This window comes from Streptomyces sp. NPDC054866 (assembly GCF_053610745.1).
Map to the genome: position 1 here is coordinate 169,845 of NZ_JBSGZA010000005.1, position 56,816 is coordinate 226,660.

49 protein-coding genes, 1 tRNA gene and 3 pseudogenes (2 of these 53 cut by a window edge) are annotated in these 56,816 nt (G+C 69.3%); 26 read left to right on the plus strand and 27 right to left on the minus strand.

Annotation, left to right across the window (positions count from 1 at the left end; genetic code table 11):
- On the plus strand, positions 1-851 hold the 3' end of the coding sequence (locus ACWGI2_RS25650) for a transglycosylase domain-containing protein (RefSeq protein ID WP_453697862.1). 1,432 nt of this gene lie to the left of the window's left edge; 851 of the gene's 2,283 nt are visible here — the last part of the coding sequence; the start codon falls outside the window, past its left edge; its stop codon occupies positions 849-851.
- 187 nt (positions 852-1,038) lie between these two features.
- Here ACWGI2_RS25650 and ACWGI2_RS25655 read toward each other — a convergent pair whose 3' ends face one another.
- Entirely contained in the window at positions 1,039-1,503 is a 465-nt protein-coding gene (locus ACWGI2_RS25655) for a GatB/YqeY domain-containing protein (protein WP_453397004.1), read from the minus strand.
- A 75-nt stretch (positions 1,504-1,578) separates the two neighbouring features.
- Between ACWGI2_RS25655 and ACWGI2_RS25660 the strand changes: the two genes are divergently transcribed.
- Positions 1,579-2,505 carry a metallophosphoesterase gene (locus ACWGI2_RS25660; protein ID WP_453697863.1) on the plus strand — a complete coding sequence of 309 codons (927 nt, stop codon included), beginning with the start codon at positions 1,579-1,581 and terminating at the stop codon, positions 2,503-2,505.
- Positions 2,506-2,638: 133 nt separating this feature from the next.
- Positions 2,639-2,712, plus strand: a tRNA-Pro gene (locus ACWGI2_RS25665).
- 79 nt (positions 2,713-2,791) lie between these two features.
- Here the strand turns inward: ACWGI2_RS25665 and ACWGI2_RS25670 are convergent.
- Positions 2,792-3,091: pseudogene (locus ACWGI2_RS25670) on the minus strand (tyrosine-type recombinase/integrase); the annotation flags it as partial.
- 65 nt (positions 3,092-3,156) lie between these two features.
- Here ACWGI2_RS25670 and ACWGI2_RS25675 point away from each other — a divergent pair.
- Positions 3,157-3,456 (plus strand): annotated as a pseudogene (locus tag ACWGI2_RS25675) (NUDIX hydrolase); the annotation flags it as partial.
- Positions 3,457-5,769: 2,313 nt separating this feature from the next.
- On the opposite strand, the gene ACWGI2_RS25680 reads toward ACWGI2_RS25675, so the two are convergent.
- The 4 genes from ACWGI2_RS25680 to ACWGI2_RS25695 all read right to left on the minus strand — a co-directional run bounded on the left by ACWGI2_RS25680 (position 5,770) and on the right by ACWGI2_RS25695 (position 7,604).
- The gene (locus ACWGI2_RS25680) at positions 5,770-6,045 is read right to left on the minus strand and encodes a hypothetical protein (protein WP_453697864.1); all 276 of its coding nucleotides are present in this window, start codon (positions 6,043-6,045) and stop codon (positions 5,770-5,772) included.
- Entirely contained in the window at positions 6,042-6,773 is a 732-nt protein-coding gene (locus ACWGI2_RS25685; RefSeq protein ID WP_453698295.1) for a GntR family transcriptional regulator, read from the minus strand. Before ACWGI2_RS25685 ends, ACWGI2_RS25680 begins: the two co-directional genes overlap by 4 nt.
- Positions 6,774-6,781: 8 nt before the next feature.
- Positions 6,782-7,006 carry a hypothetical protein gene (locus ACWGI2_RS25690; protein WP_453697865.1) on the minus strand — a complete coding sequence of 75 codons (225 nt, stop codon included), beginning with the start codon at positions 7,004-7,006 and terminating at the stop codon, positions 6,782-6,784.
- A gap of 319 nt (positions 7,007-7,325) precedes the next feature.
- The gene (locus tag ACWGI2_RS25695; protein ID WP_453698297.1) at positions 7,326-7,604 is read right to left on the minus strand and encodes a hypothetical protein; all 279 of its coding nucleotides are present in this window, start codon (positions 7,602-7,604) and stop codon (positions 7,326-7,328) included.
- 76 nt (positions 7,605-7,680) lie between these two features.
- Here ACWGI2_RS25695 and ACWGI2_RS25700 point away from each other — a divergent pair, with 76 nt between their 5' ends.
- Positions 7,681-8,436, plus strand: coding sequence for a GntR family transcriptional regulator (locus ACWGI2_RS25700; protein ID WP_453697867.1), 756 nt, complete (start codon positions 7,681-7,683; stop codon positions 8,434-8,436).
- 929 nt (positions 8,437-9,365) lie between these two features.
- Here ACWGI2_RS25700 and ACWGI2_RS25705 read toward each other — a convergent pair.
- Both ACWGI2_RS25705 and ACWGI2_RS25710 read right to left on the minus strand, forming a co-directional pair.
- A complete protein-coding gene (locus ACWGI2_RS25705; protein WP_453697869.1) occupies positions 9,366-9,944 on the minus strand; it encodes a hypothetical protein in 579 nt (192 codons plus the stop codon).
- A 311-nt stretch (positions 9,945-10,255) separates the two neighbouring features.
- Positions 10,256-11,452 (minus strand): serine hydrolase domain-containing protein, encoded by a 1,197-nt coding sequence (locus ACWGI2_RS25710; RefSeq protein ID WP_453697870.1) that lies wholly within the window; start codon positions 11,450-11,452, stop codon positions 10,256-10,258.
- Between the two features lie 504 nt (positions 11,453-11,956).
- Here ACWGI2_RS25710 and ACWGI2_RS25715 point away from each other — a divergent pair.
- From ACWGI2_RS25715 to ACWGI2_RS25730, 4 genes are all read left to right on the plus strand, one after another.
- Positions 11,957-16,033 (plus strand): nSTAND1 domain-containing NTPase, encoded by a 4,077-nt coding sequence (locus ACWGI2_RS25715; RefSeq protein WP_453697871.1) that lies wholly within the window; start codon positions 11,957-11,959, stop codon positions 16,031-16,033.
- 511 nt (positions 16,034-16,544) lie between these two features.
- Positions 16,545-17,333, plus strand: coding sequence for a GntR family transcriptional regulator (locus ACWGI2_RS25720; RefSeq protein ID WP_453697872.1), 789 nt, complete (start codon positions 16,545-16,547; stop codon positions 17,331-17,333).
- A gap of 3 nt (positions 17,334-17,336) precedes the next feature.
- Positions 17,337-18,119: a glycosyltransferase family 2 protein gene (locus tag ACWGI2_RS25725; protein WP_453697874.1), complete on the plus strand. Its 783-nt coding sequence runs from the start codon at positions 17,337-17,339 to the stop codon at positions 18,117-18,119.
- A 606-nt stretch (positions 18,120-18,725) separates the two neighbouring features.
- Complete coding sequence (locus ACWGI2_RS25730) at positions 18,726-19,658, plus strand: FkbM family methyltransferase (protein WP_453697876.1); 933 nt, start codon at positions 18,726-18,728, stop codon at positions 19,656-19,658.
- 106 nt (positions 19,659-19,764) lie between these two features.
- Here the strand turns inward: ACWGI2_RS25730 and ACWGI2_RS25735 are convergent, their stop codons facing one another.
- Entirely contained in the window at positions 19,765-21,018 is a 1,254-nt protein-coding gene (locus tag ACWGI2_RS25735) for an amidohydrolase family protein (protein WP_453396976.1), read from the minus strand.
- Positions 21,019-21,170: 152 nt separating this feature from the next.
- Between ACWGI2_RS25735 and ACWGI2_RS25740 the strand changes: the two genes are divergently transcribed.
- The 5 genes from ACWGI2_RS25740 to ACWGI2_RS25760 all read left to right on the plus strand — a co-directional run bounded on the left by ACWGI2_RS25740 (position 21,171) and on the right by ACWGI2_RS25760 (position 24,763).
- Positions 21,171-21,620, plus strand: a complete 450-nt coding sequence (locus ACWGI2_RS25740) for a DoxX family membrane protein (protein WP_453697877.1) — start codon at positions 21,171-21,173, stop codon at positions 21,618-21,620.
- Between the two features lie 101 nt (positions 21,621-21,721).
- Positions 21,722-22,297 (plus strand): hypothetical protein, encoded by a 576-nt coding sequence (locus ACWGI2_RS25745; protein ID WP_453697878.1) that lies wholly within the window; start codon positions 21,722-21,724, stop codon positions 22,295-22,297.
- Positions 22,298-22,418: 121 nt separating this feature from the next.
- Positions 22,419-23,102 carry a TetR/AcrR family transcriptional regulator gene (locus ACWGI2_RS25750; RefSeq protein WP_453697879.1) on the plus strand — a complete coding sequence of 228 codons (684 nt, stop codon included), beginning with the start codon at positions 22,419-22,421 and terminating at the stop codon, positions 23,100-23,102.
- Positions 23,099-24,067, plus strand: a complete 969-nt coding sequence (locus ACWGI2_RS25755; protein WP_453697881.1) for an alpha/beta fold hydrolase — start codon at positions 23,099-23,101, stop codon at positions 24,065-24,067. The genes ACWGI2_RS25750 and ACWGI2_RS25755 overlap by 4 nt, the downstream gene beginning before the upstream one ends.
- A gap of 102 nt (positions 24,068-24,169) precedes the next feature.
- The gene (locus ACWGI2_RS25760) at positions 24,170-24,763 is read left to right on the plus strand and encodes a GNAT family N-acetyltransferase (protein WP_453396971.1); all 594 of its coding nucleotides are present in this window, start codon (positions 24,170-24,172) and stop codon (positions 24,761-24,763) included.
- A gap of 34 nt (positions 24,764-24,797) precedes the next feature.
- Here the strand turns inward: ACWGI2_RS25760 and ACWGI2_RS25765 are convergent, their stop codons facing one another.
- A complete protein-coding gene (locus ACWGI2_RS25765; RefSeq protein ID WP_453697882.1) occupies positions 24,798-25,643 on the minus strand; it encodes a class I SAM-dependent methyltransferase in 846 nt (281 codons plus the stop codon).
- Positions 25,644-25,715: 72 nt separating this feature from the next.
- On the opposite strand from ACWGI2_RS25765, the gene ACWGI2_RS25770 reads away from it, so the two are divergent.
- On the plus strand, positions 25,716-27,539 hold the full coding sequence (locus ACWGI2_RS25770) for a prolyl oligopeptidase family serine peptidase (RefSeq protein ID WP_453396969.1): 1,824 nt from the start codon (positions 25,716-25,718) through the stop codon (positions 27,537-27,539).
- A gap of 139 nt (positions 27,540-27,678) precedes the next feature.
- The gene (locus ACWGI2_RS25775) at positions 27,679-28,458 is read left to right on the plus strand and encodes an SURF1 family protein (RefSeq protein WP_453697883.1); all 780 of its coding nucleotides are present in this window, start codon (positions 27,679-27,681) and stop codon (positions 28,456-28,458) included.
- 108 nt (positions 28,459-28,566) lie between these two features.
- Here ACWGI2_RS25775 and ACWGI2_RS25780 read toward each other — a convergent pair whose 3' ends face one another.
- The 9 genes from ACWGI2_RS25780 to ACWGI2_RS25820 all read right to left on the minus strand — a co-directional run bounded on the left by ACWGI2_RS25780 (position 28,567) and on the right by ACWGI2_RS25820 (position 37,287).
- On the minus strand, positions 28,567-29,730 hold the full coding sequence (locus ACWGI2_RS25780; RefSeq protein WP_453697884.1) for a hypothetical protein: 1,164 nt from the start codon (positions 29,728-29,730) through the stop codon (positions 28,567-28,569).
- A complete protein-coding gene (locus tag ACWGI2_RS25785) occupies positions 29,727-30,386 on the minus strand; it encodes a SigE family RNA polymerase sigma factor (RefSeq protein WP_453396966.1) in 660 nt (219 codons plus the stop codon). The genes ACWGI2_RS25780 and ACWGI2_RS25785 overlap by 4 nt, the downstream gene beginning before the upstream one ends.
- Positions 30,387-30,759: 373 nt before the next feature.
- Complete coding sequence (locus ACWGI2_RS25790) at positions 30,760-31,824, minus strand: aspartate-semialdehyde dehydrogenase (protein WP_453697885.1); 1,065 nt, start codon at positions 31,822-31,824, stop codon at positions 30,760-30,762.
- Positions 31,821-33,092 carry an aspartate kinase gene (locus ACWGI2_RS25795; RefSeq protein ID WP_249588720.1) on the minus strand — a complete coding sequence of 424 codons (1,272 nt, stop codon included), beginning with the start codon at positions 33,090-33,092 and terminating at the stop codon, positions 31,821-31,823. The genes ACWGI2_RS25790 and ACWGI2_RS25795 overlap by 4 nt, the downstream gene beginning before the upstream one ends.
- A 241-nt stretch (positions 33,093-33,333) precedes the next feature.
- The gene (locus ACWGI2_RS25800) at positions 33,334-33,912 is read right to left on the minus strand and encodes a Uma2 family endonuclease (RefSeq protein WP_453697886.1); all 579 of its coding nucleotides are present in this window, start codon (positions 33,910-33,912) and stop codon (positions 33,334-33,336) included.
- Positions 33,913-33,962: 50 nt separating this feature from the next.
- Positions 33,963-34,976 carry a hypothetical protein gene (locus tag ACWGI2_RS25805; RefSeq protein ID WP_453697888.1) on the minus strand — a complete coding sequence of 338 codons (1,014 nt, stop codon included), beginning with the start codon at positions 34,974-34,976 and terminating at the stop codon, positions 33,963-33,965.
- A 506-nt stretch (positions 34,977-35,482) separates the two neighbouring features.
- Positions 35,483-36,286, minus strand: coding sequence for a DUF5063 domain-containing protein (locus ACWGI2_RS25810; protein WP_453697889.1), 804 nt, complete (start codon positions 36,284-36,286; stop codon positions 35,483-35,485).
- Complete coding sequence (recR, locus tag ACWGI2_RS25815; protein WP_030781910.1) at positions 36,279-36,878, minus strand: recombination mediator RecR; 600 nt, start codon at positions 36,876-36,878, stop codon at positions 36,279-36,281. The genes ACWGI2_RS25810 and recR overlap by 8 nt, the downstream gene beginning before the upstream one ends.
- A 67-nt stretch (positions 36,879-36,945) precedes the next feature.
- Positions 36,946-37,287, minus strand: coding sequence for a YbaB/EbfC family nucleoid-associated protein (locus ACWGI2_RS25820; RefSeq protein WP_160506267.1), 342 nt, complete (start codon positions 37,285-37,287; stop codon positions 36,946-36,948).
- A gap of 335 nt (positions 37,288-37,622) precedes the next feature.
- On the opposite strand from ACWGI2_RS25820, the gene ACWGI2_RS25825 reads away from it, so the two are divergent.
- A complete protein-coding gene (locus ACWGI2_RS25825) occupies positions 37,623-38,411 on the plus strand; it encodes an SLATT domain-containing protein (protein ID WP_453697890.1) in 789 nt (262 codons plus the stop codon).
- A gap of 449 nt (positions 38,412-38,860) precedes the next feature.
- On the opposite strand, the gene ACWGI2_RS25830 is transcribed toward ACWGI2_RS25825, so the two are convergent.
- From ACWGI2_RS25830 to ACWGI2_RS25850, 5 genes are all read right to left on the minus strand, one after another.
- On the minus strand, positions 38,861-39,511 hold the full coding sequence (locus ACWGI2_RS25830; RefSeq protein ID WP_453396960.1) for a hypothetical protein: 651 nt from the start codon (positions 39,509-39,511) through the stop codon (positions 38,861-38,863).
- Positions 39,512-39,619: 108 nt separating this feature from the next.
- The gene (locus tag ACWGI2_RS25835) at positions 39,620-42,091 is read right to left on the minus strand and encodes a glycosyltransferase (RefSeq protein ID WP_453697891.1); all 2,472 of its coding nucleotides are present in this window, start codon (positions 42,089-42,091) and stop codon (positions 39,620-39,622) included.
- On the minus strand, positions 42,088-42,801 hold the full coding sequence (locus ACWGI2_RS25840; RefSeq protein WP_453697892.1) for a GntR family transcriptional regulator: 714 nt from the start codon (positions 42,799-42,801) through the stop codon (positions 42,088-42,090). Before ACWGI2_RS25840 ends, ACWGI2_RS25835 begins: the two co-directional genes overlap by 4 nt.
- A gap of 131 nt (positions 42,802-42,932) precedes the next feature.
- Positions 42,933-44,300, minus strand: a complete 1,368-nt coding sequence (locus tag ACWGI2_RS25845; RefSeq protein WP_453697893.1) for an aminotransferase class III-fold pyridoxal phosphate-dependent enzyme — start codon at positions 44,298-44,300, stop codon at positions 42,933-42,935.
- A gap of 241 nt (positions 44,301-44,541) precedes the next feature.
- Positions 44,542-45,033, minus strand: coding sequence for a hypothetical protein (locus ACWGI2_RS25850; protein ID WP_453697894.1), 492 nt, complete (start codon positions 45,031-45,033; stop codon positions 44,542-44,544).
- 83 nt (positions 45,034-45,116) lie between these two features.
- Between ACWGI2_RS25850 and ACWGI2_RS25855 the strand changes: the two are divergent.
- Together ACWGI2_RS25855 and ACWGI2_RS25860 are read left to right on the plus strand one after the other, a co-directional pair.
- Positions 45,117-45,809: pseudogene (locus tag ACWGI2_RS25855) on the plus strand (response regulator transcription factor); the annotation flags it as partial.
- Positions 45,810-46,729: 920 nt separating this feature from the next.
- Positions 46,730-48,097 (plus strand): sensor histidine kinase, encoded by a 1,368-nt coding sequence (locus tag ACWGI2_RS25860; protein WP_453697895.1) that lies wholly within the window; start codon positions 46,730-46,732, stop codon positions 48,095-48,097.
- Here ACWGI2_RS25860 and ACWGI2_RS25865 read toward each other — a convergent pair.
- Both ACWGI2_RS25865 and ACWGI2_RS25870 read right to left on the minus strand, forming a co-directional pair.
- The gene (locus ACWGI2_RS25865; protein WP_453697896.1) at positions 48,015-48,842 is read right to left on the minus strand and encodes a VTC domain-containing protein; all 828 of its coding nucleotides are present in this window, start codon (positions 48,840-48,842) and stop codon (positions 48,015-48,017) included. The two genes, ACWGI2_RS25860 and ACWGI2_RS25865, sit on opposite strands and share 83 nt — an antisense overlap.
- A complete protein-coding gene (locus ACWGI2_RS25870; protein WP_453396953.1) occupies positions 48,839-49,504 on the minus strand; it encodes a DUF4956 domain-containing protein in 666 nt (221 codons plus the stop codon). The genes ACWGI2_RS25865 and ACWGI2_RS25870 overlap by 4 nt, the downstream gene beginning before the upstream one ends.
- Before the next feature lie 152 nt (positions 49,505-49,656).
- Between ACWGI2_RS25870 and ACWGI2_RS25875 the strand changes: the two genes are divergently transcribed.
- The 7 genes from ACWGI2_RS25875 (at position 49,657) to ACWGI2_RS25905 (ending at position 55,796) form a co-directional block, all read left to right on the plus strand.
- Positions 49,657-50,253 (plus strand): DJ-1/PfpI family protein, encoded by a 597-nt coding sequence (locus ACWGI2_RS25875; protein ID WP_453697898.1) that lies wholly within the window; start codon positions 49,657-49,659, stop codon positions 50,251-50,253.
- Complete coding sequence (locus ACWGI2_RS25880; protein WP_453697900.1) at positions 50,250-50,732, plus strand: MarR family winged helix-turn-helix transcriptional regulator; 483 nt, start codon at positions 50,250-50,252, stop codon at positions 50,730-50,732. Before ACWGI2_RS25875 ends, ACWGI2_RS25880 begins: the two co-directional genes overlap by 4 nt.
- 82 nt (positions 50,733-50,814) lie before the next feature.
- Complete coding sequence (locus tag ACWGI2_RS25885) at positions 50,815-51,225, plus strand: hypothetical protein (RefSeq protein WP_453697901.1); 411 nt, start codon at positions 50,815-50,817, stop codon at positions 51,223-51,225.
- Positions 51,225-51,536, plus strand: coding sequence for a transcriptional regulator (locus ACWGI2_RS25890; RefSeq protein WP_453697902.1), 312 nt, complete (start codon positions 51,225-51,227; stop codon positions 51,534-51,536). Before ACWGI2_RS25885 ends, ACWGI2_RS25890 begins: the two co-directional genes overlap by 1 nt.
- A 117-nt stretch (positions 51,537-51,653) precedes the next feature.
- The gene (locus ACWGI2_RS25895) at positions 51,654-53,528 is read left to right on the plus strand and encodes a serine/threonine-protein kinase (protein WP_453697904.1); all 1,875 of its coding nucleotides are present in this window, start codon (positions 51,654-51,656) and stop codon (positions 53,526-53,528) included.
- Positions 53,529-53,656: 128 nt separating this feature from the next.
- Complete coding sequence (locus ACWGI2_RS25900) at positions 53,657-55,192, plus strand: substrate-binding domain-containing protein (RefSeq protein ID WP_453396947.1); 1,536 nt, start codon at positions 53,657-53,659, stop codon at positions 55,190-55,192.
- Positions 55,193-55,268: 76 nt separating this feature from the next.
- Positions 55,269-55,796 (plus strand): hypothetical protein, encoded by a 528-nt coding sequence (locus ACWGI2_RS25905; protein WP_453697906.1) that lies wholly within the window; start codon positions 55,269-55,271, stop codon positions 55,794-55,796.
- Between the two features lie 64 nt (positions 55,797-55,860).
- On the opposite strand, the gene ACWGI2_RS25910 is transcribed toward ACWGI2_RS25905, so the two are convergent.
- Positions 55,861-56,816, minus strand: the 3' portion of a protein-coding gene (locus ACWGI2_RS25910) for an adenylosuccinate synthase (protein ID WP_249588735.1). The gene runs 328 nt beyond the window's last position; only the last 956 of its 1,284 coding nucleotides appear in the window; its start codon lies off the right edge, out of view; it ends in the stop codon at positions 55,861-55,863.

Sequence of the window (56,816 nt, forward strand, 5' to 3'; positions counted from 1 at the left end):
CGGTCAACACCTACTACGTCGAGATGATCGGCGACATCGGGATCTGCCCGGTGACACAGATGGCCGAGAAGATGGGCGTCGAGCGCGCCGACGGCCGGAAGATCGACCAGGCGCCGTCGATCGCGCTCGGCACCCAGGAGATGTCGCCGCTGACGATGGCGGGCGCGTACGCCACGTTCGCGGCGCGCGGCAAGCACTGCACGCCCGTCGCCATCGAGTCGATCGCCGGTCCTGGCGGCAAGTCGCTGCCGGTGCCGAAGTCGACGTGCTCGCGCGCGATGTCGACGAAGACGGCGGACACGATCAACACCCTCCTGAAGGGCGTGGTCGAGGACGGAACCGGCAAGCAGGCCGGCCTCGGCTCCCGCGCGAGCGCGGGCAAGACGGGTACGACCGACTACCGCTACGCCGCCTGGTTCGTGGGCTACACCCCGAACATGTCGGGCGCGGTCTGGGTCGGCGACCCGCAGCACAAGCGGCGAATGGTCAACATCCCCATCGGCGGAGTCACGTACGACAAGGTCTTCGGTGGTGAGGTCCCGGGTCCGATCTGGCGGGACGCGATGAGCGGAGCGCTCGCGGGCAAGCCCGCGCCGGGCTTCAACACGATCCACATCCCGGACGGCGCCAAGGACAAGGACAAGGACGAGCACGACGACGACAACAAGCCCGGCGGCGGCGGTCACGGCGGTGGCGGCAACAACGGCGGCGGGGGCGACACCGGTGGCGGCGGCGATCCTTGGCCGGACATCTCCCTGCCGCCGGATGTCATCGGCGGCGGTGGGAACGGCGGGAATGGCGGAAACGGTGGGAACGGCAATGGGGGCGGGATCGGCGGCTGGGGCCGGTAGTCCGCGTAAGCCGCGGTAGGCCGCAGCAGGCCGGGGCTCCGGTACGACGATGAGGGCGCCCCCTGGAGCAGGGGGCGCCCTCATCGTTTCCGTACGTATGTGTGCGGTGGGGTGGGGCGCGGTGGGGTGGTGCGCGGTCAGCTACGCACGTGTGTGATCAGCCAACGCCAACGACGCACGTGTGTGATCAGCCCGCGAGCAGCTTCTTCACCACGGCGGCGACGCGGCCGCCCTCCGCCAGGCCCGCGACCTTCGGGTTCACGATCTTCATGACCTGGCCCATGGCGCGCGGCCCCTCCGCGCCGGCGGCCTTGGCCTCCTCGACGGCCTGGGCGACGATCGCGTGGAGCTCGTCCTCGGAGAGCTGCTTCGGCAGGTACTCGGCGAGGATCTCGCCCTCCGCCTTCTCCTTCGCGGCCTGCTCGGCGCGACCGCCCTGGGCGAAGGCCTCCGCGGCCTCGCGGCGCTTCTTGGCCTCGCGAGCGATCACCTTCTGCACTTCATCGTCGGAGAGCTCGCGGGCCGTCTTGCCCGAGACCTCCTCCTTCGTGATGGCGGTAAGGGTCAGCCGGAGCGTCGAGGAGCGCAGCTCGTCACGCCCCCTGATCGCGGCGGTGAGGTCTTCCTGAAGCTTCGACTTGAGCGTGGTCATGCGGTGATTGTCGCAGGTGCGTACGGCCCGACGCCCGCTGATTTACGGGGCCTTCGGGTCTGACACGATGGGTGGATGCGCGTGCAATACGCAGTACCCCTGGGAATCACGGCGACGGTCGCCGCCGGTCTGGCCTACTCGGTGGGCTTCGAAGCCCGCTCCTTCCGACTGCGACGGGTCACCGTGCCGGTGCTCCCGCCGGGGATGCGACCGCTCAGAGTCCTCCAGGTGTCGGACATCCACATGGTGTCCGGGCAACGCAAGAAGCAGCGCTGGCTGCGCTCGCTCGCGGGTCTTCGCCCCGACTTCGTGATCAACACCGGGGACAACCTCTCCGACCCGGAGGGCGTGCCGGAGACGCTGGACGCGCTCGGCCCGCTGATGCAGTTCCCCGGGGCGTACGTCTTCGGCTCGAACGACTACTACGGCCCCAAGCCGCGCAACCCTGTCCGCTACCTGATCGAGAAGTCGCAGGGCAAGCACGGCCTGAACGGCAACGCACCCGCCGTCGGCGTGATCCACAACCCGTGGGAGGACCTGCGCGACGGCTTCGACGCCGCGGGCTGGGTGAACCTCACGAACACGCGGGGCGCCCTGAAGGTCGAGGGCTACGAGATCGGCCTCACCGGCCTGGACGACCCGCACATCAAACGCGACCGGTACGCGCGCGTGGCGGGCGGTCCCGACGCGGGCGCCGACTTCTCGATGGGCATCGTGCACGCCCCGTACCTGCGCACCCTCGACGCCTTCACGGCCGACGGCTACCCCTTGATCCTCGCGGGCCACACCCACGGCGGCCAGGTGTGCATCCCCTTCTACGGGGCGCTGGTCACCAACTGTGACCTGGACACGGAGCGCGTGAAGGGCCTGTCGAGGCACGAGGCGGAGGGCCGGACGTCCTTCATGCACGTCTCGGCGGGCTGCGGCGCGAACCGCTACACCCCCATGCGCTTCGCGTGCCCCCCGGAGGCGACACTCCTGACGCTGACGGCCCGGAACTGAGGCCTCGGGCCGCGGGTCCCCGGCACGGGATGCCAGGGGCCCGAAAACCGGATTTCGTCTCCGGGCGCCGGTCCGCTAAAGTAATCGATGTCGCCACGGCCAGCAGCAATGCGGGCCGGTGGAGCAACGACATCGGGGTGTAGCGCAGCTTGGCAGCGCGCTTCGTTCGGGACGAAGAGGTCGTGGGTTCAAATCCCGCCACCCCGACAGCTGAAACACCAGGTGAGGCACCTACGGATTTTCGTAGGTGCCTCACTTGTTTCTGCGTGCGTGTCTATCTGCGTGACTAGCGCTCCGGGGCCCGCCTGAAGATGCCGTCCATGACCACGGCGCCGGTCTGAATCACAGGCCGGATCTGCTTCCGATAGACCTCCTCGGTCACGGCCGTCCCCGAGTGGCCGACGAGGCGGGAGATCTCTTCCAGGGGCACGCCACTGTCGGAGAGCAGCGAGACGAAGCTGTGCCGGAGCTCCCGGGGCGTCCACTCGTCGGTGTCGATTCCCTCCGCGTCCTTGAGGGCCACCCGGAAGGCACGGCGGACGTTGGTCGCGTCCAGCGGCTCACCGACAGCCGAGGAGAAGACGAGCCAACGCCACTGCACTCCGTGTCCGTAGCGGAAGTAGCGGTACGCGAGGACGGCCGACTCCTGGCCCTCGACGAGGCGTACGGCGCGAAGTCCTGGAAGAGACGGGCATCCACATCGAGGTGGACGAGCTCACCGGGGTCTACAAGAACACGACCCGAGGCATCGTGGCGCTGGTCTTCCGCTGCAAGCCGGTCGGCGGCACCGAGCGCACGTCCAGCGAATCAACTGCAGTCGACTGGCTCACGCCCGAGGAAGTCGCCGGGTGGATGCCCGAGGTCTACGCGATCCGGCTCCTGGACGCCCTAGATGGGGCAGGCCCTCACGTGCGAAGCCATGACGGCAAGCGCCTGACGCCGACGCGATAGAACCTTCCCTACTTCATCAAGGCCCGCGCACAGCGCGGGCGCGCGCCGCCTCGACGGCGCGGCCTGCCTCCTGTCTCCGCCCCGGCTGGCCGCGCCAGGCGGCGCGCAACGTGCAACGGCGGGACGTCATTCGCGGGCACAAGATGATGCCTCCGGCGGGGGATCGGCCGACACCGGGAGCATCGGGGCACCGTCGCCGAGTGCGAGTCCGTGGGTGGTGCCAGGTGGTGGGCTTCCGTCCCGTACGCCATCGACCCAGGCGGAGCCGAGCAGACGCGGCCCAGGGGCGTCAAGGTCGTTCGTACAGTGGCGCGCTCCACCTTGACGCCCCTGAACCACGCCCGCTCCACGGTGTGTGGGTCGACGGCGTACGGGACGGAAGCTGGGTGGTATATCGCGTGATCGGGTACGCAACTTCTGAGGGCGAGGACGACCGCGATCTAAGCTACCGGGTTACTCCCCAACGACCCTGGACCATTTTCCGAGCGCAGCAGTTTTTCGAAGTACGCCCTCAACCGCCTTCGGGGCCAAGCGCCATAAACCGCGATGATTTATGCGAATTCTATTGCCGTACGGTTTGTCGCCTGCGTTGAAATTTCGCCACGTTCCATTCTGTCGCCGCTCCCGGGATGGAAGTACGTCGACTAATCCGTAAGCAGCAAGCGCCTGTGTAGTGTCATGCACATCACGTGATAGGCCGAATAGTCCAGCCCGCTGCCGCCAGAGACCGGTAACCCATTCGCTCTCTGCACTCAGGCTAAGCCACATGAAGTAGGCCGCAATCTCACTCTTAGTGAGCAGATGCACCCAGCCGCGGGTGAAGAACTGAAATGGGACGTTAATGACGGCTTCGTGTTCCCGCGGTACGCGATACTCTACGAAACTTGCAGCTGAGCTGACGGCATCCTCGGATAGGAGCTTGAATCCTTCATACCTATTCCTAACTCCCGGGTCACCGATATCGACCAGTCTGTGATTTGATAGCAGATTCAGCGATGAGCGGAGTTGCCGAGTCTTGTTCGCCGTGTATGACGAGGGGCGCCCCCCTCCAGTGCTTGATTTGGCCGACACTGCCATCAGGTCAACCCACGCGATACCCTTACTTCGCTTAGTGATCGGTATTTCATTTACCCATCTCGCCCCTGAACGAGCTTGAGTCTGCGCTGCAAATAGCGCCACCAGGTGGAATTTCAGCGCCACTCCCTGCGGTAGAAGGAGCTTGGCCAGCGGTGGAAGGATGCGCTCTGCCGGGCGACGCCGTTCGTCGAATTCAACGAACGACGGAAATGCGTGCGGTGACCATAAGTCACCGTAAGGGATCGCGCTGTTCCGAAAATAGGGAGTTCGGATTCGCACTGAAGGACCGGATTTCCCTTCAAAATGCAGCCCTTCTAACGCTGCGAGCACGTCCAGTAGCCCTCTTTGCTTTACGAGTTCTCTGACTTCATCCGCCCGCTTCAGGGCTCTCGCTTGAGTCTGTGTCGCAACCATCCGCTCTTACCCCCAAGCTGTGACGTCTTGGTCCGTCCCTTGTGAAGATGCGCGCGCACGCGCGCGGACTAGGCGGACCAAGACGTCACAGGACAGTCCGGCCACACCCGCTGCAAGGTGCTCAGATTGACCCAGCCGCAGATCGGCGGCTGAAGAGTGAAGGCGGTAGCGCCACTACGCATCCACCGCCTCCACTCACCCAGCAACAGCAACCTTGGAGGATACTGTGCCCACCCAGCCTAAGTACCTTGGCTCTGACATCGGTGCGTTCGTCGCAATCATCTTCGTCGGAGTCGTCCTCATCATGAGTCGCAGTGCAAGCGTCGCTGAGCTGACATCTCTCTGCGGGCTCTATGTGGCCTGGATCAGTCGCCCGCGTCGCGACCAGCACCGGCTCTCCTGGTCGGCTGGGAACCGTTCGTGAACGGCAGGGCTTGTGATGCGCGACGGTGGACACGGTCGATCTGAAGGCTGACGCTGCCCTGGCCTCGCGCTACGAAGGAGGCTTGTGGAGCCGCCTAGCGATGGCTCTCGTTGCGCGTCCCGCACAACAAGGCGAAGGCGGCGAGGTGTAGTCGGCCTACCCCCTCCCATGCACCACACTCCGTCCCAGTTTTCCGTCTCATTCAGCCCCGTGCGCGACTGTTCATGGTCGGACACCAGCACCAACAGGCGCACCGGGCGGATGGGCATGAGCGCGGGTGGACGTCCCCGAGTGCCACTTCCCGACCGACGAGCACAGCGGGAAAGCGTGTCGGTCTCTAGTAGGGGCGCAGGCGCAGGTAGTGGTCGTGTCTCACTGGGGGGCGTTGCGCTCACCGCTCAGAGGTGACCGCGGCTGATCGCTACGCGAAGCGCCTCGCGCAATGCTCCCGTCAGGTCCCTCACCAGAAGACGCAGCGCCTCCGGCTCCGCATGCTCGTCACCCAGTACTTCCATGGCCTGCTCCAGCAGTTCGGCCGCCATGCCGAGCTGTACCGCCTCGATGTTGTCCGCCAAGCGGGACATGTGGCCATCGCTGTCGTCGGTGCTGAGATAGCAAGGCTTGCCCCCCGGCCCCGACCACGGGAGGAGGCGCAGCTCGTTTCGGGTTGTCATCTATCCGTCCATCGATCGTCGGTCACATGGCGGGTGGTGAAGACCGCATCGGCGCGGTCCCCTGGAAGCACCAGGAGCGCAGCCTCGACCACGCGACCGGTGCTGTCGGCTGTCACGCGTGTGATCGCGAGAACCGCCAGGGCGGAGCTGATTCGCAGGGTTGAGGCTTCGTCTGGTGTCGGGAGGCGAGCGCTGGCTGTCTCCTGGACTTCGGCCGACGTCGGGCGCAGTGCTGCGAATCTCGCCTCTGCTCCCTCGTACGGGCGCGGCTCGTTAAACACGGCGGCCGGCGCCAGGTCGCGAGGGACGTAGATGCGGGCCAGGCTGTGCGGCGACTTCGCCTCGTAGCTGACGCAGTGGAACTCCGTCAGGGGGCTACCAGTCGGCACCTGCAATAGAGCTGTCAGATGACCCCGCGCCCGGATCTTGGTGGTGCGGACTGTGATGCGCAGAGCTGCGTCAGGGGCGGTCTGCGGGGCCTGCGCGCCCCAGCCGCCGAGGTAGGTGATTCTGCGGAGGGGGCGACGAACGAAGTTCCCCTTGCCGTGGATCTTCTCGACTAGGCCCTCTCCTTGGAGCATTGCCAGCGCGCTCCGCAACGTTGCGGTGCTGACCTCGTATTGGGCGGCTAGTTGGGTCTCGGACGGGAGGCGTTCGCCGGGCTTGAGTCGACCGGTCGTGATCTGGTTGCGTAGGTCATTGGCGATGCCGTGACGACGAGAAGGCATGGGCTTGATCACCGCCTTCTCGTCATGCGAAGCGCGACGAGTCGGGTTCGCGGGTGCATGGTCAGCAACTCGCCCGACTCGAATACGAGTTGCTTGGCGCCGTGGGGCAATTGGAAGAGGTCGGTCACGCGGCAAGGCTGGCCGCCGACTTGGATGACGTCGCCGCGCTGCACGCTGGCTGCGGTGATCTCGACCGTGGAGGCCAGCGCGCCGCTGGGGGCCCATCCCCTCACCGCAGTACCTCCATGGGTTTCGGCTGGTTGGCCGTCGCGTGGCAGGGGCAACCGCATGCCTCGTAGACCACGGGAACGTCAACGGGTGCTGTGGCGGAGGAGGACTCCGCGCATGCGTGGTGCGTACCGATCCGGCACGCGCTCGACCGGTAGGGGATGGCCTCCGTGGGCGTGATGCGGGGGCGCTGGCTGGGTGGCATCAGCAGGCACCCGCCAGGGTGCACCAGGGGCGAGGTACGGCAGTCGGGTGCTGCCGTACACGCTCCTCACAGACAAGTAAGAGGGCACGTTCGATGCCGATGAACACTCTGCTCAGCTCCTATCGCTGATGGCCTGGTCCGCCGACATCGCCCGTCGTCGGGACCGTCTTGCGTACGACCGCCCAGAGAGTGCGGTCGTTCAAGCTGGTGGCGAGAAGCCCGAATCGGTCGGCCTCCGCCACCACTTCCAGGGCCTCCCGCCATGACTCGGTGGAGAGCGATTCCGGCACCTCCGCTTCGATCGACGTGTCTCGGTTGTGCTCCTCCATGCGCGTGGTGAGCCCGAGGGCCGATAACCGAGCCGCGATGGCCTCCGCGCTCACTTCTGAAGCAGGCACAGCAGCCTCCGTCATCGGCGATCACTTTGAGTTATGCTAGTTAACTAGATTAGAGCTAGTGGACTAGATTTTCCATATGCCTGAGCAGCCGCCTTATCTCCGCATCGCCGACGAACTGCGGCGGCGGGTCGCGGAGCGCGAGTGGACGCCCGGAGACCGGCTCCCTTCCCGCGCCCAGATCGCCCAGGAGTGTGGCGTGGGCGAGAACGTCGTGCGTCGGGCCCAGGAGCTGCTGATCTCCCAGGGAGTACTGGAGGGGCGCGCCGGTTCTGGCACCTACGTCGCCGAGCCCCGGCAGCGCGTGCGGGTCGTCCGGTCAGCGGCGCGTGAGCAGCCTCAGAGCTCCCCGTTCCGGGCAGACATGAAGGCTGTGGGCAAGCAAGGGGACTGGGAGAGTCGGACCGATGCCAAAGTTCCGGCGCCGGCCGAGGTCGCCACGCGTCTCGGGATTGCCGAGGGTGAGCTGTGCATCCGTACTGCCTACGAGTTCTTCGCCGACGGCAAGCCGGTGCAGCTGTCGACGAGTTGGGAGCCGTACGAACTCACTGGCGGCACTCTCGTCGTCCTCCCCGAGGGAGGCCCACATGCTGGGGCGGGAGTCGTGAACCGCATGGCCGCGATCGGCATCACCGTCAGCCACGCAGTGGAGCAACCGGAGCCGCGGCAAGCGACCGCCGAAGAGGCGTCACTCCTGGGCATCCAGAAAGCGGCGCTGGTCACTCACATCCGCCGTACGTACTACAGCAACGAGAGTCAGCCCGTGGAGACGGCGGACATCGTGGTGCCCGCAGCTCTCTGTGAAATCGTCTACGAGATTCCGATCAGCCGCTAGCAGAGCATTTCGTCCACCATCGCCCCAGGCAAAGCCGAGCAGGTGTGCCCCCATGCCGTCCAGGTCGTTCGTACAGTGGTGCGCTCCACCTGGACGCCATGAGCCACGCCAGCTCCACGGTGTGTGGGTCGACGGCGGACAAGATGGGAGCTGGTGAGACTGGTGGGGAAAGAGCTGCTCTTCACTGACCGATCGTCAAACTCAAGGTCACCAGGCCGCGGGTACCGCAGACTGTACCTATGGACGCAGGTCTCGCAGCGGTTCTTGGCGCAGCAGTGGGCGCATGCGGCACCGCCCTCGCAGCAGGGGTCGCGGGGTTCTTCTCACGAACCCAGACGCTGCTTCAGCTAGCAGCTCAACAACAGCAGACCGAGCGGCAGATACGTGCTGAACTGGCAACACAGTTGCGAGAGCCTCGACGGCAGGCGTACGCCAGTTACGCAGCAGAGGCCACGGCGAGGCTGGATGCACTGTGGTGGGTACACGATGCGTTGTCTCAAAGCCCGCCGCATCATGAAGCAGCCGAAGAGCGGCTTAGGGCCAGTTTTGGGCCATCCAGCAGCACTGCCTACGAGCGAGTCCTACTTGAGGGCCCCGAAGAAGTCGCCTTAACTGCAGCAGACCTAGCAGCCGCAATCGAAGATGCGACGCACATCTCGCTCACCTGGATCATGGATCTTGAGGCAGGCTCGGAGCCTCTTCAGCGGGACTATGCAGCGGAGCTGGGTCGAGCCACTGACACAGCCAAGCAGTGTCGACGAAACTTCCGCATGGTCGCCATGGATGCCGTTCGCTCAGATGGCAGACAGCCCGAATCGGATCAAGCGCACGTCCGAACGGCTGCAATCTTCCAACGGCTCCGGAGGTAGCGAGCCGACAGTGTTCGCCCGTCCTACGCTCGAAACTTCGGGCGGCACAAGAACATCTACTCAGAGCACCAGGTCCGCCAAGGACTGAGCGACAAGACCGAGTGCGACGAAGAACCAACCGAGCACCTGCTCGTGCAAGCCACGGATGTCGCCGTGCTTGGCCTCTTCGTCCAAGGATGAGATGCGGGTCTCTAGACCCGAAGCGACTCGTTGGTCTGCCTCGCGGCGAGAGTCCGCTTCCTCTTTGAGGTTGTGCTCAACATCCTGAGCGAGTCGGTAGACCTGGTTCAGGCGGCGCTCGATCTCGGTCGCGAAGGCTGCTGGATCTTGTGTCGCGTCCGGCAGTGGGCCGTACTGGAAGAGGCCGCGTACGTTCATTGCGGCCGAGACTTCCATGGCAGTGCCGAGAGTCCCCGTCACGGGAGGGGAAGGACGCCTTAGCAGACGGCGCACTCCACGAACCAGCGCAGTCCACCACCGGCTGAGCATCGCGGCTTCGGTCGCCAGCACCCGGTTGAAGAACCGTTCACCGGGCGCGGCAGAGCTCTTGAAGGTTCGGCGGAAGCCGTCAGCAGCAGCGCCCAGGCCGAGGGTCTGAAAGGCAATACTGGCCACAGTGAACGCAGTTTCAGCAGACACTGGATCATCATGAGAGCGCAGACGAGATCACTTCAGGCGATCGGTCAATGTGTGCCCTCTGCAGCCAGGGCGGGCAACATCAGGTGAGTGTCTAACTGAGTGACAACGGCGACGCACAACCGCGAACAACCGTGGGCGCCAGCGGACCATCAACGCAGGTGACGGGCACACCAGTCCAAGCACAGCCGCCCACCCAAGTTGCTTCGGGACGAAGAGGTCGTGGGTTCAAATCCCGCCACCCCGACAGCTAAGCAGCACGTCAGAGGGCCGGTACTGGATTCAGTGCCGGCCCTCTGGCTTTGCGTTTCTGGCTAGGGTGCTGTGGCCGAGCCGTCGTAGACGTTCTTCGGGGTGGCGACCGCTGTGATCGCGCGGGCGAGCAGGGTGGATGGTTCCTGGCCCTGGCTCTCGATGTCGGTGTTCATCATGATGACCAGGGTGGCCTTCTGTGACGGGAGGTAGACCGTCACCGTCTCGTAGCCGGGGATGGAGCCGTTGTGGCCGATCCAGCCGTTCGTCTTGAGGATGCCTAGACCGTAGGTGGTGCCGGGGAAGCCGGTGGGCAGCGTCTTGAGGCGTTGCTCTTGGGTCTTCTGGGTGAGCAGTTGTCCGGTGGCGACCGACTTGGCCCAGTGCCGCAGGTCCTGCAGGTTCGAGATCATCGCCCCGGCCGCCCAGGCCCAGCTGGGGTTCCAGTTCGTGGCGTCCGCGACCTCGCCGCTCAGGGTTTGGTTCGTGTAGCCGCGCGGGTGCGGGTGGGGGAACTCGTTGCCCCTCGGGAACAGCGTGTTGTGCAGGTGCGCCGGGTGCAGCACGCGGTGGTGGATGACGTCGGCGAGGGGGCGGCCGCTCACCTTTTCGATCACCATGCCCAGCAGTACGAGGTTGGAGTTGGAGTACTGGAACTTCTTGCCCGGAGCGAAGGTGTTGCGGTGCTTGAAGCCGTACGCGAGGGACTGGCGCGGGGTGAAGGTGCGCTGCGGGTCGCTCAGCAGGTCGCGGACGAAGCCGGGGTCCTCGGTGTAGGGGAACAGGCCGCTGCGCATCTCCGCGAGATGGCGCAGCGTGATGCGGTGGCCCTTCGGCACGCCCTTGACGTACGTGGAGATCGGATCGTCCAGCTTGACGCGCCCTTCGTCCACGAGCTGGAGCAGCGCGGTGACGGTGAACGTCTTGGTCTCGCTGCCGATCCGGACGAAGGAGTCAGCCGCCATCGGCTTGCCGGTCCTGGTGTCGGCGACGCCCATGGACCGTACGTAGCAGCCCTTGCCCGGCATCCACAGGCCGACGACGGCCCCGGGGATGCCCGCCTTCTTTCCGACGTCGTTCATGGTCTTGTCGAGGCGGGACGTGAGCTTGTGTCCCAGGCTGTTCGGGCAGTCGCCCTTGTCGGGGTGCGCGGCGACCGGCCGCTGATCGGCCACGGCGGGGTGAGCCGCCGTCGGCGCCCACAAGGACGCGACGAGCAGCGCTGCGCAGAGGGTACGGCGGGCGGTGGAACGTCTCATTCGGGGGCGCCTCTTCCAGACGGGGGCAGACGATACGAACATCACCACGTCAGCCCGCGACCCAGGCCCGATCGCCCGTCCCCGTGTCAAGAAGTCCACTCGTTCGGCGCCACCGCCCACCACTGCTCGCCGCACCGCGTCGATTCGGTGCCGGTCCCTCCCCTGTGGGGACCGGTACCGAACGACGCGGCCTGCATCGATCCGCGCCATGTCGGCGTATCGGCGCGGATCGAGGAAATACGGATCCGTAGTCCGCGTGACAACGGTCCGGAGGTGATCGGCGAAAACCAGCCGAGGCCGTGCGGCGTCGCGATCCACCTCTGCGAGTCACCCCGAGCTGGTGACCTGCCCTGACGCTGCGCGGTTGGTCGGCTACCGGTTCGCGATCCTGCCAGTTACAGCCCCGAACGAGGAGGTTGCGCCATCATCCGGACGCCTTAGCCGCAGGTCAGCCGTATAAGGTGAGTTTTCCGGTCCGGATATCCAGTGCGGCGGAAGTAAGGGGTGGAGGCCTTGAGTTCCGACTCAGGGGCACGCACAGCCTTCGCGGAGCGTCTCGCGCTGCTGTACAAGGAAGCCGGCAACCCTCCCCTCCAGCGCGTGGCCGAGGCGGTCGTCCGGCATCAGCGGGTCGACGAGCGCGGGCGGATCGTACGGGTGTCCGCACAGCGGATCAGCGACTGGCGACGGGCCAAGAACGTGCCCGCGCAGTTCGCCGCCCTCGCGGCCGTGCTGCACGTCCTGATACCCGAAGCGCGGCGCGAGCGGCCCGCGCCGGTGTCCACCGGTCTGTACGACATGACCCAGTGGCAGCTCCTGTGGGAGCGCGCGGTGGCCGACCCCGTCGGCGGTCGCGCCGGCCCCGCATCCACATCCGCGTCCGCGGAAGATGAGGAACGGCTCCAGGCCGAGGCCGCGACCGGCGTCCACAGTGTGTGCCCCTACCGAGGGCTGGCTTCGTACCGGCAGCAGGACGCCCGGTGGTTCTTCGGGCGTGAGCGGAGCACGGACGCCCTCGTCGCTCAGCTCCGCGCGGCGGAGAAGACGGGCGGCCTCGTCATGCTCGTGGGCGCCTCGGGGGCGGGAAAGTCCTCCCTGCTGAACGCCGGCCTGGTGCCCACCCTCCAGAACGGCGCGCTCAGCGACGAGGACAGCGAGGCGGGACCGGTGCTGCAGCTCGTACCGGGAAGCGACCCTCTCGCTGAGCTGACCCGGCAGATACCTGAGCTCGCGCAGGCGCTGTCCTACGCCAAGGACGCCGAGGAAGCCAAGGGCTCCGAGGAACCGGCCGCCTCTGCCGTCGAGGAACCAGCCGCAGCAGCGCCTGGTACTCCGCAATTCACCCACGCCGTGAGGGAGTCCTTCGCGGCATGGGCGCGACGCGAGTCCCCCTCCGCCGCCCGCCCGGTCGTCATCGTGGACCAGTTCGAGGAGACCTTCACCCTCTCGTCCAGCGAGGCGGGCAAGCGCACCTTCATCCAGCTCCTCCAGGCCGCGTGCTCCCCCGGCGACGCCGGTGGACAAGCCCCCGCGCTCGTGGTCCTAGGCGTACGCGCCGACTTCTATGAGCACTGCCTCAGATATCCCGAACTGGCCGACGCGCTGCAGCACCGGCACATGGTCCTCGGGCCGCTGACCACCACGGAGTTGCGCGAGGCCGTGACCGGCCCGGCCAAGGCCGTGGGGCTTGAACTCGAACCGGGGCTCGCGGAGCTGATCGTCCGGGAGGTGAGCACGGACGGGCCCCGCGGGGCGCACGACGCGGGAGTGCTGCCGCTTCTGTCCCACGCCCTGCTCGCCACCTGGCAGCGGCGGAAGACGGGACGGCTCACGCTGGCCGGATACCGCGCGGCGGGGGGAATCCAGGGAGCCGTGGCGGCGACCGCCGAGCGTGCCTGGTCCGGCCTCGACCCGGCGGCCCGCACTGCCGCGCGACTGCTCCTCCTCAGGCTGGTCAGGCTCGGCGAGGACACCCAGGCCACGCGCAGGCGGGGGGCGCGGCGCCAACTGGCCGAGGAGTCGACGGATCCCTGCAAGACCGAGGAATCGCTCGAAGCGCTCGTACGCGCCCGGTTGGTGACGCTCGACTCGGAAACCGTGGAGATCACGCATGAGGCGCTGCTCCACGCCTGGCCCCGGCTGCGCGACTGGATCGACGAGGACAAGAACGACAACCTCCTGCGCCAACGCCTTGAGGAGGACGGCAGGACCTGGGAGGACTCCGGCCGCGACACGTCACTGCTCTACCGGGGTTCCCGTCTCGAACAGGCCCGTGCCTGGAGGAAGACCGCCGGTGGCACGTTCCTGACCAGAGGCGCGGTGGAGTTCCTGGCTGCTTCGGCCAGGCTCCGTAAGCGTACGGTTCTGATCACTCGTGGTGCGGTGGCCGCCCTGGTCGTTCTGGCGATGGTGGCCGTCGTCGCGGCGGTGGTCGCGTGGCAGCAGCGTGACGACGCGGTGTTCGAGCAAGTGGTCGCCGAGGCCGATCGCGTCCAGGACACCGATCCGTCACTCTCCGCTCAGCTCGACCTGGTCGCGCACAATCTGCGGCCCGACGACGAAGGCACGGAGAACCGGCTGCTCTCGATCGTGAACGCGCCGCTTGCCACACCGCTCCTCGGCCACAAGGGCGCCGTCTACCTCACCTCGTTCAGCCCGAACGGGCGGATCCTGGCCACTGCCAGCTACGACCGGACCGTACGGCTGTGGGACGTGTCGGACCCGTCTCATGCCAAGCCCCTGGGCAAACCCCTTACGGGCCATACGAGTTGGGTGAGCAGCGCGGTCTTCAGCCCGGACGGCGACACTCTCGCCACCGCTGCGGACGACGGCACGGTCCGGCTCTGGGACGTTCGGGACCCCGGCCGCCCTCGCCCGCTGGGTTCGCCTCTGACCGGCCATGACGGCGCGATCTATCTGGTCGCCTTCAGCCCGGATGGGCGCACTCTGGCCTCTGCCAGTGACGACCACACCGTACGGCTGTGGAACGTGGGCGACCCGAGCCGGGCGAAGGCACTCGGTGCGCTGACCGGCCACACCGCCGCCGTGCGCTCCGTGGCCTTCGGCCCTGACGGCCGAACACTGGCCGCCGGTGGCGACAACGGCACGATCAGACTGTGGAACACGGCCGATCCGCGGCGCCCGAAGCCGATCGACAAGGTGCTGACCGGCCATGGGGGCACGGTGCACTCCGTGGCCTTCAGCCCCGATGGCCGCACGCTCGCCAGCGGCAGCAGCGACAACGCGATCCGGCTCTGGAAGGTGACCGACCCGCGCCGTGCGAAGTTGCTCGGCACGCCGCTCACCGGGCACACCGGCCCCGTGTGGTCCGTGGCCTTCAACTCCGCGGGAACCATGCTCGCGGCCGCCAGCGCGGACAGCACGGCGAGCCTGTGGAACGTCCGTGATCCGGCGCATCCGTCGCAGGTCGGCGAACCCCTCGCGGGCAGCAGCGGGGAGATGTACGCCCTCGGTTTCAGCCCGGACGGGCGGACTCTCGCCACGGGCAGCGGCGACAACAAAGTCCGCCTGTGGTCGATACCGACGTCGGACATGGTCGGCAGGACCGGAGCGTTCCGCCCTGATGGGAAGGTGCTCGCCACGGCCGCGCGCGACGAGCGGGTCCGGCTGTGGAACGTGGAGCGTCCCAGTCGGCCCGTGGCACTGGGCGAACCCTTCAAACCCTCTGAAGGGGACGTGCGTTCACCGGTGTTCTCGCCCGACGGCAAGACGCTCGCGCTCCTTACGGGAAGCCGCGCGGTGCAGCTGTGGAACGTCGCCGACCCCGCTCACCCGGTCCCCTACGGGCCCTCCGTCGCCCTGAAGACACGCTTTGCGGCCGCGCTGGCCTTCAGCCCGGACGGGCGCACACTGGCGACCGCCGACACCGACCGCACCATCCAGCTGTGGGACGTCAGTGACCCGTCCCGCCTCCGCCGGCTCGGCGAACCGCTCACGGGCCATGAGGGCTACGTCAATTCCCTCGTCCTCAGCAAGGACGGCCGAACTCTCGCCAGTGGGAGCGCGGACGGCACCATCCGGCTCTGGAACGTGTCCGACCCGCGCAACGCCACCCGAATCGGCAAGCCCCTCAAGGGGCACCTCGGCCCCATCAACGAACTCGCCTACAGCCCGGACGGCCGCACGCTGGCCAGCGGCAGCGACGACGGCACGGTCCGGCTCTGGAACATCGCCGACCCCTTCAAGGCGGCCCGAGTGGGCCCCTCCCTCACGGGCCACACCGACGCGGTGGTGTCACTGACGTTCAGCGCGGACGGCCGCACGCTGGCGAGCGGCGGCAATGACAACACGGTCCGCCTCTGGGACGTCGCCCACCCCTCCGACGCCTCCCCCATCGGTCAATCCATGAGCCCCAACGCCAAGACGGGCAGCTTCTTGTCGTTCAGCCCTCAGGGCGAGATGCTCGGAGTCTCAAGCGGTACCGATACGGTCCGGCTTTGGAACTTGGACACCGACGCGGCGATTCAGCGGATCTGCTCGGCCACTCGGGGCGTTCTTACGCAGGAAAGATGGCAGGAGTATCTGCCCCGCCTCTCGTACGAGCCGCCCTGTGACGAGTAACGGTTCAACAGCCCGGTTCAACGGCCTGGTTCAACAGCCCTGCCCTACGGATGACGCTACGTGATCCCGGTCACAACTCGACATTTCGACTGAGTAGTTGACTCCCCTTACGCGAGAAGCCTTGTTACGGTTGGCCACAGCCCGACCGCTGGTGCATCCCCCGTCGCCAGCGGTCGGGCGTTTTTCGTGATCTCACCCTTCGACGACGCCGTGATCTCACCCTCCGGCGACCTCCGTGAGCACATCATCTGCAAGGCGCCTGCAAGGCATCCAGTTCGCGATGCTTTTCGGCACGGCGGGCCGGACAGTGCAAATTGAGACGCGGCCGGCCGACTATCTCCGTACCAACTGGGTGGTTGGGCCATGCTTCGTGACAGTGGGCCTTAGCGGGCCTTTGAATGATGGCAATGATGGCCTGAAACTGCATCGAATTTCGGCATTGGACACTTCGTCAACACCTCTTGAGGAGTCGTAGGGTGAGTGGCGTTGATCGACAGGGCGGTGAGCACGGATGGCCAAGGCCTACGAGGAGATCGCGGACGAGCTGCGCGCACAGATTCGCTCAGGTCGTCTCGGGCCCGGTGACCGACTGCCGTCCGAGGCGGAGCTCATCAGGAGCACCGGCCGCAGCGGGCCGACCGTCCAGCAGGCCCTGCGCGTGCTCCAGGCAGAAGGTCTGATCGAGAAGCAGCACGGCCGCGGCACCTTCGTCCGCCGTCCACGCCTGCTGGTGCGGCGCTCCAACACCCGGCATCAGTGGGAGAAGGACCGGGCTCGCGCACCCGAGCAGCAGCGTCTGGCGACAGGCGCGACGGAGCACGACACGGGGCTCGGGGTCGACGACCTCGTCTTTCACGCCGCGTACCGCGAGATCGAAGCGCCCCAGGAGATCGCGTCGGCTCTGGGCGTCGACGAAGGAACGGCGCTCGTCGAGCGGACCTACCGGACGCGGTACAGCGCCGAACGAAACCCCTTCAGCCTCGTCACGTCGTATCTGGTCCGCGATCTCGTCAAGGGAAACCCCGACCTCCTGGACGAGACGAAGGAGCCTTGGCCGGGGGCGACATGGAACCAGCTGCTCACGGTGGGCATCGAGATCGACCGCATCGAAGAACGCGTGACGGCCCGGCCCCCGACGGTGGAAGAGGCGGAGGAGCTGGGCCTGCCGCCCGGCAGCGCGGTTCTCGTCGTTCGCAAGACCTCGCACGACACGGACGACCGCATCGTCGAGATGTCGGACAACACGCTGCCCGGCGACCGCACAGAAATGCTCTTCACGACCCACTTGGAAAGGTGGTGAGCCGTGAGCAGGCGCATCGTCATCGTCACGGCCGTCCATGCACCGTCGGCGCCCTTCCTGGCCGACGCGTACAAGTCCATCCGCGAGCAGGAGTTGCCCGTCGGCTGGGAGTGGCACTGGCTGATCCAGGAGGACGGGACGACAGACCGGGTCGCGCCGTACGTACCCGACGACGACCGGATCACGTTCAGGCAGGGACGCCCGGGAGGCCCAGGGGTCGCTCGAACCATCGCCTTGGCGCACGCGGACGGCGAGTACGTCAAGGTCCTCGACGCCGACGACCAGCTTGCCCCGGGCGCGCTGGCCCGCGATCTCGCGGCCCTCGAAGCGGATCGGACCCTTGCTTGGGCGACGTCACGCGCGCTCGATCTTCTCCCCGACGGATCTACGGCCGGTTTCCCCGGCGACCCCGAGCACGGGCCGATCGAGCGTCAGGAAGTGCTCAACTACTGGGCGTCTCACGACTACCGGGCACAGGTCCACCCGGCCACGCTCTTCGTCCGCCGCGATCTGCTCGTGGCCCTTGGCGGTTGGATGGCTCTGCCCGCTTCCGAGGACACGGGCCTCCTGCTCGCCCTGAACTCGACCTCTCGCGGCTGGTTCTCGTCGGAGGTCGGCCTGCTCTACCGCAAGTGGGAAGGCCAGGCGACCGGCCAGGCGGCACACGTCGACACGGCGGAGCGGGATGCGCGCATGGCCGTTGTGGAGGCCAGGGCGCGGGCGTTGGGCCGCTTGGGGTGGTGTTACGGCGGGTTGGGGGGCGTCGCGAGTGAGGGGGGTGGCTGATTGTGCCGGGTGACGGGGGTGGCTGACTGGGGGGTGAGGGGGGGGCGGCTGACCGGGGGTGAGGAGGTCGGCTGACTGGGGGCTGACCGGGTCGCTGGCCTGTGGCTGACCGGGTCGCTGGCCGGCGGCTGAGTGGGTCGGCTGACCGGGGGGTGACTGGCTCGGCTCACCGGCCACTGACCGGCTCGGCTGACCGGCGGCTGACCGGGTCGGCTCACAGGCGGCTGGCTGGCCCGGCTGACCGGCGGCTGACCAGCTCGCTGACCGGCGGCTGGCTGGCCCGGCCTACCGGCGGCTGAGCGGGTCGGCTGAGCGGGTCGGCTGACCGGCCCGGCTCCCCGGCAACTGACCAGCCCGGCTGACCGACGACTCACCGGCGGCTGACCAACCCGCTGACCGGCCACTGACTGGCCCGGCTAATCGGCGGCTGACCGGATCGGCTCACGGCGGCTGACCAGCCCGCTGACCGGCCCGGCTCACCGGCCGCTGACTGGCCCGGCTGACCGGGTCGGCCGACCGCGGCTGAACGGCACGGCTGACCAGCAGCTGACCAGCTCGGCTGAGGGATCTTGCCGTGGGCGTCGGCGGGCTCGTACGGTCGCGGCTATGCCTCCCGCTTCCCTCCGCCGTACGTCGGAGCTTCTGGCCACCCTCGGCCGCGGCTATGTCCGCAACGCACCCGGCTCGCTGCTCAAGGGCCCGCTCGCCGCCCGGTATCTCAACCCGTACCTGCGCGACCACCCGCGTCAGCGCGTGGTCGAGGCGCGGTTCGACGCGTGCTTCGCCTGTGACTCCCGCGATCTCATCCAGCGGTTCATCAGCCTCTACGGCGTGTGGGAGCCGCACATGACACGGTGGCTGCAGAGCCGCCTGAGCACCGGAGACACGTTCGTCGACGTGGGCGCGAACATCGGCTATTTCGCGATCCTGGGCTCCCGCCTGGTCGGCAGCACGGGGCGGGTGGTGGCCATCGAGGCGTCTCCCGCATTCCACAACCGCGTGCTCCAGCACATCAGTCTCAACGGCTGCGACAACGTCCGCGCCGTCAACGCGGCCGTCTCCGACAGCCACAAGACGCTGACCTTCGTGCTCGCCAGCTCGAACAACATGGGCGCCAACTCGATAGTCCCGTACGACGGTCCGGCCGAGTCGAGCTTCGACATGGAGGCCCGGCCCCTGTCCGAGATCCTGGACGCGGACGAACTCACCAGGGCCCGCGTGATCAAGATCGACGTAGAGGGTGCCGAGGGCGGCGTCATCAGAGGGCTGGCTCCCACGCTGGCAGAGCTTCGCCCGGACGTGGAGATCGCCGTGGAGGTCACCCCGGACCGCATGACCCAACTCGGGGATTCCATCGATGAGTTGATGTCGACCATGGCTCAGCACGGCTTCCACACCTACCGGCTCCCCACCGACTACAGGCCCGAGAACTACCCCCGCGCGCTGCGTCGGCCGGAGCCGCCGGTGCGGTGGCGCGGCCCCATCGTCGGCGAGAGCGAGCTGGTCTTCTCGCGGGTGGACGCCGAGACGTTGCGGTAAGGGCCCTGGGGGGTAGGCCCCTGCGGATAGAGCCCCGCGGTGATGTCGGCGCTTTCCGTCCGGCCCGCCGGGCGGTGGCGGGCGGCGCCGACCACCCGCCGGCGACCTACCGGTTCCCGTCAAACGGGAGATCCAGCATGCGAATCGCATTCCCTCGCAGCAGCTTGTACGCCACCTCCTCAGGGAGATGACCGACATGGTCCTCGGCCACCTGCTTCGTGTGCGGCCATGTCGAGTCGACGTGCGGATAGTCGGTTTCGAAGGTGGCGTTGTCGACGCCCACGGTCTCGATGGAGGCGACACCGTGCTTGTCCCGGAAGAAGCAGCAGAAGATCTGCCGGTAGTAGTACGTCGACGGAGGCTCCGGGATCAGGTCCTTGACGCCGCCCCAGGCCCGGTGCTCCTCCCAGACGTCGTCGGCGCGCTCCAGGGCGTACGGAATCCACCCCATCTGGCCTTCGCTGTACGCGAGTTTGAGGCGCGGGAACTTCACAAGGACCCCGGAGAAGAGGAAGTCCATCATCGATGCCATCGCGTTGTTGAAGCTCAAGGAGGCCTGAACGGCCGGCGGCGCGTCGGGCGACGCCGCCGGCATCTGTGACGACGAACCGATGTGCATGTTCACCACCGTGCCGGTCTCCTCGCACGCCGCGAAGAACGGGTCCCAGTAGCCGGAGTGGATCGACGGCAGCCCGAGGTACGTGGGGATCTCGCTGAAGGTCACGGCGCGCACGCCGCGGGCGGCATTGCGCTTGATCTCGGCGACGGCCAGGTCGACGTCCCACAGCGGGATGAGGCACAGCGGGATCAGTCTGCCGCGACTGTCCCCGCACCACTCCTCCACCATCCAGTCGTTGTACGCCCGGACGCAGGCGAGCCCGACCTCCTTGTCCTTGGCCTCGGAGAACGTCTGCCCACAGAAGCGCGGGAACGTCGGGAAGCAGAGGGAGGCCTCGACATGGTTCATCTCCATGTCCTCGACGCGGGCCTTCGGGTCCCAGCAGCCGCGGCGCATCTGCTCGCGCGTGATGCCGTCGAGCGTCATCTCGTCCCGCGAGAAGCCGACGGCGGCGATGATGCGCTTGTACGGGAAGATCTCCCCCTCGTACTCCCACCAGTCGGTGATCTGCCCTTCCGGGTCGGTCGTGAACTTGTACTTGCCGCCGATGTACGCGAGCTCGCCGATACCTGCGGTGAAGGGCTTCGGGCCCCGGTCGCGGTACTTGCTCGGGAGCCACTTCTCGAAGAGGTGCGCGGGTTCGATGACGTGGTCATCCACGCTGATGACGCGGGGGAGCTCCTTGGCCCCGACCTCGTTGCTGTCCACTGCTGTGCCCCCTACTACCTGCCGGTTTCCCATACACGCATCTGACGGTCCATCAGATTGAGGTTATGGGCTCGCATCGACGACGGCAACAGCCCGCTTGAAACTCGACCCCTTGCGCGATCGGGCGGGATCCGCTGAACTGACGAACCGTCAGGTCAGGTTGAGGGATTGAGGGAGGGTGCTCGATGCAGACGATGTGGCTCAGCGGAGCCGAGTGGATCGCCGTGCTCCGGATCGGACTCGGCCTTTGGTGGCTGGAGAGCTGGCGCCACAAGGACAAGAAGACCTGGTTCACCGGAGGGGGCATCGGCTGGGCGGTGGGCATCGCCGAGAAACACCGCTGGCCGTTCGTCCGGTCCGGCTTCGACCTGACCGTGCGGCCCCGGCCGCAGCTGATGGCGTACATCGTCGCCTACGCGGAGCTGGCGCTCGGCCTCGGCCTCATCTTCGGCTTGCTCACACCGATCGCGCTGATCGGAGGGCTCGTACTCAACCTGATCTATTTCGTGTTGATGATCCATGACTGGGCCGAACAAGGTCAGAACCTGATGATGGCGCTCATCTCCCTCGTCGTTCTCTTCGCCATGGGCTGGCAAGTCTGGTCGCTGGACGATGCGTTGGGGCTCTTCCAGTAGGAAGCCTGTCGCGCTTGCCTGGCCTGTTGCGCCGCGGCATGCCACTCTGCCCCGGCATGAGCACGGCGCGCACCGTCGTTCTGGCAGATGAGGAGAGGCCGATGAGCGAACGCGACCGGGAAATGCGGGAGATGCGGGAGACGCACGGGCCTGAGGCGTCAGTCCTCAGGCAAGGCCACGCCGCGCGAGCTGAGAGCGCGGCAGCTCGCGCGGCAGCCATCAGCCACTACGTCGAGCGCGTCGCGGGAGAGCAGCCGGACGGCAACGCGACTGACGAGAACGCCGTCTGGAAGGCAGCTCACGCCGCGCGCGTGGCGGCGCAGGCGCTCGCCGTGCTCGCCGAGAGCTCGCCTGATCCAGCCGCGGACTCCCGCTGCGCCAGGAACTCCGCTGCCTCGGCCGCGCAGGCCTCCCAGATGGGACAGCTCGTCGACGGCGACACCGAACCGTCTCGCGCCGCGTGCCGGGCCGCACTCAAGGCCTCCCTGGCCGCATCCGCGGCGGCGGGGGCCAGCTGTCTCGGCACGGACGAGGGGCTGAACTCCCAAGCGGACGAAGCCGAGAAGCTGGCCGTCGCGGCAGCGGAGCGCGCCGGCTGGATCCGTCCCGGCGCGGACATCCCCGCCGTCTCGACGGGTGTACGAAGCCCCGAGGTCATGTCGATGCTCCACCTCTGACGCCCCTCTGACCCCACCTCTGACCGCCTCCGACCACCTCTGACCTCCGTGCTTGCCCATGTTCAGGCGCGCCCCTAAATTTAGAGAGCTCTCTAAGTTTTAGGGAAGGCGAGGTGCGCTGATGCAGACGGACCAAGGTGGACTGCGTGCGCGGAACAAGGCTGAGCGGCGGCTGCGGATCCTCGCGGCGACGCGTGAACTCCTGCGCGACGAGCCGGAATCGGTGATCAGTACCGAGCGGATCGCCGAGCGGGCGGCGGTCGCCCCGGCCACCGTCTACAACCTCATCGGACCGCGCGACAAGATCTGGGAGGCGCTGGCCACCGGGTTCATGGACGACCTCGAGCACCGCCTGGCGACGCCGGACGCCGGTGGTCCGCGCGAGGTCGTCGAGGCGACCGTCCAGCTGTTCGTGGGCGACCCGGTGGTGTCCCGCCGCATGGTGCGGGAGTGGGCGGAGAGCGGCCTCGTGTTCGACCGCAGCCCGCTCACCCAGCTCCGTCAGGCGATGGCGGACGCGCGGGCCCGAGGCCTCCTGCGCGCCGACATCGACACCGACGCGCTGGCCGCCGTTGTCGGCGCCTCGTGCCTGGGCGCGCTGCATCAGTGGGTCGCCGCCCTGATCGACGACGACCGGTTCCTCGCACGTGCCCTGTTCGCACTCGACGTCGCGCTCGCCGCGGCGGCCACGGACCCCCACCGCGACCAACTGCTGGCGCCGCTGCGACGCGGAGGTCCGGTACGCGGGGATGCCGTATCCAGGGATGCGGTACGGCTGAACACAGCACCCGGGGACTCGGTATGACCGCCGGTGCGCTGCCGCAGACCCGAAGCTTCGTGGGCGGCGACGGAACCCTGCTCGCGGCCGATGTGTGGGGCGAGGCGTCCCCGCCGCCTCTTGTCCTGCTGCACGGAGGCGGCCAGACGCGTCACGCCTGGGCCCGGACCGGCCCCCGGCTCGCCGCGCTGGGGTGGCGGGTCATCGCCCCGGACCTGCGGGGGCACGGGGCCAGCCAATGGTCGGCCGACGGTGACTACGACCTCGGCCTGTTCGCCCAGGACGTCCGCGCGCTCGTTGCCGAACTCGGCGACCGGCCGGTGCTCGTCGGTGCCTCGCTCGGAGGCCTGAGTTCGCTGCTCGCCGCCGGCGAGGCGCCCCGGGCGGCCATTCGCGCTCTGGTGCTCGTCGACATCGCCCACCGGCCCGATCCCCGCGGGTTCCGCCGGATCGTCGAGTTCATGCGCCGCCGCCCGGACGGGTTCGCCAGCCCCGGGGAAGCGGCCGCGGCGGTCTCCGCTCATCTGCCGCATCGCCCACGTCCGTACGCTCCGGATGCAACTGATACTCCGGATGCTCTTGACGCTCCGTACGCCCCCGCTGGGATACGGCACAACCTGCGCCGTCACGGCGATCGCTGGGTCTGGCACTGGGACCCCCGCATCCTGGACAGCTTCGAGGGCCGGATGGACCCGCCCGGCATGGCGGAGCGCCTCCTCGACGCCGCATGCGCGACCGAGGTGCCGATCCTGCTCGTCCGGGGCGGCATGAGCGACGTGGTGCGCGAAGACATCGCCGAGCAGTTCTGTGAGCGGGTCCCCCACGCGCGGCGCGTCGATGTGGCCGACGCCGGGCACATGGTGGTCGGCGATCGGAACGAGCACTTCATGGACGCGGTCGCCCCCTTCCTGGACGGGATCCGGACGGGATCCAGTGAGCATGGGGCCGGGCCACCGGCCGCACCCCGGCCGGGTGACTTCAAGCGGCCATGACACGCCCCGTTCCGCTCTCCGTTCCGTGGTGTCACCATGCGGAGTCCAGGGGTGTCGAGGGGTGTCGAGGGGTTCCCTCGACGGGGGCGGGCGGAGGAACGAATGGCAGAGGTGTTCTTGCGGCGGCTGACCCGGTGGCAGGCGGAGCAGCAGCGGGAAGCGATCGCCGACGTCTATGTCGCGGCCTACGAAGGAGAGGCCGGAGCCGAGTACCGGGACCGTCAGGGGTTCCTGCGCCTTTTCGAGAGCACCGTGCAGCGGCCCGACTTCGACATGGTCGTCGCCGACGCCGGGGGCCTGGTCGGCTGTCTCTACGGCTACCGCGCGCCGCGAACCGGCGACTGGTGGGAGGGGTTCCGCGGTGTCCTGCCCCCGGATGTGGAGGAACGCACGGCCTCGGGCCGGGTCTTCGTCCTGACCGAGCTGATGGTGGTGCCCGCCTACCGGCGCCAGGGCGTCTCGGACCGCCTGCGCACGCTGCTGCTCATGCGGCACGCCACGGACCTGGTCGTCGCGGTCATCAAACGGGACGACGACCTGGGGCGCGAGGTCCTGCGGTCGTGGGGCTGGACGAAACTCGGAGAGTTCGACTCGGCCGGCCCCGGATCGGGGGCACCGTCCCGCCGGGGAGAGAGCGAGGCGGGGACGCCTGACGGGCTGGTGTGGGAGGGGTGGATGCGGCCGCCGGCAGTTTGAGGACCGCCTGGCCCGCCTAGCGCACCTCGCTCGCCTAACGCCCCTTGCTCGCCTGGCGCACCCTGCTCGCCCTCAACGAGTACATGAGGGGGATGCGAGGGCGGTCCGCCGGGAACTGGTAGACGCCGTCGCGGAGTTCGAGGGAGCCGAAGCGCTCGAAGAGCGTGGTGTCGTGCTCGTGGAGGAAGTCGATCCGCAGGCCCGCCGCCGCGAGGGCCGACACGACCTCGCCCACCGGGTGCTGCCACTCCACGGTGCGGTTGTGGACCGTGGGGGTGGTCATGTCCGCGTAACCGCCGGGGGTCTCCTCGATCCAGGCGTCGCGGGCGAAGTAGTCGTACGCGATCCGTGAGCCTGTCGCGTCGTCCAGGATGTCCGCGAGCGGATGGAACTCCGAGAGGTAGAGGAAGCCCCCGGGCGCGACGAGCGCGGCCGCGGTCTCGGCCCACCGCTGGATGTCGGGGAGCCAGCACAGGGCGCCCACCCCGGTGTAGACGATGTCGTACGAGGAGTCGGGCACCGCAGTCGCCGCGTCGTACACGTCGGCGGCGACGAAGGACGCCTGGTCGGCGGTGAGGCCGAGCTCGGCGGCGAGGTCGCGGGCCGCGTCCACGGCGGGCTCGGAGAAGTCGAGCCCGACCACGCGTGAGGCGCCGTGCCGGGCCCAGGAGAGGGTGTCCAGGCCGATGTGGCACTGGAGGTGGAGCAGCGAGCGCCCGGTGACGTCACCGACCTCGGCGAGCTCGAAGGCGCGCAGCGGGTCCTTGCCCGAGCGGAAGGCTTCGAGGTCGTAATACTCGCTGGCGAGGTGGAGAGGGACGCGCTCGTCCCAGCGTTTTCGGTTGGCCTCGCGCCAGTCGGACGGGGTCGGTGAGTACATGCCCAGAAAGTTATCCACAGGCTGGGGACCCTCGCCAGCGGATTGTCGGCGTGTGCGTGCACTATGGGGTCCATGAGCGACTTGGGTGCGGGTGCAGCAGTGAATACGCCGGATGCGGAGATGGCCGACTGGGAGAAGCGGTTCCGGGCGCCGCGGGTGTCCCTGCCCGACTGGGCGGAGGACGCCCCCGACCGTGCCTTGTTCGTGTCGAACGCGACGGGGACGTACGAGCTGTACGCATGGGACCGCGCGACCGGCGAGCAGCGCCAGGTGACGGACCGGCCGAACGGCACGACGGACGGCCTGGTCTCGCCGGACGGCGAGTGGATCTGGTGGTTCGACGACACGGACGGCGACGAGTTCGGCGTGTGGATGCGCCAGCCCTTCGCGGGCGGCGCCGCCGACGAGCCCGCGGTGGCGGGCCTCGCCGCGTCGTATCCCGCGGGCCTCGCCCTCGCGCGGGACGGGCGGATGTCCGTCATCGGCCGCTCGACGGACGAGGAGGGCTCGACGATCCATGTCGTACGTGCTCCGGGCGCGGACCCCGTCGAGATCTACCGCCACCGCGAGTCCGCGGGCGTCGGCGACCTCTCCCACGACGGCTCGCTGATCGCCGTCGAGCACACGGAGCACGGCGACGCGATGCACTCCACCCTCCGGGTGCTCAGGCCGGACGGCTCCACGGTCGCCGAGCTCGACGACACCAAGGGCGGCACGGTCGAGCTGGGCCTTGAGGTCCTCGGCTTCGCGCCGGTCGACGGGGACACGCGGCTGCTCGTCGGGCATCAGCGGCGCGGCCGCTGGGAGCCGATGGTGTGGGACGTCGCGTCGGGCGAGGAGACGGACCTGGCGCTCGACCTGCCGGGTGACGTGAGCGCCGAGTGGTATCCGGACGGCTCCGCCCTGCTCATCGCGCACAGCTTCGAGGCCCGCAGCGAGCTGTTCCGGTACGTGTTCGCCTCCAGTGAGCTGATCGAGGTCGAGACGCCCAGGGGGTCCGTGTCGGGGGCGACGGCGCGGCCTGACGGCAGCGTGGAGTACCTGTGGTCGTCGGCCGCCGAGCCGCCGGTGGTGCGCTCGACGACGGGCGGCGTCGTCCTCGACCCGCCCGGCATGAAGGCCCCGGCCTCCGTGCCCGTGGAGGACGTATGGGTGGAGGGCCCCGGCGGCCGGGTCCACGCCCTCGTACAGAAGCCCGCCGACGCGACGGGCCCCCTGCCCACGGTCTTCGAGATCCACGGCGGCCCGACGTGGCACGACAGCGACGCGTTCGCCGCGGGCCCGGCAGCCTGGGTGGACCACGGGTACGCGGTGGTGCGCGTCAACTACCGCGGCTCGACCGGGTACGGCCGTGAGTGGACGGACGCCCTCAAGCACCGGGTCGGTCTGATCGAGCTGGAGGACATCGCGGCGGTGCGGGAGTGGGCCGTGACGTCGGGCCTCGCGGACCCGGACCGCATCGTCCTGGCCGGCGGCTCCTGGGGTGGGTATCTCACGCTCCTCGGCGTCGGCATGCAGCCCGATTCCTGGGCGGTGGGCCTCGCCGCGGTCCCGGTCGCGGACTACGTGACGGCGTACCACGACGAGATGGAGGCCCTGAAGGCCATGGACCGCACGCTCCTCGGCGGCACGCCCGAGGAGGTCCCGGAGCGCTTCAAGGCCTCGTCCCCGCTCACGTACGTGGACGCGGTGAAGGCCCCGGTCTACATCTCCGCGGGCGTGAACGACCCGCGCTGCCCGATCCGCCAGGTCGAGAACTACGTGGACCGGCTCAAGGCGCGGGACGCGGTGCACGAGGTGTACCGGTACGACGCGGGGCACGGCTCGCTCGTCGTGGACGAGCGGATCAAGCAGGTGCGGTTGGAACTGGACTTCGCCGAGCGCCACCTCCGCTAGCCGCAGGGCGACGGCTGCGGGGCGATGGCTGCGGGGTGACGGCTGCGGGGTGACGGCTGCGGGGGCGGTGGTCGCGGGGCCGGTAGGCTTCGCCAACCCCGCGGCCCGTCTCCCACGGCCGCCCCCGTACCGTGGGGGTGTGTACCGGTTCCTGCTGACGCCCCGCTGGTGGGGGATCAACGTCTTCGTACTGCTGGCCATCCCCTTCTGCGTCTTCATGGGGTCATGGCAGCTGGGGCGGTTCGAGGACCGCGTCGAGGCGCATGACGCCGCACAGGAGCAGGCGGACCGGCAGGCGTCGCCGACCCGCTCGGAGGAGAAGCCCCGGCCGCTGGACTCGCTGCTCCCCGTGGACAAGGAGACGTCCGGGGAACGGGTGTCGGCCACCGGGCAGTACGGCAAGCAACTGCTGGTGCCGGACCGGGAGTTGGACGACAAGTCGGGTTACTACGTCCTCACGCTGCTGCGCACCGAAAGCGGCAAGGACCTGCCGGTCGTCCGCGGCTGGCTCCCCGGGAACGCGAATGCGGCGAAGGCCCCCGCGGCACCCTCCGGTGAGGTCACCGTCACGGGCGCGCTCCAGGCCTCCGAGAGCCCTGGTTCGAACGGGGTGAGCGCGGCCGGAGGGCTGCCGGACGGGCAGCTGGGCGCCATCAGCGCGGCCTCGCTGGTGAACGTGATCCAGGGCGATGTGTACGACGCCTGGGTCACCCTGGAGAAGGGCGACTCCGGGATGAAGGCGGTTCCGGCGTCCGAGCCCGCCAACTCCGGGCTCGACCTCAAGGCCTTCCAGAACCTCGGCTACACCGGGGAGTGGTTCGTCTTCGCCGGGTTCGTCGTCTTCATGTGGTTCCGGCTGTTCCGGCGGGAGCGGGAGTTCGCGCGGGACGCCGAGCTGGGGCTCTTGCCCGAGGGATAGCCCTGGGCTCCCCGAGCCCCCGCACGCGATGTCCTCAAACGACGGACGGGCTGGAATCGTCCAGCCCGTCCAGCCAGTCCAGCCCGTCCTGTAGGTCAACCGCGCCGCCTACGAAGCCGACAACATCCCCGTGCGGTAAACCGTCCCCGCGCACGCGTTGGTGATCGTCGCGCCTGCCGCGGGCGAACCCTCGGCGGCCGTCAGGGACACCGTCACGCCGCCGTCCAGTACACCGCCGTCCTCGCGCGTCATCTGGGGCTCCACACCACCCGACGTGCCGCCGTCCGCGCTGCCGCCGTCCTCCGTGGGGGTCGGGTCGGGCGAAGGCTCACCGCTGTCCGTGGGACACGCCTCCGAAGGCACCCAGGCGAACTTCACCTCGTACGCCGCTCCCGGCTGGAGGACCAGCGAGCTGAGCGCCTGGGCCGGGTCCGGGAGGCCCGTCGCCGCGTCGCCCGCCACGTGGTCGGTGACGACGATCTTCGCGGGATCGGCCGCTCCCGTCGTCGCCGTGCTCACGCTGCCCGGGGCGCTGACCGTGCAGCTGCTGCCGGAGACGTTGGCGATGCGGAAGCTGCCGTACACCTTGCCGTCGGCCTCCGGTGCGCCCGCGCTACCGCTGGCGTTGCCGAGCTGGTCCACCGCGCAGGCGGGCGAGCCGGCGGATTCCGTACCCGACGGGTCGGGACCACCGGTCGCGCCGCCGCTGGCCTCACCCTTCCCCTTGCCGTCCTTCTTGTCCTTCTTGCCTTTCTTGTCCTTGGACTTGGAGGGGCCGGAGTCGCTGCCCTTGCCCTTCTCCCCGCCGTCAGGACCCTTGCCGCCCTGACTCGAACCGCCCTGCGTCTGCTCGCTGTTGCCCGCTATCGACGGGCGGTCGTCCGAGCCGCCGCCGGAGTTCGTGACATGCACGAGAGCGGGGATGGCGGTGCCGATGAAGAGCGCGGCGGCCGCCATGCCGACCACGGCCTGACGCTTGCGCTGACGGCGCGCAGGCACCGCGTACCGCAGACGTTCCAGGGCGCGGTCTCCCGGCTCGATCTCCTGGACCGCCGAACGCATCATCCTGCGCAGCGCCAGCTCGTCGGAGCCGTCCTCACCGCCGAAGACGGAATCCGGAGCCTCGCCGCCCTCGCGCTCAGCCGCGGTGGGCTCGTCACGCTCAGCCGCGGCGGGCTCGTCACCCTGGCCGTGTTTCACAGTTCCGTCCCCAGCATGCTGCTCAAACTCGGCGCTCTCGTCATGCTCGCGCCCGTACTCCTGCTTGCTCATGCCGGTGCCTCCATGGCGACCCGCAGAGCCGCGATCCCGCGCGAGCCGTACGCCTTCACCGACCCGAGCGATATGCCCAGGGTCTCGGCGACCTGCGACTCGGTCATGTCCGCGAAATACCGCAGGACCAGGACCTCGCGCTGACGGCGCTGGAGGCCGCGCATCGCCTTGATCAGCTCGTCCCGCTCAAGGAGGTCGTACGCACCCTCCTCGGCGCTCGCCATGTCCGGCATCGGCTTCGAGAGCAGCTTCAGACCGAGGATCCGGCGCCGCAGCGCGGACCGCGAGAGGTTCACGACGGTCTGCCGCAGATAGGCGAGCGTCTTCTCCGGGTCCCGCACGCGTTTGCGTGCCGAGTGCACCCGGATGAACGCCTCCTGCACGACGTCCTCGCAGGAGGCCGTGTCATCGAGAAGCAGCGCCGCGAGGCCGAGGAGCGACCTGTAGTGGGCGCGGTAGGTCTCGGTCAGGTGGTCGACTGTGGTGCCAGCGCTCATCGCCTCTTCAGCGCCCTCGCGCTGCGTCGGGATGCGGGCCGATCTCGTGGTGGGCATGGGGGCGATCACCGGCATGCCGGCGGGCGCACGGGGACGGCGAGGTGGACGCAGGGCCGCGCCCCTCGCCTGAACCGCTGTGAAATCGAGTACCTCTGCCACGCCTGTTGGACACGCTTACCCCCTGGAGGGTTGTACGCATCACGCGGCGCGTTTGCGGCAGACATCGTCGCCGTCGGTGACGATGCATCAATTGCCCCCATGCGTACCAGCTCTTCCCCTATGCCCAAATTTTGCAGCGCTCAGGTCACGCCCCCGGGAGGGCGATCGCAAAGACGCGCCCCGCCCTGCTGCCGGTTGCAGTGGACGGGGACGAATATTGCGAATCTTCGAACGCGGCAATGGTCCAGATCAAGCGATCCTGGCCACCAAGTTGGACACAGAATTTACACAGATCCCGCAAAGGCTTCCGCTCCGGGGAGCAATCGGGGCTTGTTCTGCCCGCCGGCCCGCACCTTTCTGCGCCTTTTTGTACCTACTGCTGACGCCCGGTGAACTCGCCCGCCACCAGCTCCGCGATCTGCGCCGTGTTCAGCGCGGCCCCCTTGCGCAGGTTGTCCCCGCACACGAAGAGTTCGAGGGCCGTCGGATCGTCGAGCGCGCGCCGCACCCGGCCCACCCACGTGGGATCGGTCCCCACCACGTCGGCGGGGGTCGGGAACTCGCCCGCGGCCGGGTTGTCGAACAGCACGACGCCCGGAGCCGTGGCCAGGATCTCGCGCGCGCGGTCCACCGTGACCTCGTCCTCGAAGCGCGCGTGCACGGTCAGCGAGTGCGTGGTCACCACCGGCACGCGTACGCAGGTCGCCGCGACCTTCAGATCGGGCAGGCCGAGGATCTTGCGGGACTCGTCCCGCACCTTCATCTCCTCGGACGACCAGCCGTCGTCCCGCAGCGTCCCGGCCCACGGCACCACGTTCAGCGCCACGGGCTCCGGGAAGGGCCCGGTGTCGTCACCGACAGCACGTCGTACGTCACCGGGGCTCGTGCCCAGCTCCGAGCCGGCCACCAGCGACATCTGGCGCCGCAACGTGTCGACGCCGTCCCGCCCGGCCCCGCTCACCGCCTGGTACGAGGAGACGATCAGCTCGCGCAGACCGAACTCGGCATGCAGCGCGCCGACGGCCACGATCATCGACAGCGTCGTGCAGTTGGGGTTGGCGACGATGCCGCGCGGGCGTACGCGCGCGGCGTGCGGATTGACCTCGGGGACGACCAGCGGCACGTCCGGGTCCATCCGGAAAGCGGCGGAGTTGTCGACCACCACGACGCCCTTGGACGCGGCGATGGGCGCCCACTGCGCGCTGACCTCGTCGGGGACGTCGAACATCGCCACGTCGACGCCGTCGAAGGCGTCCTCGCTCAGCGCGACGACCTCGACCTCCTCACCGCGCACGGCCAGCTTCCTGCCGGCCGAGCGCGGTGAGGCCACGAGTCGGATCTCGCCCCAGATGTCGGCGTGCTGCGACAGGATCTGGAGCATGACCGCGCCGACGGCCCCGGTCGCTCCGACGACCGCGAGCGTCGGCTTTCCGGTCATCGCCCGGTGCCTCCATAGACCACGGCCTCGTCCGTGTCGGAGTCGAGGCCGAAGGCGGTGTGCACGGCGCGCACGGACTCGTTCGCGTCATCGGCGCGCGTCACGACCGAGATGCGGATCTCGGAGGTCGAGATGAGCTCGATGTTCACGCCCGCGTCGCTGAGCGCCTCGAAGAAGGCGGCGGTGACGCCGGGGTTCGTCTTCATACCCGCGCCGACCAGCGAGATCTTGGCGATCTGGTCGTCGTAGCGAAGGGAGTCGAAGCCGATCGCCGAGCGCGTCTTCTCCAGCGCGTCGATCGCCTTGCGGCCCTCGGCCTTGGGCAGCGTGAACGAGATGTCCGTCAGTCCGGTCGAAGCGGCCGAGACGTTCTGGACGATCATGTCGATGTTGACGCCGGAGTCCGCGATGGCACGGAAGATCGAGGCGGCCTCGCCGGGCTTGTCCGGCACGCCGACGACCGTGATCTTGGCCTCCGAGGTGTCGTGCGCGACACCGGAGATGATGGCCTGCTCCACCTTGCGGTCCCCTTGCGGTTCGTTGCTGACCCACGTGCCCTGAAGTCCACTGAAGGACGACCTGACGTGGATCGGGATGTTGTAACGACGGGCGTACTCCACACACCGGTGGAGCAGCACCTTGGACCCGGAGCTCGCGAGCTCCAGCATGTCCTCGAACGAGATCCAGTCGATCTTCTGGGCCTTCTTCACCACACGCGGGTCGGCGGTGAAGACACCGTCGACATCCGTGTAGATCTCGCAGACCTCGGCGTCGAGCGCGGCCGCGAGGGCGACAGCGGTCGTGTCGGACCCACCACGACCGAGCGTGGTGATGTTCTTGCCCTCCTGGCTGACTCCCTGGAACCCGGCGACGATGGCGATGTTGCCCTCGTCGATCGAGGCCCGGATGCGGCCCGGCGTGACATCGATGATCCGCGCTTTGTTGTGGACGGAGTCGGTGATGACACCGGCCTGGCTGCCCGTGAACGACTGGGCCGCGTGACCCAGGTTTTTGATCGCCATGGCCAGCAGGGCCATGGAGATCCGCTCCCCGGCGGTCAGCAGCATGTCGAATTCACGCCCGGCAGGAATCGGGGATACCTGCCCGGCAAGATCGATCAACTCATCCGTCGTGTCACCCATGGCGGACACCACGACAACGACCTGATGGCCGTTCTTCTTGGCGTCGACAATCCTCTTGGCGACCCGCTTGATGCCCTCGGCATCGGCTACGGAGGAGCCTCCGTACTTCTGCACGACAAGGCTCACGTGCGCTCCTCGCTCAGTCCGTCTCTTACCGCACTGCTGCGGTCGGCTCAGTCTAACGAGCGGCCGAAATTCGCCGCGCAAATATCACATGGTGAGATGTCCCGCCCACTACGTGATCATCCGCCGGCATACGCTCCCGCTCCTCGGGAGGTACGTTCCGACCGCTCGGCTTGGCACATGCCCGCTGGGGAGTGGAGCACTCCGGAAAGTGGGGCGGGTCACAGGTTCGGGCCGGGGGCCTTCACTCCACGAACTCCTTCAGCGCCTCGGTTTCCAAGGCGATGTCCACGGGAGCGGGGAGCTGGACCACGGCACCGAAACGGTGATTCTCCAGCTTGCGGTAGCGACCGTCCTCCGGGTCCGTGAACACGGTGACCGAGCAGTCGTCACCGTCGATCAGGAGATACACGGGGATGCCTGCTGCCGCGTAACCGTCCGGCTTCTCCACGCGGTCACGACGATTGGTGTCGGAGTCGAACGAAGTGACCTCCACGGCCATCAGCACAGCGGACGTGTCCGACCATTCGCCGTGCCCCTTGAAACTGCCGGTAGGAGCTAGCACGCCGTCCGCGCGGGCACGACCCTTGCGGTACGTCTCGGTCTTCAGCCCGCCCTCCGGATAGAGCCCCAGCTCCGGCCGCTGCTGCATGCACTGCCGGAGCAGCCACATGCAGATCTCCCTGTGGTTGCCGTCCGGCACGGGCTTGACCATGACCCTTCCGTTGATGAACTCCAGCCGCACCGTCTCCGGCGCATGGCGCTCGAGCTCCTCGAACTCCTCGACGGACATCTGGGGCCGGTCGGTGGTGCTGGGGGTCATGGCGTCGCCTCCTTGACTCCATGGTGCCCGGACCGGCACGTCCTGCACGCTCATACGCCACCTCGCCCCGTCGGCAGACCGGCGGCGCGCCTCAGCTCCGCCACCCGCTCGGTCACATCCATCACCGGTGCCGCAGTGCGTGGGCGGGTCAGGAACGTGTCGGGTACGTATCCGATCTGAATGCCCAGGCGGGCTTCCTCCGCTTCGAACGCATCGCACTCCGCTCGGCAGTCGGCGCAGATCCCGTGGACCAGCTCGGTCGTGATCTCGGGCTCCTCGCAGAGCCCGCAGACGAAGATCGCGCGGGTCACGTGGGCTCGGGCAGGAGTCTTGGCAGGGGGCTTCGGTGGCATCTTGCTCTCCAGTCGATTACGGGCGAGCCCGCCCGGATTGGTGACCGTGGGCGGCAACCCGGCGGTCAGGGCCTGGATGATGTCCTGCGGGGTCGCGCCGTGGTCCAGCCATTGCGCGGAGAGGGTTTCGAGGGCGCGGCACTCCCCCTCGGAGAGGGCCATTCGCCGGTCGGCCGCCCGGAGTTGGGCGAGCGTGCGGTACGCGACGCTGGGCTCGGACTCGGATTTCGGCTCGGCTTCCGGCTCGGGGGCCTGTTCCCCCGCCGGTTCCGGTACGCGGGCCAGGCCCGGGTGATGATCGTGCGTGACGTCACGCCCGTGCCGATCGCGGACGAAGTCGGCCCACCACTCCTCTGACCTGGGGATACGCGACCAGTACGTCCGGGTCACCCAGCGCATCGAGTTGTCCTCGACGGTGAGGTGCTCCTTGATCCAGCGAAGATGCCCGGCCTCGGTCAGCCGCCGCAAGGAGGTGCGGATGGCTTGCTGGCCGTACTGGGGATGCGCGGCGGCGAGGTCCTTGTAGCCCATCGCGGCGCCGGCTTTGAGGTGGTCGACGAAGACGGCGACGTTCGCGTCACGCGGATGCAGATGCGCGAAATCCGCTTCCGTGTGCGGTTTTTCGTCATCCGCAAGGCGCTTGCCGTAGCCCGAATTGGCCAGGGGGTGGGACGGGGACGGCAGGGCGGGATTAGGCTTGGCATAAGCCACGGTCGACCTCTGATCGATCGTAGGACTAGGCCTCGGATTCGGTGTTGGCGCACCGGCCGGGGCCGTTCTATTGCCGCGAACGTAGAGCGGCAACACACTGCGGCGCAAGCTGACCACGGAACGTCACCCTTGAGGGTGACGGATCTTCAACTTCCGTTGCAGGCTGGTTGGTTGGGTTCTTCTCCCCAGCCAAACCAACCCAGGAAAGAGCTCGGGGCCCGGAGCCCGGGGCCCGGGGCTTGAGCTCCGGGCCGACCTGCGAAGACGCGCCATCCATGCGGTCTAGCGGTTCGAGCGGTCTAGCCATTCGCAGGAAAATCCCGGTTGAGGCCCAGGTAGCGGGCTTGCTGGCGGCACTTTCCTGCGAATCGCCAATCAGAGCAGAGGCTCAGCGTTGGTGTTGTGCGTACGTCGCGAGGAACGCGGACCAGGCCGGGGCGGGGAGCGTCAGTTGGGGGCCGGTCGCCGCGGGGATACTGGCGCACCGCCTGGCCCGGCTCGCAGGGCTACTGCACCGAGCGCAGGCCCAGGGGCCCAGCGATCTCCTCTGCCATGACCTTGCCCGCCGCTTCCGCGAGCGCGTCCTCGGCCAGGTCCTCGTCCGTGTCCAGGCCGTTGAGGTCCTCCAAGGGCTGGTTCAGGCGGACGTGGGCGACCAGGGACTGGAGGGCGCGGAGGGCGCCGGACGCCGTGGAGCCCCAGTTCGAGAAGTACGAGAACTGCCACCACCAGAGGGCCTCGACCGTGCGGCCCGCCCTGTAGTGCGCGAGGCCGTGGGAGAGGTCGGCCACCACGTCCGCCAGGTCGTCGGAGATGCGGCAGGCCACCGGGGCCTTGCGGGGCTCGTACGGGTCGAAGACCTCCGAATAGACGTCGATCGGCTCCAGCATCGCGGCCAGGCGCTCGCGCAGGTCGTCGACGTCGCGCTCCGGGCCGAGGTCCGGCTCGTAGCGCTCCTCGGGGACGATGTCCTCGTGCGCGCCCAGGCGGCCGCCGGCCAGGAGGAGTTGGGAGACCTCCAGGAGGAGGAAGGGGACGGCCGAGTTGGGCTCGTCGCCCTTCGCGACCTCCGTCACCGCGACGATGAAGCTCTCGATCTGGTCCGAGATCTGCACCGCGAAGGAGTCCGGGTCCTGGGCGGACGCGTGCAGGAGGACCGTCGACTCAGGGGCGATGATCGGCTCGGGAGCGAAGACCGGCTCCGGGGCGGCGAGCGTCGTTTCCGGGGCGAGCGTCGCTTCCGGCTTCGTCGACTCGACGGCGGCCTTCGCTTCCGGCTTCGTGGACTTCTCTTGCTGCTTCTTAGACATCTAGGAGTCGTCTCCCCTCGAAGGCGCGGCCCAGGGTGACCTCGTCCGCGTATTCCAGATCTCCCCCGACAGGGAGCCCGCTGGCCAGGCGGGTGACCTTCAGGCCCATGGGCTTGATCATGCGCGCGAGGTACGTCGCTGTCGCCTCACCCTCCAGGTTCGGGTCCGTGGCCAGGATCAGCTCCGTGACCGTGCCGTCCGCCAGGCGCGCGAGCAGCTCTCGTATGCGCAGGTCGTCCGGACCGACCCCTTCGATGGGGCTGATCGCTCCGCCCAGTACGTGGTACTTCCCCCGGAACTCGCGCGTACGCTCGATCGCCACGACGTCCTTGGGCTCCTCGACCACGCAGATGACGCTGAGGTCGCGGCGCGGGTCGCGGCAGATGTTGCAGAGCTCTTCCTGCGCGACGTTGCCACAGGTCGCGCAGAAGCGGACCTTGTCCTTCACCTCGAGGAGGGCGTGCGCGAGGCGGCGTACGTCCGTCGGCTCGGCCTGCAGGATGTGGAAGGCGATCCGCTGCGCGCTCTTGGGACCGACGCCGGGCAGCCTGCCCAACTCGTCGATGAGGTCCTGAACCACGCCTTCGTACACGGGACGCCTTTCCTGCTCTTGCCGAGTATGGAGCTTTGATACTTACGGTAGTTGGCCTGCGGCCCTCTTAGAAGGGAAGGCCCGGGATGCCTCCGCCGCCCAGGCCCTGCGCGAGCGGGCCCAGCTTCTGCTGCTGGAGCGCCTGCGCGTTCTCGTTCGCCGCCTGGACCGCTGCGACCACCAGGTCCGCGAGGGTCTCGGTGTCCTCCGGGTCGACCGCCTTGGGGTCGATCACGAGGCCGCGCAGCTCGCCGGAGCCGGTGACCGTCGCCTTGACGAGGCCGCCGCCCGCCTGGCCTTCGACCTCCGTGCGCGCGAGCTCCTCCTGCGCGGTCGCGAGATCCTGCTGCATCTTCTGGGCCTGCTGGAGCAGCTGCTGCATGTTGGGCTGGCCACCACCGGGGATCACGATCAGCTCCTGTCTCGGATGGTTTGGGACGGTCTGTGAGGGTATTTACGGTGGGTTTTCCACCTGGAATGAGCCTACGTGGTCGGGGGTGCGCTCGCCCCAGCACTCTTTCGAGTGAGATCGGCTGTCCTCCTATACCTGATCAAGCACCTCTTCCGGGCGGAAATACCGTGAAAAGGGGCTCATGGCCACCCATTGGGCGGTAGGACTGGGGCTGCGCATGAGCAGATGACATCAGCCGCGTCAGCATCATCAGCACCAGCTGTCACAGCGCGCGCACCGTACGGAACCGCCGCAGGGAACAGTCAGGGATCTCGTAGAGGTAGGAGTGCCGGGTGAGCCAGCCGGAGATGCAGCCCGAGGGGGTGCCCCATGAGGAGCAGGGTGCCGGGGCGGGTGCCGGGGCGGGTGCGCAGCAGGGCGTTCCCGGTGGTGGGGACGGCTCTCGGGCTCGGCTCGGGGATCTGACGGGGCGGGCCTTTCCCCTCGGTGACTGGGGTGAGCCTGCGCAGCGGCTCGACGAGTTGTACCGGTGGGTGGAGCGGGGCGCGCTCAACACCGCGGAGTGGTACTTGTCCGACCGGGCGTGGAAGCGGCGCGGGGCGCGGCTTGCCCGGGTGGGGGCGGCGGTGGGGGCCGTGGGCGCGGGGGTGCTTCCGCTGCTCGATCTGGCGGGGGCGGTGGGGGGTGTCGCGACCTGGGGGTTCGTCTCGCTGCTCGCGGGGGCGGCGTGCGTGGCGTGCGACCGGTTCTTCGGCCTCACCTCCGGGTGGATGCGGGACATGGCCACCGCGCAGGCTGTGCAGCGGCGGCTTCAGGTCCTGCAGTTCGAGTGGGCGTCGGAGAGTGTGCGGGAGGTTCTCGGGCCCACCGAGGGGACTGCGAGTGAGGCTGCCGAGCGATGTCTTGGGGTGCTTCGGCGGTTCTCGGAGGATGTGACGGAGCTGGTGCGTTCCGAGACTGCGGACTGGATGGTGGAGTTTCGGTCTGGGCCCGCGCCGTTGGCCATGCAGGCCATGGTTCCGCCCTCCCGGGGGGAGGCGGGTGCTGCCCCTGCTCGGGCCGCGTTGCCGCCGGGGGCGCGGCCGAATATGCCTCGGCAGCGGCCGCCGGAGCCGCGGTGAGGGGCCCCCGGGGGGGGCGGGGTGGCGGGGTCAAGGCGAACCCTGCGGGGCTCTCCCCAATCCCGCCCCTTCCCGAAACTGGGGCTCCGCCCCAGACCCCGCTCCTCAAACGCCGGAGGGGCTAAAAGACACAACGGAGGCCCGGGTGCCAGCCGACAGGCTCAGCACGGGGGCTACTCCCGGGTGGGGGGCGGGTGGGTGGGAAAGGCTCAGGCCTGACCCGGCGGGGCGGATCGGCTGCCGGCGGGCTCAGTGCCGGGTGGTTCCGGGGTGCCGGGTGGGTGGGTGGGAGAGGCTCGGGCCTGGCCGGCGGGGCGGATCGACTGGCGGCGGGCTCAACACCGGGAGGGCTTCGGGGTGCCGGGTGGGTGGGAGAGGGGTGGGCCTGCCGGAGAGGGGCTGGTTGCTTCCGGCAGGCCCGTGGGGGCGGTAGGACCCGGGGGCAGGGGTTAGCTGTAGATGATCATTGAGCCTTGCGCCAGGCTTCGCGTCGTTGCCGCGTGCAGGCCCAGCCACACGTGCCGCTCCCTCGCGAAGGGGCTGTCGTCCGGCGGAGCCGGGGCCGCCGGTTCCTCCAGGGACGTCGGAGCCTCGGGCGGGGTCGGCGGGCGAGGCGGATTGGACGCGTCTATGCCGATGGACGGGGCCACGAACTCCAGCTCCCGCAGAAGCGCCTGGGAGGAGCCCAACGGGCCACCGCCCGACAGAAGTTCGTCGTTCGAGAGAGGCGCGGGGAAGTCGACAGGAACGTAAGCCCCCGCATGGTCGTAGTGCCAGACCAGATGCGACTGCTGAGCCGTCGCGTCGAACATCTCCAGCAACTGCTCGTAGTCCCCGCCCAGTTCGTCCACCGGCGTGACCTCGAGGCCGCAGACCTGGAGCAGATACGCCCGGCGCAGGAAATGCAGCGCGTCGTAGTCGAAGCCCGCGACCGGGGCCACGTCCCCGGAGAGGCCCGGCATGTAGGCGAAGACGGGAACGGGAGGCAGGCCCGCCTCGTGCAGCGCCTTGTCGTACGCCGCGATCTCCTCCGCGAAGGGATTGTCGGGGCTGTGGCACAGCACGTCGACGAGCGGGACCAGCCACAGATCACAGGCCAAGGGTGCTCCTCAAGTCAGGCTCATACTCGGACGGCATATTGGCATGTCGGACGTCGGACGTTCCTTGTGTGCAGACAGTGCAGGCAGCGTAGTCCGGGCCGGCGCCCCCTAGCTCCCCTTGTGCAGATCCCAGATCCACACCCCGTCTACCCACTTTCCGGGGCGGTCAAGGAGTTCCTCCACCGTCACCCGCAGTTCGGTGTCGTGCGGTTGAGGGGCGAGGACCAGGACTCCCGCGTTCCAGTACCTCAGGTCCTCGCGGGCCGCCCTGCGCCACGCGTCCGTGATCTGCGGGGCGCGGCCCGCCGAGCGGATGTCCCGCAGGAGGTTCGACGTGTTGCGGGGCGAGGCTCCGTAGATGCCTACGCGGTCCGGGCCCCACGGCCCGTTGAAGTAGCCGCCGGGGAGCGGAAAGCCCAGGTCCGCGGTGGTCTGCCAGTGCAGTGCCTCCGCGCCCGCCGGGTCCGGCAGCGGTATCGGTACGAGGGACTCGCCCTTCCCCAGGTATTTCCGCCAGGTCCCGTCGGCGATGAACTCCGGTGGCCGTGCCCGCTCCACCGCCTTCAGCGGCGCCGGCACGATCGGCAGGAGCGCGAGGGCGACCGCGGCCACGCCCGCGTACCGCGCGGCCGTCATCCGGCGCGCCGAGGTGAGGAGACCGGCCAGCGCGAGCGCCACCAGCATGCCGAGCGCGGGGGCGCACACCATCGCCACCCGCGACTCGATGACCGACTCGAAGAGGGGGGCATGCGAAAGGGGTGCCCAGGGGCCCGGCAGCACGATGTCTGTCAGCGGGATGCGGAACTTCGGGCCCAGCGAAAGGAAGGCCGCCGCGAGCACCGTGAAGGCCAGCGCCTTCACCACCGCCCGCTCCCAGAGACGTACGACGATCGCGAAGGCCAGCGCGACCAGGGGCCAGCCGTAGAACGCGTTCTGCTCGGTGGGGTTCTGGGAGAGAGCGGCTGCCGTCTCCTCGTTGCCCGCGAGGGAGCGTTCCGCGAAGGAGATGAGCGCGAGCGGGCTGTTGCCCGCGTTGTCGCCGTGCAGCACGCTCGTGTAGCTCTGCGGCCCGAAGAACTGCCAGTAGAGCGGGAAGGCGACCAGCGGCACCGTGACCGCCACGGCCACCCCGAGGCCGCGCGCCAGGGGGCGCAGCGCCGCCCTCGCCACGTCCCTTCGCACCACCCCGTACGCCGCCGCGAACAGCAGCATGCCCACCGCGGCGAGCAGCAGCGGCTCCTCGCCGAGGAAGATCTGGTACGTCGTGAAGAGCCCGAGGACGACTCCGTCGCGTACGACCCTTGAGCCGTTGCCCCCGCCCTCGCCCTGGCCTCCGCGCTCGCAGAGCCGCAGCGCCCTGTCGATGATCAGCGGGATCATGAACAGGACCATGAAGTTCGGGTGCGCGTGCGCGTGGCTGATCATCGGTGGCGCGAAGGCGGCCAGTGCCGCGCCGACGGCTGCCGCGCCCCGGTGCCGTACGAGACGCCTGCGGATCAGCCAGTACCAGGCGACCGCCGTCACGGCCAGGCCCAGCGTCATCGCCGCGTTCAGGGCGACCGCCGGGCCGAAGAGCCAGGTCACGGGGGCGAAGGGGACGGAGAGGCCGAGCATGACCGTGTTGGCCATGAGGTTCACGCCGTCGGGTTGGTTCTGGAGGGTCGTGAAGAGGGGGTTCTGGAGGTGGCGGACGTTGTCCGCCGTCACCGCGAAGAACCACTCCCACTGGTTCTGGTCCTGGAGCGAGTCCGGGAGATAACGCTCGCCCGGTGCCACCCAGCGGCCCGAGTAGAGCGTGACCGCCATGGCCAGGAAGAGCGCCGCGACCAGCAGATCCATCGGGCGGACGGCGCGGGCCTTCAGCGCGGTCAGTTCGGCGAGGACCTTCACGTAGTCGAACGGGCGGACCTTCGAGCCCTCCTGGTGCGCCCAGCGCACCGGCACCTCGGCGACCGGCCAGCCGGAGCGGCGGAAGTACTGCAGTATCTCGACGTCTATCCCCCAGCCGCGCAGGCGCGACGCGGCGAAGGCCTCACGGGCACGGTCGCCGTCGAAGAGCTTGAAGCCGCACTGGGTGTCGCGGACTCCGGGGACGGCGACCGTTCGTATCAGGAAATTGCCGGTACGGCCGAGGAGTTCGCGCAGGCGGTGCTGGTGGCTCTCGATCGTCGCGCCGGGGCGGGCGCGGGAGCCGATGGCGGCCGTGTGGCCGTCTGTGAGCGCCTTGTCGAGGCACTCCAGTTCCTCGATGGGGGTGGCCAGATCGGCGTCGGTGATCAGGACGCGGTCGCCGTGCGAGGCGAGGACGCCCAGGCGCAGGGCGTGGCCCTTGCCGAGGTTGCGGCTGGAGTGGATGAGCCGGACGCGGGGGTCGGCGGCCTCGGCGTCGGCGGCGATGTCGAGGGTGCCGTCGGTGGAGCCGTCGTCCACGACGATCAGCTCCCACCGGATGCCGCGGTCGCCTCCTCCGGGCCCGTCCTGCGCCCCGTCCTCCAGATACGCCCGTATCGCGGCGAGCGTGGGGGCCAGGCGCCGCTCCTCGTTGTAGGCGGGGACGACGACGGTCAGATCCACGCTCATGCAGCGGCCAGCCGCTCGATGAGGGCGAGGGAGTGCGCGTTGTACTCCTCGACGATCGCGTGCGCGGCCTTGGGGTCGCGGCGCGCGAGGGCGTCGACGAGCTCGGTGTGCCGGGCCCAGAGGGTGCCGCGCAGGTCTCCGTCGCCGCGTTCGACGGCGCGGCGGAGGTAGGTGACGGCGCAGACCCAGGCCTGGACGCGGATGCGGTGCAGGAAGTCCGAGAGGTAGGGGTTGCCGAAGAGGGCGCTGAGCTCGCGCCAGAAGCGGAGGTCGTAGCCGATGAGGACGTTCAGGTCGCCCGCGCAGGCGGCGCGTGCGGCTTCCTCGCCACGGCGGCGTACGGAGATCAGCGCGGCGGAGGCTTCCTTCTGACCCCTGGGCCCCAGCGGGGTGCCCTTCTTCACGAGGTCGCGGAAGATTCCGTCGGCGACGAGGCCGCGGGCCTCCAGCATGCCCCGGTAGTCGGCGAGGGAGTGCTCGTGGACGCGGTAGCCGCGGTGCTGGTCGGCGTCCAGGAGGCCCTGCGCGGCGAGGTTCACCAGGGCCTCGCGGACCGGGGTCGCGGAGACGCCGTACTGCTCGGCGATCTCCTTGACCGTGAACTCCTGACCCGGCTCCAGACGGCCGCCGAGGATCTCGTCACGCAGCGCGTCGGCGATCTGCTGGCGCAGAGTGCTGCGGATGACGGCGGAGCCGTCGGTGCCGGGCATCTGGGTTCCCTCGTCGTCTCGTCCGGGCCTCGTCCTGCTTACGAGCACGTCAGACTACGCGGTCGGGGTTCCCGGCCCCCGGGCAGACGGTTTCCCGGCGCCCGACGGCAGGGTGTCCACAAGGCCTACGGCTACGCCGTGTGCTTGTCCGCCTCCGTCAGCGCTACGTCCAGCGCCGCGAGGCCCTCCTTCGCCTCCGTGTCCGTGATGTTGCACGGCGGGACCACGTGGGTGCGGTTCATGTTGATGAAGGGCCACAGGCCCTGCTTCTTCGCGGCGGCGCCGAACGCTGCCATCGGGGCGTTCGCCTCGCCCGTGGCGTTGTAGGGGACCAGCGGCTCGCGGGTCGTCCTGTCCTTGACCAGCTCCAGGGCCCAGAACATGCCGAGGCCACGGACCTCGCCAACGCTCGGGTGCCGCTCTGCGAGCTCCGCGAGGGCGGGGGCGATGATCTCCGACCCGACGCGGGCCGCGTTCTCGATCACTCCCTCCTCCTCCATGACGTTGATCGTCGCGACAGCCGCGGCGCAGGCCAGCGGGTGCCCGGAGTACGTGAGCCCGCCGGGGTACGGCCTACGGGCGAACGTCTCGGCGATGGCGGAGGAGATCGCGACGCCGCCGAGCGGGACGTAACCCGAGTTCACGCCCTTCGCGAAGGTGAGGAGATCGGGCACGATGCCGCCGTCGAAGTGGTCTGCGGCGAACCACTTGCCCGTACGGCCGAAGCCCGCCATCACCTCGTCGAGGATGAAGACGATGCCGAGGCGGTCGCAGATCTCGCGTACGCCCTTGAGGTAGCCCGGCGGCGGGGTCATGATGCCGGCGGTTCCGGGGACGGATTCCAGGATGATCGCCGCGATCGTCTGCGGGCCCTCGAAGGCGATGGTCTTTTCGAGGTGCTCCAGGGCGCGCTCGCACTCCTGCTGCTCGTTCTCGGCGTAGAAGGCGCTGCGGTAGAGGAACGGCGCCCAGAAGTGGACGACGCCTGCCGAGCCCGTGTCGGAGGCCCAGCGGCGGGGGTCGCCGGTGAGGTTGATCGCGGTGGCGGTGCCGCCGTGGTACGAGCGGTAGGCGGAGAGGACCTTGGGGCGGCCGGTGTGGAGGCGCGCCATGCGGGTCGCGTTCTCCACGGCTTCCGCGCCGCCGTTGGTGAAGAAGATCTTGTCCAGGTCGCCGGGGGTCCGCTCGGCGATGAGGCGTGCGGCCTCGGAGCGGGCTTCCACGGCGAAGGCGGGCGCGAAGGTCGTCATCTCCGCGGCCTGCTTCTGGATCGCGGCGACGACCTTCGGGTGCTGGTATCCGATGTTGGTGTAGACGAGGCCGCTGGTGAAGTCGAGGTAGCGGTTGCCGTCGTAGTCCCAGAAGTACGAGCCATCGGCGCCGGCTACGGCGAGGGGGTCGATCAGCTCCTGTGCGGACCAGGAGTGGAACACGTGCGCGCGGTCCGCCGCCTTGACGGCGGCGCCGACCTGGGGGTTCGGGTTCGGCTGAGGGGTCATGTGGGCGAGGGTAAATGTCCAGGGTGTGGACTCGACATGGGCGTCCTGTTTTGCGGGGGCGGGGGGTACTGGACAGTGTGTCGGGGCCGCCGGGTGCGGCGACGGGGCGTGGATTTGTCCCCGGCCCCGCCCGTTCCCACAAACCCGCTCGGCGCGGGCCGCTCGGCGCGGGGGCCTTGGTTGCCGTCATCACCGGCTTCGCCGAGTTCGTCCTCAAACGCCGGACAGGCTGGGGACCCCCTCAGTCGTCCGTATCCGCCACCACCGCCGCCCGCGGCTTTCCACCCTCCCCGCACCGGATCTCGTACGGCAGGTCCTCCTGCTCGTCGTCGTCGCTCGGCTCTGCTTCGAGGCGGGCCACCGGGCCCGGGCCCCGTTCCACGTCGTCGTCGATGTGGAAGCCGTCCGCCGGGCTCCACGAGACGAGGTAGACCGTCCCGTCGTCCCTGCATTCGACCGTCGCCGTCCCGCCCGTGAACCGCAGGGTGGAGCGGTCGGGGGGCGTCTTTGAGGGTGTCGCGGACGGCGAAGGCGACGCGGGCCGGGAGGAGGAGGCCCGTGGCGACGCCGACGTCGCCGCCAGGGCCCTCTCCACCGCGCCCTCGTCCAGGGGACGACTGTGCGCCGCGTTCCCGCTGTCCGACGTGGCCAACTGCCAAGCGCCCAGCGCCCCGGCAGCCGTTCCCACCCCCACCCATGCCGCGGTCACCACCGCGCTCCGCCACTTCCTCATCCGGCCACTGTGCCGCACAGTTTCCTAACGCCCGGTTAAGGGCCGCCCAAAGCACCTGACAAGCACCTGGCTACGGTGGATGTATGGCCCATCTTCTCGTCGTGGAGGACGATCCCCAGCTGCGCGGCGCCCTGGTGCGGGCTCTCCGCGACAAAGGGCACGCCGTCGCCACCGCGCCAAGCGGCATGGCTGGCCTGGACGCCGCGGTCACCAACCGTCCCGACCTCGTCGTACTCGACCTGGGGCTGCCGGACGTGGACGGCGCCCAGGTCCTCCGTATGCTCCGCGCCGTCAGCGACGTACCCGTCATCGTCGCGACCGCGCGCGACGACGAACCGGAGATGGTGGCGATCCTGGAGGACGGGGCCGACGACTACATCGTCAAGCCGTTCGGCGCCGCCCAGTTGGACGCCCGCATCAAGGCGGTCCTGCGCCGCCTCGGCGCGACCGAGGTCGCGGAAGAGCCCCTGCGCGTCGGAGGCCTGGCCATCGACCCAGCCTCCCGCGAAGTCACCCTGGACGGCCGCCCCTTGGACCTCACCCCGCGTGAGTTCGACCTCCTCGCCTACCTCGCCCACCGCCCCGGCCAGGTCGTCTCCCGCCGCGAACTCCTCGCCGAGGTGTGGCAACAGCCCCTGGGCGGCGCCGACAAGACGGTCGACGTCCACCTCTCCTGGCTCCGCAGAAAGCTCGGCGAGACGGCCCAGGCGCCTCGCTACCTCCACACGGTCCGCACGGTGGGAGTAAAACTCACAGCACCCGATGATGCACCAGCCCCCACGCCTCCACCGCCGCGCGACGAACGCGAGGGAACGTGCCGGCATGTCCGCCCGGAGCACGGCAGCCAGGACTCCCCAGCCGAAGTACGCGACGCTCGGACCGAGATAGCGAGGACGGACATACCGGCGCGGCGCCGCCCCCGGAACAACGCGGCGCCCCCCGCCGGAGACGAGCCGCCCCACGACGGAGAGAAACCCGACGACAGCGAGGCCCCCGACTGCGGGGAGGGAGCCAGCCACGGCGAGGAGCCCGGCCACGGCGAGGTGCCCCGCCACGGCGAGGGGCCCGGCCACGGGATGGGGTCCGGCCGCGGGATGGGGTCCGGCCGCGGAGAGGGAACTGACTGCGGGGAGGGAGCCGGCCGCGGGGAGGAGCCCCGCTACGGCCAGATGCCCGGCCACGGCGAGATGCCCGCCCACGGGGACGGGCCCCACCACAGCAAGGCCCCCAGCCATGGCGAGGAGCCCGGCCACGGGATGGGGTCCGGCCGCGGAGAGGGAACTGACTGCGGGGAGGGAGCCGGCCGCGGGGAGGAGCCCCGCTACGGCGAGATGCCCGGCCACGGCGAGATGCCCGCCCACGGAGACGGGCCCCGCCACAGCAAGCCCCCCAGCCACGGCGAGGGGTTCGCCCACGGCGAGGGCTCCGGCCACGGGGAGGAACCCGGACACGGGGACAGGCCCCGCCACGGGAAGGAGCCCGGACACGGCAAGGCCCCCAGCCACGGGGACGGGCCCAGCCACAGCGAGGCGCCCAGCCACGGCGAGGGCCCCGCCCAAGACCCCAGCCACGGCGAGGGTTCCGCCCAAGACCCCAGCCACGGCGAGGGCCCCGCCCAAGACCCCAACCACGGGAAGCGCCCCGCCCAAGACCCCGGCCACGGGAAGCCCCCCGCCCAAGGCCCAGGGGCCAGCTGATGCGGCGCAGGCTTTTGATTCTCACCGCCGCTACCACCGCCCTCGTACTCACCGCCCTCCTCGTCCCCCTCACCCTCCTCACCCGCACCCACGCCGCCGACCGCACCACCGCCGAAGCCACCGCCCGTGCCCAGTGGGTGGCGCATGCCCTCGGGCCTGCCCTGGCCACGCCGGACGAGCGCGAGACCGCCGAGCAGACCGTGGAGAGCGTCAACACCCAGAATCTGCCGTCCACTTCGCTCGTTCTCGGGGACGGCACCGTCATCGGGCCTAACCCCGGGCACCAGGCCAAGGCCCGCGTCACGGACGCCATCCGTCTGGCCCGCACCGGCCGTGCCTTCACCTACGAGCCCTCCACCGGCGGCCGCCAGGTCCTCGTCCCCGTCCAGGGCGCGGCCGGTGGCACCGCCGTCGTGCAAATCACGCTCACGGAACGGCAGTTGCACGCCGGGACCATGACCTCCTGGCTCGTCCTCGCCGGGATCGGGGTCGGCCTCGTCCTCATCGGGCTGCTCCTGGCCGACCGGCTCGGCGCCCGGCTGGTCGGCGCCACCCGCCGGCTCGCCGGCACCGCGGACCGTCTCGCCGCCGGGGATCTCACTGCTCGCGCCACTCCCGAGGGTCCGCCCGAACTCCGCCTGGTCGCGGGCGAGCTGAACCGCCTCGCCACCCGCATCGACGAACTCCTCACCGCCGAACGCGAGAACGCCGCCGACCTCGCCCACCGCCTCCGCACGCCCGTCGCCGCCCTCCGCCTGGACGCCGAGACCCTCCGCGACACGGAGGAGGCGCACCGCATCGCCGCCGACGTCGCCGCCCTGGAGCGGAGTGTCGACGATGTGATCCGCAAGGCCCGCCGCCCCTTCCGGGCCGCCCCGTACGCCGACCTGGCCGCCGTGGCCCGCGAACGCGTCACGTTCTGGCTGCCGTTGGCGGAGGATCAGGGGCGTACGACGGAGACATCGGCCCAGCAAGAACCCATCCCCGTGCCCGTCCCCGAGGACGATCTCACCGCCGCCATCGACGCCCTCATCGGCAACGTCCTTGACCACACCCCCCAAGGCACACCGTTCCGCATCACCGTCCGCACCACCCCGCAGGGCACCGCCGAACTCACCGTCGCCGACGAGGGCCCCGGCCTCCCGCCGACGTACGCGGCGGAACGCGGCACCAGCGGCGGCGGCTCCACCGGCCTCGGCCTGGACATCGCACGCCGCACGGCCGAGGACGCGGGCGGCACCTTCGGCATCGCGTCGGACGCCACCCGTGGCACCCGGGTGACCCTCACCTTCCCGCAGGCGCCCCCGCCCCCCCGGCCCCCGCGGCCCTCGGAAACGCGACCCGGACAGCCCGAGCCCACCGATTGATCCCCAACTCGGGCCGCAGCGCCGCGAATCCACCGCAGTACTTCGTGAACTCCGCGGCCCGCACCCCGTACCGGTGAAGGACCCGGTCCGCCTCCGTCAGATGCCCCTGCGTCTTCGTCTCCACCAGGACGAGCCCGGAGTCCGCCTCCACCGACCGCCCCGTGGCCACGTCCCGCACCACGAGCCCCGCGTCACACGTGATCCGCTGGCCGTCGGCCACGAACGTCGCCCGCTGGTACTCCGTGACCAGCGCCGTCGTGAGACCGCCCGGCGCCTCGATCCCGTACGAACCCCTCAGCACCCCCGCCAGGAACCCCTGCCGCTCGGCGTCGAGGACGCGGTCGTCGCCTTCGAGCCGCTGGCGGTGCTTGACCGTCTCGCCGCGGCCGCTCTTCAGCTTGATCTCGAACTGCCGCTCACCGCTGTCCTGATAGACCCGCTCCCGGATGCGGTAGCGCAGCCGCCTGCCCTGCCGGTGGTGGTGGTACGTCAGCAGCTCAGGAGTGTCGTAGTACGTCGAGTGATAGCTGAACCAGCGCTTTCCGCCGATGCTCAGCGCCCGGAAGGCACCCGAGGCGCGGCGCGGGTCGGTGAGCAGCGCCGCCAGGTCGTCGAAGATCTCGACCGGCACGAGATAGCTGTTGTCGTAGCGGGCGAGCAGCTCCGCCCGTGCGTTGACCTCGTCGAGCGAGATGGGGTGCGCGGCGAGCGCGGCCCGTCCGATGGCGCGTACGGCGGGGTTCACACGGTCTCCTTCTGGTGGGGGACGGCAGGCGTGCGTGACCGGGTCGTGCGGCGTCGTGGTGCTGTACGTGTGAACTCCCCGGCCCGCTCGGAAGGTTCCGGCTGCCGGAAGCGGACTTCCAGAACCATCAGGTCACGTACGTAGTCGACCTCCTGGACGGTCCAGCCGAGCGGTTCCCCCAGGCGCCGCGCCAGCTCGGCCCGCAGCGCGGTCTCCTCGCGGTACACGGCGTCCAGGGTGATGACGGCACGCCGGTCACCGGCGAAGAGGCGGGGGTGGTCGGCGCCGTACATCACCAGGAGCAGCACGGCCGCGAGCCCGGCGGCGACCGGCAGGTCGAGGCCCGGAAGTCCGCAGAGGAGGCCGAGGACGAGGGTGATGAAGTAGTACGCGACTTCCTGGTGCTGCACGGCGTCCGAGCGAAGCCGCACGATCGAAAGCACCCCGAAGAGCCCGAAGCCGAGCGCGAGCCCGCCGTTGCCGCCTGCGCTCGCGAGGGCGGAGACGACCGCGAAGAGCGCGACGTTGAGGGCTAGATAGGCGGGGACCAACTCCCGCCTGCGGTGCCGTGGATAGAAGACCCCGAAGGTCAGGAGGGTCACGGCCGCCAGGTCGAGGCCGAGGTGGGCGGCCATCTGTCCGAGGTTCTCTGCGCTGTCCATGACCAGGACGCTAGGGATCGGCGGGTTAAGGCCGCCCCTGGTGAGGGTTAACGAGCCGAGGCCGCCCCTCCCCAGGACTCTTGACAGCATACTGTCTCAATGACAGCATGCTTACATAACACCCCGACGGAGCTCAGCCAACGGAGGCAGTCATGTCCCGCAAGCCCGTGCACCTCGCCGTTTACGACACGCTCGCCGACTGGGAGACCGGATACGCCACCGCGTTCCTCGCCCGCGACGGGTACGAGATCCGGACCGTCGCCGCCGCATCGCTCGACCCCGTCACCACCATCGGCGGCGTCCGCGTCCAGCCCGACCTGACGCTCGCCGAGCTGCGGCCCGAGGACAGCGCGCTGCTGATCCTGCCGGGCGCCGACCTGTGGGACACGGGCGACGACCTCGCCCCCTTCGGCCGCGCGGCCCGCGCCTTCCTCGACGCGGACGTGCCGGTCGCCGCGATCTGCGGGGCGACCGCCGGGCTCGCCCGGGAGGGGCTCCTCGACGAGCGCGCGCACACCAGCGCGGTGTCGTTCTACCTCGCGGGCACCGGCTACAAGGGCAGCGAGCGGTACGTCGACGTGGACGCCGTCACCGACGGCGGGCTCACCACGGCAGGCCCGACCGAGCCGGTGGCCTTCGCGCGCGAGATCCTCGGGCGGCTCGGGGCCTTCGAGGGGGAGAAGCTCGACGCGTGGTACCGCCTGTTCCACGACTCGGACCCGTCCGCGTACGAGGTGCTGGAGTCGTGAGCGACGACGTGGACCGGGGGGTGCGGGAGCAGCAGGAGCTGTTCTCCCGCACCGCCCTCGGCGTCTTCCGGCTCAACGGCCAATTCCTCTCCGTGGCGGACGAGTTGGCGAAGCCGGGCGGTCTCACCGCCGCCTGGTGGCAGGTGCTCGGCGCCGTCCTGCGCGAGCCGCTGCCGGTCGCCGGTATCGCCCGCGCGATGGGCACCACCCGGCAGAGCGTGCAGCGCATCGCCGACCTGCTGGTGCATCGCGGCCTGGCCGAGTACGTCCCGAACCCCGCCCACCGCCGCGCCAAGCTCCTGCGCCCCACGGACGAGGGCCTGGCAGCCGTCCGGCGGATCAGCCCCGGCCACGCGGAGATGGCCGCCCGGCTCACGGAGGCGCTCGGCGAGGAGGAACTCGCCGAGACAGTAAGGGTGTTGGAGCGACTGTCCGGCGTCCTGGCCGAGACGGTCACACCCGGGAGGACTTCCGCTTAGTTGCATGTTTGCCAAGTGAGTGCGAGGGTCGCAAGTGAACGATTCGCACGACCTTTTCGCACGACCTTGGGGGGGGTTCCACATGGACCCACAGACCGCCGCCGCCCAACTCGCCACCGCCGAGCGGGCACCCACTCTCACCCGGCCCGCCTCGACAGGTGAGCGCGTGGGGGGAGTGGGGTCAGTAGCCGCGTTGTTCGGCGCCCTGTGGGCGGCTGCCGCACAGAGGGCGCCGCTCGTACTCGGCATCCCAGTGTGCCTGGCAGGGCTGGCAGTCGTGGCCGGCTGGAACTACTTCCACCGCGAGCGTGCCCTTCGCCGCCCGCATACCCCACTGGAGAGCGGGCTCGGAATCGCAGCCGGCTTCCTGCTGGGCCTTCCGGCGGGCAATGTCCTGTGGGACACCCCGGACTCCACCATCGGCATCGTGGTTCCGGCCGCGTTTCCCGCGCTGGCCCTGCTGGGCTACTTGGTGTCGCGGTGGAGGGTCTGATGAGCGAAGAGGGACAACACCGGCAGGCGCTGACCACGCTGATGCATTCGCCGGTGCGCCTGGCCGTGCTGGCCACCCTGCGGCGCGTGCACAACGCGTCGTTCGCCGATCTGTGTGAGGCTCTCGAACTGGATTCGCCGGAGCTCTCACGGCAGTTGCGCGTCCTGGAGGAAGCGGGTGTGGTGGAGCTGGCCAAGCTGCGCAGCGGCCGAGAACGACGTGTGCGCACTTTCGTGCGCCTGTCCGACGACGGACGCACACGCTTCGAAGACTACCTGGCGCACCTGCGGGCCCTGGTTGGCGAAAGCTGACGGCCGGCGATACGGAACAACCCGTTACGGAGCCGTAGCAGGCAGTCCGTGCCCCGATGTCCTACCGCCCCACTATCCTCGATCTGTTGCACACCAACGGGGGAGGTCGGCGCGGCGATGGAGAAGCTCGGGCCCGGGGATCCACAGCGAATAGGCGCCTATCGGCTGCTCGCGCGACTCGGCGCGGGCGGCATGGGGCACGTCTATCTCGCGCGATCCGACCGGGGACGTACGGTCGCGGTGAAGCTGGTGCGTGAAGAGCTCGCCGAGCAGGAGGAGTTCAGGAACCGCTTCCGGCAGGAAGTGCAGGCGGCACGGCGGGTCGGCGGCGCGTGGACGGCGCCCGTGCTCGACGCGGACACCGATGCGACGATCCCCTGGCTGGCCACGGGGTATGTCGCGGGGCCCTCCCTCCAGAGCGTCATCTCGCACGACCACGGGCCACTGCCCGAGCGGTCCGTGAAGATACTGGCGGCCGGGCTCGCCAACGCCCTCAAGGACATCCACGCGGCGGGCCTCATCCACCGCGACCTCAAGCCGTCGAACGTACTCGTCACCATCGACGGACCCCGCGTCATCGACTTCGGCATCGCCCGCGCCCTCGAAACGGTGACCGACGGCGGCCTGACCCGCACCGGCGCCCTCGTCGGTTCGCCCGGCTTCATGGCGCCCGAGCAGGTGCGGGGCGACCGGATCACCCCGGCGTGCGATGTGTTCTGCCTGGGTTCCGTCCTCGCGTACGCGGCTACGGGCGCGCTGCCGTTCGGCACGGCCAACAGCGGCGTGCACGCGCTGATGTTCCGTATCGCGCAGGAGGAACCGGACCTGGAGGCGCTGCCGGAGGAGCTGGCCGAACTGGTCGGCGACTGCCTGCGCAAGAACCCCGCGGACCGGCCGACGCTGGAGCAGGTCCTTGAGCGGACGGGCGCGGAGGACACCCTCGGTGACGGAGGGCGGACGCGGGACCCCTGGCTGCCGGGCGCGCTGGTGGCCCAACTGGGGCGTCATGCCGTGCAGTTGCTCGACACGGAGAATCCCGATGAGGGCGGGGGTGGCGCATCCAAGGCGGTCGGAGCGGCCCCCGGTGCGGCGGCAGCCGCCGCCTCTGCTGCCGCCGCTTCCGCTGCTTCCCCCGCTGACGGCGACACCCCGCCGCCGCCCGGTAAGCCTGGCGAGGCGGCCCCCTTGGACCACCTCCCCACGATGATCACCAGCCAGACCCCGCCGCCCACGCCCCCGCCGAGCCAGGCGTACGGCTATCCCCAGCAGCCCCAGCAACACCCTCAGTCGCAGCAACACCCCCAGCAACCGCCGCCGCCCGGCTACGGCTACCCCCAGCAGGGCCCGTACGGCCCCACACCTCCGTACGGCCCCCTCGTCCACCCCCAGGGTCAGCCCCCGCGCCGCAGCGGTCGGTCAACCGCCGCGCTCATCGCGGTGGCCGTCATAGTGGCCATAGGAGCGGGCGGCACGGTGTACGCGGTGATGAAGGGCGACGGCACCACGAAGGCGGGCGACACGAACTCCAAGTCACCGTCCAGCAACGCGCCTTCGACGCCGGGTACGCCGAGCGAGGACGGTTCCTCGGAGCCCGAGACCACGCCCACCTCCCCCGCATCCAAGGAGGAGAACGAGGAGGGCACAATCCCGGACAAGTTCCTCGGCACCTGGAGCGGGTCCATCCAGAACAACCTGGGCCACAACTCCCGGCGCCTGGTCCTCCAGCAGGGCGAGGTCGGCGACACCGTCGTCTCGATCACGGCGGACGGCCCGACCGACACGGGCGGCACGTACCACTGCGTGTTCCAGGGCAAGTTGGAGTCGGCGAGCGGCAACACCCTGCGCATCGGACCTACGGACGTGATCGTCGGGCAGCCCGCGAGCTCCTGCAAGCCGGGACAGGCGAGCACGGTGACGCTGCTCTCGAACGGCAGGCTGCACCGGGAGAACACGGGCACGGACAAGGGGCTGACATACGACAAGGAGGAATGAGCCTGCGGCGGTAGCAGCACGGCCTGAACTCCTCGGATCGCACCTGTAGTTGAACCGGGGGCGAACAGATCCCGTCCGGACGGACAAGGGCCGCCCGGCGGCCGTTCCCGCCGCCTACCGTGCCGCCCATGAACTGGTTGAGCACCGAAAACATCATCGCCGTGCTCGCCATCCTGGTCGGCATCGCCGGCGCGTTCGTCCCCGTACTGCTCGAACGCCGCGTACCGCGCCGCAAGCGCATCGGCTACCGCAAGCAGATGGACACGGCGATAGGCGACAACGTCCGTACGGGCGACGCGAACGCGCGCCTCGGCCTCTTCGACGAGGCCCCCGAGATGTCGGACGCGACACTGGTGCTGCTCCGCGTCGAGAACGACGGCTCGCTGCCGATCGACGTCGCCGACTACACGGGCCGTTCGTCGCACGGCCTGACGGCGGTCTTCGAGAGCCGCACGATCCGCGCGGTGGCGGTGACGCTGCCGCCCGAAGCCGACCATCTGATGGAGCACTTCGCGCCCGGCACGGGTCTCGGCTACGAGTCCGGCAGGCTGCACATCCCGCGCGTACCGCTCAACCGAGGTGAGTACTACAAGCTCCTGGTCCTGCTGACCGGCGGCCCCGTGGACAGCGGCTACACGGTCATCGGCGGCATCCAGGGCGGCGAGACCCACGAGAACCACAGCGCGGCGCCCGACGAGAAGCCTCCGGTGTTCAGCAGGCTCTCGCAGCGGGTGGCCATCGCGCTGAGCCTGGTGATCCTCGGCCTCGCGGGCCTCATCCTGCGCCCCGACACCCAGCCGCCGCCCTCGTACTGCGAGAAGGGCAGCCTCACCTTGACCGGGTCGACCGCGTTCGAGCCGGTGGCCACCGAGCTCGCGGACAAGTACATGAAGGACTGCGAGGGCTCGGAAATCGAGGTGAGCGCGCATGGAAGCCGAGGCGGCATACGGGAGTTGGCCGCGACAGGCGTCGAACCCGGCGAGGGCTCACCGCCGGTGATCGCCTTCTCCGACGGGCCGCGCCCCGGCAGCTACACGCAGCTGAGCGAGACGCGGGTGGCGGTCTCGCTGTTCGCCCTCGTCCTGAACGACAAGGTGCCGGTCAAGAACCTCTCCACGAGGGACGTCCGCCGCCTCTTCACCGGCGAGATCCGCAACTGGAAGGAGCTGCGGGGCGGCCCCGACCTGCCGGTGGTCCTGGTCAGCCGTGGGTCGAGCTCCGGCACGCGGGTCACCCTCCAGCACCGGGTCCTGAAGGGGGAGTCGGAGATGCAGGAGTCGTCGAGCGACTGCCTGACCAAGGACATGAGCGCGTCCGCCCCGGTCGTCCGCTGCGAACTCGACGAGACGGAACAGGTTCTGGACACCGTCGCCGACATCCCGGGCGCGATCGGCTACAGCGAACTCCGCAAGACGACCACCCTCAAGAACACGCACCGCCTGAACCTGAACGGCCACGCACCCTCCATCGACGGCATCCAGTCCAGCGGCTACCCCTACCGCGAGATCGAGTACGCCTACACCTACGGCAGCCCGCCCGCCGACTCCCTGGCGTCGAGCTTCCTCGCGTACGCACTCCGCGGAAACGGCCAGGACGTGATCCGCACCCACGGCCATCTGCCGTGCGAGACGCCGGTGGGGCTGCGGATGTGCGGGGAGGAGTGAGGTCTAGCCCGCAGGGCGGAGGAAGATCCGCCGCCGCGTTGATCCGCGGCGCGACGCGCGCCACGAAGCTTGAGGCATGACCACGACATACGCAGCGCATGACGGGACGGCAGCGACGGAAACCCGACACCGCGTTCCCGTCTGGGCCGAGTGGATCGCGCACGCCATCCCCCTCGTCGTCCTCCCCGTCTGCATCTGGCGGCTGCCCATCGGCTTCGGGTACGGGATGGGCGGGGAGCGTCTCGACCCCGCGTGGTTCAACATCCCCTACGTCCTCGGGCTCAGCATCCTCAGCGAGCTCTTCGCGCACCTCTCCTTCGGACTCGTACGGGGATGGGGCGAGGTCGTGCCCTCGTGGGTGCCGCGGCTCGGTGGGCGGCGCGTTCCGGTCGCCGCCGCCGTCGTGCCCGCGACGATCGGTGGGCTCGCGCTCACCGCCATCGGCGTCGAGTGGATGATCACCGCCATCGGCGAGGGGCCCGGCGCCTGGCCCTACGCCGAGGGCTGGGACGTGCTCGCGATGACCGTCAGCGGCCTGATGAACCTGTGGGGCCCGCTGCTCCTCGTCCTCACCTACGCGTACTACCGCCGCCGTCGCGCGTGACCACGCAGACGGAAGGGGCGCCCCGGCCAGGCCGGGGCGCCCCTTGTGCGTACTGCGACCGCCCTTAGATGAACGAGTTGATCTCGATCGTCTCCGTGCGGCCCGGGCCCACGCCGATCGCGGAGATCGGGGCGCCGGACATCTCCTCCAGGGCCTTCACGTAACCCTGCGCGTTCTTCGGCAGGTCGGAGAAGGTCTGGGCCTTGGTGATGTCCTCGGACCAGCCGGGGAGGTACTCGTAGACGGGCTTCGCGTGGTGGAAGTCGGTCTGGTTGTACGGGAGTTCCTCGACGCGCTTGCCGTCGATCTCGTACGCGACGCAGACCGGGATCTGCTCCCAGCCCGTCAGGACGTCCAGCTTCGTGAGGAAGAAGTCCGTCAGGCCGTTCACACGGGTCGCGTAACGCGCGATCGGCGCGTCGAACCAGCCGCAGCGGCGGTCACGGCCGGTGGTGACACCGCGCTCGCCACCGATGCGGCGCAGGTCCTCGCCGTCCTGGTCGAAGAGCTCCGTCGGGAACGGGCCCGCGCCGACACGCGTGGTGTAGGCCTTCAGGATGCCGATGACGCGGCTGATCTTCGTCGGGCCGACGCCCGTACCCGTGCAGGCGCCGCCCGCGGTCGGGTTCGAGGAGGTGACGAAGGGGTACGTGCCGTGGTCCACGTCCAGGAGCGTGCCCTGACCGCCCTCGAAGAGGACGACCTTGTCCTCGTCCAGCGCGTTGTTCAGGATCAGCGTCGTGTCGGCGACGTACTGCTTGATGTTCTCGCCGTGCTCCAGGAGCTGCTCGACGATCTGGCCGACCTCGATGGCGCGGCGGTTGTAGAGCTTGGTGAGGAGCTGGTTCTTGACCTCGAGCGCCGCCTCGACCTTCTGCTCCAGGATCGACTGGTCGTAGAGGTCCTGGACGCGGATGCCGGTGCGGTTGATCTTGTCGGCGTACGTCGGGCCGATGCCACGGCCGGTCGTGCCGATCTTGCGCTTGCCGAGGAAACGCTCCGTCACCTTGTCGACGGTCA

Coding starts and splice junctions, on each gene's coding strand:
- ACWGI2_RS25740 (WP_453697877.1), top strand. CDS start 21,171: ATGCAGACGATGTGGCTCAGCGGAGCCGAGTGGATCGCCGTGCTCCGG.
- ACWGI2_RS25835 (WP_453697891.1), bottom strand. CDS start 42,091: ATGAGCGTGGATCTGACCGTCGTCGTCCCCGCCTACAACGAGGAGCGG.
- ACWGI2_RS25900 (WP_453396947.1), top strand. CDS start 53,657: ATGAACTGGTTGAGCACCGAAAACATCATCGCCGTGCTCGCCATCCTG.
- ACWGI2_RS25710 (WP_453697870.1), bottom strand. CDS start 11,452: ATGAGACGTTCCACCGCCCGCCGTACCCTCTGCGCAGCGCTGCTCGTC.
- ACWGI2_RS25885 (WP_453697901.1), top strand. CDS start 50,815: ATGGACCCACAGACCGCCGCCGCCCAACTCGCCACCGCCGAGCGGGCA.
- ACWGI2_RS25895 (WP_453697904.1), top strand. CDS start 51,654: ATGGAGAAGCTCGGGCCCGGGGATCCACAGCGAATAGGCGCCTATCGG.
- ACWGI2_RS25655 (WP_453397004.1), bottom strand. CDS start 1,503: ATGACCACGCTCAAGTCGAAGCTTCAGGAAGACCTCACCGCCGCGATC.
- ACWGI2_RS25840 (WP_453697892.1), bottom strand. CDS start 42,801: ATGCCCGGCACCGACGGCTCCGCCGTCATCCGCAGCACTCTGCGCCAG.
- ACWGI2_RS25735 (WP_453396976.1), bottom strand. CDS start 21,018: ATGGGAAACCGGCAGGTAGTAGGGGGCACAGCAGTGGACAGCAACGAG.
- ACWGI2_RS25750 (WP_453697879.1), top strand. CDS start 22,419: ATGCAGACGGACCAAGGTGGACTGCGTGCGCGGAACAAGGCTGAGCGG.
- ACWGI2_RS25890 (WP_453697902.1), top strand. CDS start 51,225: ATGAGCGAAGAGGGACAACACCGGCAGGCGCTGACCACGCTGATGCAT.
- ACWGI2_RS25790 (WP_453697885.1), bottom strand. CDS start 31,824: ATGACCGGAAAGCCGACGCTCGCGGTCGTCGGAGCGACCGGGGCCGTC.
- ACWGI2_RS25730 (WP_453697876.1), top strand. CDS start 18,726: ATGCCTCCCGCTTCCCTCCGCCGTACGTCGGAGCTTCTGGCCACCCTC.
- ACWGI2_RS25765 (WP_453697882.1), bottom strand. CDS start 25,643: ATGTACTCACCGACCCCGTCCGACTGGCGCGAGGCCAACCGAAAACGC.
- ACWGI2_RS25905 (WP_453697906.1), top strand. CDS start 55,269: ATGACCACGACATACGCAGCGCATGACGGGACGGCAGCGACGGAAACC.
- ACWGI2_RS25810 (WP_453697889.1), bottom strand. CDS start 36,286: ATGTCTAAGAAGCAGCAAGAGAAGTCCACGAAGCCGGAAGCGAAGGCC.
- ACWGI2_RS25800 (WP_453697886.1), bottom strand. CDS start 33,912: ATGACCCCCAGCACCACCGACCGGCCCCAGATGTCCGTCGAGGAGTTC.
- ACWGI2_RS25685 (WP_453698295.1), bottom strand. CDS start 6,773: ATGCCTTCTCGTCGTCACGGCATCGCCAATGACCTACGCAACCAGATC.
- ACWGI2_RS25745 (WP_453697878.1), top strand. CDS start 21,722: ATGAGCGAACGCGACCGGGAAATGCGGGAGATGCGGGAGACGCACGGG.
- ACWGI2_RS25860 (WP_453697895.1), top strand. CDS start 46,730: ATGCGGCGCAGGCTTTTGATTCTCACCGCCGCTACCACCGCCCTCGTA.
- ACWGI2_RS25875 (WP_453697898.1), top strand. CDS start 49,657: ATGTCCCGCAAGCCCGTGCACCTCGCCGTTTACGACACGCTCGCCGAC.
- ACWGI2_RS25755 (WP_453697881.1), top strand. CDS start 23,099: ATGACCGCCGGTGCGCTGCCGCAGACCCGAAGCTTCGTGGGCGGCGAC.
- ACWGI2_RS25660 (WP_453697863.1), top strand. CDS start 1,579: ATGCGCGTGCAATACGCAGTACCCCTGGGAATCACGGCGACGGTCGCC.
- ACWGI2_RS25845 (WP_453697893.1), bottom strand. CDS start 44,300: ATGACCCCTCAGCCGAACCCGAACCCCCAGGTCGGCGCCGCCGTCAAG.
- ACWGI2_RS25680 (WP_453697864.1), bottom strand. CDS start 6,045: ATGACAACCCGAAACGAGCTGCGCCTCCTCCCGTGGTCGGGGCCGGGG.
- ACWGI2_RS25770 (WP_453396969.1), top strand. CDS start 25,716: ATGAGCGACTTGGGTGCGGGTGCAGCAGTGAATACGCCGGATGCGGAG.
- ACWGI2_RS25760 (WP_453396971.1), top strand. CDS start 24,170: ATGGCAGAGGTGTTCTTGCGGCGGCTGACCCGGTGGCAGGCGGAGCAG.
- ACWGI2_RS25850 (WP_453697894.1), bottom strand. CDS start 45,033: ATGAGGAAGTGGCGGAGCGCGGTGGTGACCGCGGCATGGGTGGGGGTG.
- ACWGI2_RS25700 (WP_453697867.1), top strand. CDS start 7,681: ATGCCTGAGCAGCCGCCTTATCTCCGCATCGCCGACGAACTGCGGCGG.
- ACWGI2_RS25720 (WP_453697872.1), top strand. CDS start 16,545: ATGGCCAAGGCCTACGAGGAGATCGCGGACGAGCTGCGCGCACAGATT.
- ACWGI2_RS25870 (WP_453396953.1), bottom strand. CDS start 49,504: ATGGACAGCGCAGAGAACCTCGGACAGATGGCCGCCCACCTCGGCCTC.
- ACWGI2_RS25780 (WP_453697884.1), bottom strand. CDS start 29,730: ATGAGCAAGCAGGAGTACGGGCGCGAGCATGACGAGAGCGCCGAGTTT.